The sequence below is a fragment of the Paraburkholderia megapolitana genome (genome assembly GCF_007556815.1).
GTDB lineage: Bacteria > Pseudomonadota > Gammaproteobacteria > Burkholderiales > Burkholderiaceae > Paraburkholderia > Paraburkholderia megapolitana.
Genome location: NZ_CP041745.1, coordinates 173,015 through 230,685, shown reverse-complemented (window position 1 = coordinate 230,685; position 57,671 = coordinate 173,015). Strand labels below are relative to the sequence as shown.

Sequence of the window (57,671 nt, the reverse complement as noted above, 5' to 3'; positions counted from 1 at the left end):
GCCGACCGTTCTCAAAACCGATTACTGCAAATGGGAACTGGTGGACCCGGCGGTAAATTTCGCGATCTCCAGGCGCGGTGCGAAACCGGGCGTCGATCACATCGGTATCCAGGTTGAAACCGACGCGGAACTAGCCGAGATGAATGCGCGCTTTAGCGCTGCGCTACTGCCAGTAGAGTCGCAGATAGGGACGACCTGCTGCTATGCCCGGTCGGACAAGGCATGGACGGTCGATCCGCAGGGTGTCGCGTGGGAGACGTTCAGAACCCTCGAAGCCGCGCCGGTCTATGGGCACTCGCGCGAGCAGCCGGAAGCGCACACGCAATCGTCGACCGCATGTTGTGCGTCGGCTAATCCGTCGTAACACTTCGGAGCGACACGTGAGCGATAAACCTTATTCGATCCTCATCCTCTGCACTGGCAACAGCTCGCGCAGCATCATGGCCGAGGCGCTGTTTAACGTCCTTGGAAAGGGTAAGTTTCGCGCGTATAGCGCAGGCAGTCACCCATCCGGCGCAGTGAATCCGTTCGCGATCGAGCGTTGCGAATCACTCGGCTATGACACGTCCCAGCTACGTAGCAAAAGCTGGGGCGAGTTCGCGACGCCCGATGCACCGCACATGGATTTCGTCATCACTGTCTGCGACGACGCTGCGGGCGAAGTCTGTCCGATCTGGCCCGGCCACCCGCTGACAGCGCATTGGGGCTTTGAAGATCCTGCCGCGTTCGAGGGCAGCGACGAAGACAAGCGCAACGTGTTCAGCAAGGTGTATCGGCAGATCATGAACCGCGTGAGCCAGTTCGTGAACCTGCCGCTGCACGTGCTGGATCACAACGCGATTCAGCAAGAGATGCACGCTATCGGCGAGAGACCGGCAGAGGAATCAGATGAGCAGCGTTGATATGAAGCGAAACATGGCATCGAAAGACGATCGCTATGAGCGCGATCGACAGCGAACGATGGAGATCGCTAGATGACGCAGTATCTTCCTAACGTCAGCGCTCCGCACCTGGACACACCGGACCTGCACAAACTCGAACCGGTCACCGTCTCGCAACACGCTCCGCGCATTCTCCTGCTCTACGGCTCGTTGCGGCCCACATCGTACAGTCAGCTTCTCACGCTGGAAGCCGAGCGCATCCTGCGCCATTTCGGCGCGGACACCCGGGTCTTCGATCCGCACGGCCTGCCGCTCGCTGATAGCGTGTCCGCCGATCATCCAAAAGTGATCGAGCTACGCAAGCTTTCGGAGTGGTCGGAGGGGCATGTATGGTGCAGCCCGGAGCGTCACGGCACCCTGACGGCTGTATTCAAGAATCAGATCGACTGGTTACCGCTTGAAAGCGGCGGTGTTCGCCCGACGCAAGGCCGCACGCTTGCGGTGATGCAGGTATGCGGTGGCTCGCAATCGTTCAATGCTGTAAATGCGCTGCGCGTGCTCGGCCGATGGATGCGCATGGTGACCATTCCGAATCAATCCTCGGTAGCTAAAGCATGGACGGAATTCGACGCGGACGGGCGGATGAAACCATCGGCCTATTACGATCGCGTCGTCGACGTCATGGAAGAACTGTTCAAGTTCACGCTACTGGTGCGCGATCGTTCGGACTACCTCACGGACCGCTATAGCGAGCGGAAAGAAGCACATCCTGAGCTTGCCACGACACTCGCGGCTGCCGCCATGAATCAGGAAGCGTTAATCGCCAATGCAGACACCGACGACAGCGAAACGCAGTGACAGCGACGGCCGCAGCGCTGTCGCGTCATGGGCGCTCGCAGGCGCGTCGACAGGAAGTCTCAACATTGCCAGCATCCATGGCTCCATGGGAATGGCCAAGGTTGAGAAGACTACGTCGAGCGTCAAGGCGATCCCGGTAAGGCCGCGGGAGATTAGCAGTTGAGCGTGCCACTCATCGACCGCGCAGCCATTTGCCTCGACGAATAATTCTAGGCCTCCGCAATCGCAGCAATAGAAACCTTAAGCCCCGGAATACGCGCAGGCAGTTTGGCTCCCTGACGAGCCGGTGGATCGGCAGGAAACCATTTAAGCCACTCCTCATTCATGCCAGCAAAGTCGTCTTCGTCCGCCAATACAACCGTAACGCTGACAATCTTGCCTAGCGAACTGCCTGCTTCTTCCAGGATCGCCTCTATGTTGACCATGCACTGCCGGGTCTGCTCCTGAATAGTGGCGCCCTTGATCGCACCTGTCTCCGGATCGACGGGAGCTGTACCGGAGACGAAGATCAGGCCCGCGGCTTTGACTGCCTGGCTGTAGGTTGGCGGCGGTTTGGCCGCTTTTGGTGTAAATACAATCTGACGGGTCACCTCGCTCTCCTTCGTGAAAGACTGTTTTCCAAGACTATCGATGGAGGCGAGCGGCGGCAATTGCTAACGCGCAGAGCGGGCGCGATAGCGCACAAAGGACAGGCTGTCTCCAGTGGAACTCGAAGAGCCAGGTGCCTGTTGCCGGAGCGATGAAACGACAAAGCCGGCACAAGGCCGGCTTTGTCGTTTCATGCGGAACTACGAGAAATACGTTTGGTGGAGCGGATGAGGATCGAACTCACGACCTTCGCATTGCGAACGCGACGCTCTCCCAGCTGAGCTACCGCCCCAACGACGTTGGGATTCTAGCACACGGTTTTTGCGTTTTGCCACGCGCCCAGCCAGCGCTCGGACAGTCTTATTTGGCCGGTGCGCCGGCTAGCACCCAGTCGACAACCGTGCGGATATCGGCATCGCTCATCGACGGATGGGAGGGCATCGGAATCACGCCCCAGACGCCCGACCCGCCGTCCTTCACCTTGCGCGCCAGCTTCGCCCCGGCCTGTGGATCGCCCTTGTACTTCGCGGCGATCTGCTGGAACGCCGGCCCAACCAGTTTGCGATCCACCGCGTGACAACCCATGCACGCATTGCGGCTGGCAATCACCTGGCCGGCCGGCGCATCGGCCGCGTGCGCAACCGGCACGCAGGCCACAACTAGCAGCGCCGAACACATCCATCGAGCCAATCGCACACCGCGCATCCCGACCGCCACGCTCATTTTTGCGGCGCAGCCGGATTGCCCGGCTGTACGGGGGTCGAGTTCGTCACCGGCGCAGGAGCCTGCTGCTCAAGCGGACGCGAGCTCACCGACGAATCCGGCACGGCGCCAACTGTCGGTTCGCTCGCAGCCGGCTGCGCGCCAGGCGCTGCCGGTGCCGATGCCGCCGCTGCCGCAGCGGCCGCTTCCTGCGGCTGGATGTACTGGAACACCTTCACGACCTGCACGACACCGGGCACGCGGCTCGCCACATCGGCGCCGCGATTGCCTTCGTCGACGGTAACGAGGCCCATCAGGTACACGATGCCACGCTCGCACACCACCTTGTAGTTGTTCGCGGAGATGTTCTTCTCTGCGATCAGCGCGGTTTTAACCCGCGTTTCGAGGTAGGTGTCGTTGCTACGCGAGGTGTACGCACTGGCCGCCTGCACCGCGAGTTCGTTGGCAATCGAATTCACGTTGTTGATACCGCGCACCAGCGTGTCGGCTTTCTGCTTCGACGCATCGTCGGGCACTTCACCGGTGATCAGCACGCGCCGGTTGAAGACCGCCACATTGATGTGCGATGCGTCCGGCAGATTGCTGCTGAGCTGGGACAGCGCCTTCACCTGAATCTCGCGGTCCTCGGTCTGCGCGCCGAGCGTGCGACGGTCGGTTGCGAGTAGCGCACCGCCGCCGGCCGCGCCGGCCACAGCCAGCACACAGCCCTGCAAGGTCGCGGCCAGTCCGGCTGCGAGGCTCACCACGAGCGTGGTACGTACAAGCGTTCTTTTGACGCGGATTGCGCTCATCAACAAACTCTCCTTCTGGGTCAATCTTCGCCGAGCAACATGGCATCGATGCCGTCGCACAGACAATGGATGGTCAGCACATGGACTTCGTGGATACGTGCGGTACGCGCCGACGGCACGCAGATGTGAATGTCGGTGTCGCTCAGCACGTCGTTGATCGCGCCGCCGCCGTTGCCGCTTAGCGCGATCACGACCATTTCGCGCTCGTGTGCGGCGTCGATCGCGGCCAGCACGTTGGCGGCGTCGCCCGCTGCGGAAAGCGCGAACAGCACGTCGCCCGGCTGACCGAGCGCGCGGACCTGCTTCGAAAAGATCTGCTCGAACGCGTAGTGACTGGCGATGGCGGTCAATACGGAGGAATCGGCGGTCAGCGCAATGGCGGGCAGCTCCGGCCGCTCGCGCTCGAAGCGGCCGAGCAGTTTGGCGGCGAACTGCTGCGCGTCGGCGGCGGAACCGCCGTTACCGCACGCGAGAATGCGATTACCGTTGGCAAGCGCGGCGAACATCGCGTCGATGGCCGCGGCGATCGGCATCGACAGCGCTTCGATGGCTTCGTGTATCACCTCCGCGCTTTCGCGGAAGTGCTGTTGAATGCGTTCGACTGACATCGACTCTCTATGGTGTGCTGCGTCGCGGCCGCATCGCACGCGGCCCGTGTTGTGAAGATCGGGCGTTCATCCACCCCGTTCGCGTCCGCAAGTTTAGCGTACTCGTGCGCGGTATCCGGCAGGTTTAGCGGTCGTCGGCGCGAAATGCGTCGCGTAGCCAGATCAGCCGACCTGCTTCGAACGCAACGACGTCGAACCGGCAGGCGGGCATCTCGCCGTTCTGGTGCACTAAACGAGTCGCCAGAAAAAACTGCGCGGCGCGCAACAGCCGCTGCCGCTTGTGCCAACCGACGCTCGCCGCTGCACCGCCGTAGCGGCGCTGCGCACGCGCCCTCACTTCGACGAATACGAGCGTGTCGTCGCGATCGCGCATCACGAGATCGATCTCGCCGCCGCGGCACACGACGTTGCGTGCCACGAAGCGCAACCGTTGATGCTGCAGGAACACCAGCGCATGTGCTTCAAATGCCGCACCGACGAGCTTCGACCCGCGCTGCCGCGGAAAGTTGTCGCCGGTGGACTGAACCCGTGCGGGCGTGGGCGCGCTCGCGCTCGCGACGCGGTCCGGGGCGCGCGTGGCTGCGTGGCACAATGGCGGCCTTGCTTCATCTGTCTGCGGGTTCCGTCTCATGACTCCTCTCTCCGAACTCGCGCAAGGGCAGCAGTACCCCGCCCCTGCGCTCTATGTCGTGGCGACGCCGATCGGCAACGTCGCCGACATCACGTTGCGCGCATTGCACGTGCTCGGACTCGCTGACCGCATCGCCGCCGAAGACACCCGCAACACCGGCCAGCTGCTCGCGCGCTACGGCATCTCAAAGCCGCTCGTCGCCGTGCATCAGCACAACGAACGGGCCGCGGCGCAACGCATCGTCGAATACCTGCAGGCCGGCGAACGCGTCGCCTACGTGTCCGATGCCGGGACGCCGGGCATTTCCGACCCCGGCGCGAAACTCGTCGAAGCGGCGCGCGAGGCGGGCTTCCCGGTCGTTCCGCTGCCCGGCGCCAGCGCGCTCGCCACCGCGTTGAGCGCAGCCGGCGACTGGGCCGAGACGTTCTCGTTTCTTGGTTTCCTGCCGCCCAAGGCAAAGCAACGCGCGACGATGCTGCAGCCGCTCGCAGGACATCCGTACGCGATGGTGTTCTACGAAGCACCGCACCGCATTCTCGAAACCGTGTCGGCGCTCGCCGAGGCGTTCGGCGGCACGCGGCGCATGCTGATCGCCCGTGAGCTGACGAAGTTACACGAGGCATTGCACGTGAGCACCCTGGCCGATGGACCAGCATGGCTCGCCGCCGATCCAAACCGGCAACGCGGCGAATTCGTACTGGTGGTCGAGGGGATGACAGCGCAGGCAACCGGCGAAGCGGATCACGACACGCTGCTGGGCCTGCTGCTGGAGGAACTGTCGGTGAGCAGTGCCGCGCGCGTGGCGGCTTCGATCACCGGTACATCGCGCAACGCGCTCTATACGCGCGCACTCGCGCTCAAGAAAGACTGAAGGGCCGCGAGAGGCGGCCCTTCAGGGAGACATCTGGCGACCACGAGGCAACTCGGTAGTTGCCCGCGATCCCACGTTCCAGCTTATTTCGGCGAATTCGCCGCCAGTATTTCGTTGCGTGCGGCTCTCGCTTCCTGCTGCGACAGACCTTCGATCTTCACGCGCGCCGTACCGGCGTGCTGCAGGTCCAGTTCGAGCGCAGCTGCGTAGGACAGGTCGATCACCCGGCCGCGCGCGTACGGCCCACGGTCGTTGATGCGCACGATCACAGAACGCGTTGTGGTCGGGTTCGTCACGCGCACATACGAGCCCATCGGCAGCGTGCGGTGCGCGGCGGTCAGCGCGTGCATGTTGTAGCGCTCGCCGCTCGCGGTACGGCGGCCGTGGAAACGCGGGCCGTACCAGGAAGCGCGACCGGTCTGCTGGAAATCCGAGACATCCGGTCCGCCTTCGGTCAGCGGTTCGGCATCGGCAAGCGACTTGTCGCCCGCCTTCGCGTCGGCGCCGGAAGCCGGCCCACCGAACGCGGCGCCGTAAGCGACCGGCGCGGTCAGGTCACTGCCTGCATGCGCACTCCGGGTGCTGAGCGGCGTGTTGCTTGCCTGATCGGCGGGGCCAGGAGGCATCGCGCACCCCGCCAGCACAAAAAAGGCAAAAAAACTCCCGATACGTCGGGGCAACCGAGTTTTCATAAACGTGCATTCACATTGTCGAGCCGCATCACGCGATAGCTGCGTGTTGCATGCGACTCCGGCGGCAAGGCAAAAGCCAACGCCTGCGCGAGGCGCAGAACGTCGTAGCCCGGATGCGGCAATTTCTGCCGCTACCGCACGGTTAGTTTTCACGTCTGGCGCAACCTGTCCCCGGCAGCCTGACCAGACCCCACATGCCGCCATCGAACGTGGCAAACACGTTCTTGAGCGCCGACAACCTTGGCGCCCAGGAACAGCGGCGTAGGCCCCACCCAGCGTCACGGCAGCTAGGCCGTAGCAGGCGCGTGGCACCTGGCTGGGTAAGACGTGTGCATCGAAACCTGTCGATGCTGGATTTGCCGTCGACAACCGACGGCACTTGCTTGACGGCGCCCGCTCGTCCTTTCAGATCAGGGTTCGGGTCGCCCAGTGGCGGCACGGTTTCCCGTGCACAAGGTCGCCATTATACCCAAAACACATCGGCGCCCTCCCAAACGAGGGATAACCCCATGAATCTTTACTGAATTTTTATCTACGACGCGAAAAACGCGCCTGCTGCGCCGACCTCTTGCGACAACCGGCGCGGGCACGGAGCGGCCGGTACAATCGCAGTTTTAGAGCCGCGCGTACGCCATGAAAGTCACCTTGATACCGGTCACCCCGTTCCAGCAGAACTGCTCGTTACTCGTCTGCGAGGCAACCGGCCGCGCAGCCGTCGTCGATCCCGGCGGCGACCTCGAGATCATCCAGGGTGAAGTCGCGCGGCAGGCGGTCACGGTGGAAAAGGTGCTGCTCACGCACGGCCATATCGATCACTGCGCCGGCGCGAAAACACTCGCGGGGCACTACGGCGTACCGATCGAAGGTCCGCATCCGGACGAGCGCTTCTGGCTCGACAAGCTGCCCGATCAGAGCACCCGCTTCGGCTTCCCGGCCGCTGAAGCATTCGAACCGGACCGCTGGCTGCATGACGGCGACACCGCAAAGTTCGGCGACGAACAGTTCGAGGTGTATCACTGCCCCGGCCATACGCCCGGCCACATCGTGTTCTTCAGCCGCACGCACCGGCTTGCGCTGGTCGGCGACGTGCTGTTCGCCGGCTCGATCGGACGCACCGACTTTCCGCGCGGCAACCACGCCGACCTGATCCGCTCGATCCGCGAAAAGCTCTGGCCGCTCGGCGACGACGTGACCTTCGTGCCGGGCCACGGTCCCACTTCGACGTTCGGCGCGGAGCGCCAGTCCAATCCGTATGTGGCGGACGGAGTCGGCGCATGAGCGAGGAAATCTACGTCAGCACCGACGTCGAAGCCGACGGCCCGATTCCCGGCCCGCACTCGATGCTGAGCTTCGCTTCCGCCGCCTACACCGCGGACAAGCGTCTCGTCGCCACCTTCTCGGCCAACCTCGAGCTGCTGGAGGGGGCCACGCCGCATCCAGTGCAGGAAGCGTGGTGGAAGACACAGCCGGAAGCGTGGGCCGCCTGCCGGCTCGACCTGCAACAGCCGCAAGCCGCGCTGAACAAGTACGTCGAATGGGTCGAGGCGCTGCCGGGCAAGCCGGTCTTCGTCGCGATGCCGGCGGGCTTCGATTTCACGTTCATGTTCTGGTACATGATGCGGTTCGCCGGCCGCTGTCCGTTCTCCTGGTCCGCGCTCGACATCAAGACGCTCGCGTTCGCGATGACGGGCTTGCCGTATCGCAAGTGCATCAAGCCGCGGCTGCCGAAACACTGGTTCGACGATCACCCGCATACGCACGTCGCACTCGACGACGCAATCGAGCAGGGTGCGTTGTTCTGCAACATGCTCGCCGAGCTACGTGCGTCGCAGGCCGCCGGCGCCACAGCCGCTGTCGCAAACGGCAGCGCGGACACTGATGGGGACGGCTCAGCACAAAAAGCCGCTGAGCGCGGCGCAAATTAGGGAATCTCCCTCATAACTGCCGGTATACATTGCGCTTCGTTTTCGCGGCCTCTACCATTTGGCTATACCGCGACGCACACGGAGGCGCAGTTGACACTCGATACGTTCTCTCAAAAGATCCTGCGTCTGCTGCAGCTGGACGCGCGCCGCTCGGTCCAGGAAATCTCCGATCAGGTCGGCTTGTCCAGTACGCCGTGCTGGCGGCGGATCAAGGACATGGAGCAATCGGGCGTGATCCAGCGCTATACAGCGTTGCTCGATCGGGAGAAGCTGGGGCTCCATGTCTGCGCGCTCGCGCACATCCACCTGACCCGGCACACGGAAGGCGGCGTCGAGCAGTTCGAGCGGGAAATCGCTACCTGCCCGGAAGTGACCGAGTGCTACAGCACGACCGGCGAGTCCGACTACATCCTCAAAATCGTCGCGCCGGATATCAAGGCCTACGACGCGTTCCTGCACGAACGCATCTTCAAGATTCCCGCCGTCGCGCAGGTTCGTACGAGCGTCGTGCTGCGGGAGATCAAGTTCGATACGCAGTTGCCGCTGTAAAGCTGGGGGACGTTTTCATCAGGCGACGTCGCGATGTTCACGCGCCAGTTTGCTCTGCGGCTCTGACAAAACCGTTGCTTTTAGCACGCTCAATCGTCGCGCACCCAGGCGCCGCTGTAGCTCCACGCGATCGATGCCGGCCAGCCAGGCCGCGTCGCCTTCGCTGCGGCCTTCCTCGCCAAGGTCCGGCGACGGCCGCAAAACCAGTTCGACATCGAGCCCACTGCTCAGATAGTGCAGATTGACCGCCTCGATAGCGACACCATGCCCGTCAAGCGCCGCGTTCAGTTCGCTAACGATGCGCTCGCGCGGCGGCAGATCGACGGGCGGCCGTGCGAGCGTGTCGTTCTCGGGGTCGACGTGAATCAGCGCGTCGAGCACGCGCGTGTCGGTCAACAGGCGCGCCCGCGCCGACTCGGCGATGAAATGCCCTTCCGATACGGAAATCAGCGGGTCGACGAGGATATGCGCGTCGACGAGCGCGAAGTCGCCCATCTTGCGGGTACGCAGTTCATGTACGTCGCGCACGCCGGGTGTGGCCAGCAACAAGGTGCGCAGACCGGTGGACGCCGCTTCGTCGAGCGCGCGGTCGGACAGGTCCTGCAGTGCGTCCCAGCCGAACACCCAGCCCATGCGCGCCACCATGAAGCCGACGATCGCCGCCGCGATCGGATCGAGCAGCCGCACACCCGCCAGACTGCCGATAATGCCGAGCGCCACCACCAGCGACGACGCCGCATCCGACCTTGCATGCCATGCGTTCGCGATCAGCATGGCGGAGCGCACACGTTGCGCCTCGCGCAGCATGTAGCGGAACAGCGCCTCCTTCGACACAAGTACAAGCACCGCCACGACCAGCGCGCTCAAATGAACGGCCGGAATCGCCTCGGGATCGGCGAGCCGGGTACCCGCGCGCCAGAGCATGCCGACGCCCACGGCGATTAGCAGCGCGCCGAGAAACAGCGACGCGACCGTTTCATAGCGACTATGGCCGTAGTTGTGATCCGCGTCGGGTTGCGCACCGCTATGGCGATTCGCAATCAACACGACAAAGTCGGATACGAGATCCGATAGTGAATGAACACCGTCGGCAATCAACGCCTGGGAATGCGCCAAAACTCCGACAATTAATTGCAATGCGCTCAATATCGCATTGAGCACGATACTCACAACAGTGGTTTTACGCGCGACCCGATGTTTCTCGCCGGATTGTGCGATAGCGGCTGCAGGCATAAAAATGAAAGCAAACTGGCGGTTGACGGTAACCGTCATTCTACCCGCGAGGCATCGCGAAAGATGCCTGATCGCTCGAAAATACCCTTTTAAATCAGCCGCTTACTGGAACACGAAGCATTCGTATTCAAGCCCTCATCACGTTCTGTCGCAGCGCCATCCGCAGTGCAACCGACCGACGATAAAAAACCGCGCTCCTTGCGGATAACGCGGTTTTATTGATGCTTCGCACCGTGAGGTGCGAACGGGCATTATTTCTGGATAAGAAACTTCTCGCGATCCAATCCTGCGATCCACCGCGGCGGTTTGCCGCGGCCCGACCATGTACTGCCGCTATCCGGGTCGCGATACTTCGGCGCAACGCCTGCCCGCGGGCGGCCAGCCTTGGCGTGCTTGCCGCGACCGCCACCGAGTTCGGCCAGGGTAATACCGTAGTCGGTCATTTTCTGCTTGATCTCGTTCAGCACTTCGGCATATTCGCGTGCCTTGGCTTCTTCGATCTGCTTTTCCAGCTTCTCTCGCTGAGCGAGAAGGTCCTTGTAGGAAGACATAGTTTGCCTTGTGGTTTGGATAAATGGCTGCCGATCTTAAGCGGGCTTGCCGTTTGAAGGTTGTCGTGCCTCGGAATTTGCAGGCGAGATTAACACAAAATCGAAAGAGGGGAAAAGATCGCTTTCCGAAATTAATTATCTTTTGTTTCAAAGTGCTTCGACGAGTACTGAGACGATGTTAAGAAACTTTCATTTCGGTAGATTCTTCGTTCATGCAAACCGACTGCATATTTCAGATAATTGGATTATCAACTCCCAAACCATGAAAATTAATTTGCCATTTATGCCTCAACTTTTCACGGCATGAGAGTTTGTGAGCGATGAGACGCAACAAAATGGGAAATTGCTTCACTTCGGACGAAATAAACAGAATGCTCTGTCCAGTCATCGCAATATTCAGGAGAGATGTCGCTCGATACAGTCGGCCAATGCGGCATGCAACGCATCTGAATCGCATTTCGGCACATCGAACATGAAGCGGGTCCGCTCGCCGGCGATTTTCAGATCCGCGCCGTAGCGATCGACGCCCGCCAGTACCAGACTGTCGACGCGCTTCGGGTGAGCGTCGAAAAAATCGGCGAGAGCGGCTTCCTCGTCGAGGGCAAGCGGCTCGAGGGGATCGAGATCCTGTGCGTCGAGCCAGCCCATCGCGCCGAATCCTCCTATATAGCGCAGCCGGTCGACGTTCATCGTCCAGAACGAAAAGTCGCCGAGTGCCAGATAGCGGGCAGCGTCCGGGTGATAGCGCAGATAGCGGCGCACCGACGTTTCATCGGGTTCGACCGGCTCGAACGCACCTAACAAGGTGACGCGCTGGCCGTTCAGCACGTCGCCGTCGGGCGCGTGGGCGACCAGGAATCCGGCGCGCGGATCGGCATGCAGGTTGCGCGTGTGTTCGGCGAGACGACTCACGAGGATGGTCGGGCGATGCCGCAAATCCGGCGCAAACGGCAGGACCGACGGATATGGGAAACCTTGCGGCTCGCGCGCATGGGTGGCCAGCGTACCGACAGCGGCCTGGTGCAGCAGATGCAGCGGAGCGTGAGCGGGAATGTTCAAGTACGCGGTCCTCGGTGGGCGGAGGCGGGCGGCTTGCTGGGCCGGCCTGTTCAGACGTCCATATTAGTTCAGGCGGCTCCGCCATAAGACTCACCTGGGCAGATAGAATCTGACGTTCGCTTTCAGCGCGCTTACCTCGCGGTTTCCTCGCGGTTTCCTTTCTGTCCCGCGCGCCTGCTTCCCGCCAACGCAACGAGCTTCCCGTGTCCGATCGACCCTCCGATTTCCCCGCGCTCCCCGCCGCCCACAGCGCACTCCCCGCTGCCGAGCGCAACCGGGCCCGCAACGCCACGATGGCGTTGTTCTTCATCGCCGGGATGATGTACGCGTCGTGGGGAGTCCATGTGCCGACGGTGCGCGACCGCTTCCATCTGAACCCGGCACTGCTCTCGTTCGCGCTGCTGGCGGTGGCGGTCGGCTCGATTGCCGCGATGGCGACCAACGGACCGTGGATCGCCCGCGTCGGCTCGCGCCGTGCGTGCTTCGCTGGCGGCCTGACGATGTCGGTGTGCGCGGCGCTGATTCTGATCGTTCCTTCTTACTGGCTGTTGCTCGTCGTGCTGGCTGTCTTCGGTATGGGCATGGCGACGCTCGATGTGGCGATGAACGCGGAAGCGAGCGCCGTCGAAATCGCGCTGGGACGCCCGATCATGTCGACACTGCACGGCATGTTCAGCGTCGGCGGAATGGCCGGTGCGGCTGCAGGTGGGGCGCTGATGTCGCGCGGCATGGCGCCGCCCGTGCATCTCGCGCTTGCCGCGGCGGTGAGCGCACTGGTGCTGGTGGTTGCGTGTCCCTCGGTCCTGCCTCATGTGCCGCACGCCGAGCATCCGGACGCCCACACGCCGCGGGCCAATCGCTGGCGCTCGCCGGCGCTGTGGGCGCTCGGTATCTTCGCGCTGATCGCACTGATCGCCGAGGGCGCGATGTACGACTGGGCGACCGTCTATATGCGCGACATCGTGATCGCGACCCCTGCGGTGGCGAGCGCGGCCTACGCCGCGTTTTCTGGCGGCATGGCCGCCGCGCGGTTCGGCGGCGACGCCGTGCGGGCGCGCTTCGGGGCGCCGCAACTGGTCATGGCGAGCGCATCGCTGGCGTTCGTCGGTATGGTCGGCGCGCTCCTGTTGCCGTATCCGGTCACGGCGCTGGCCGGCTTTACGTTGATGGGGCTGGGGCTCGCTAACATGATGCCGGTGCTTTTTGCGGCGGCCGCGCGCGTCAAGGGCATTCATGCAGCCGAAGGCCTCGCGCATGTTGCCGGGCTCGCCTATTTCGGCATGCTGCTGGGGCCGGTGATCATCGGCGGCATCGCGCAGGTAACGAGCCTGCCGATCGGGCTGTCGGTCGTGGCGCTGTGCGCGGCACTCATCGCGATAGCCGGTCCGAGGGTGCTGCGGCGGCTAAAAATCTGACGGGGTAAACGCTAACGCCCTCGCGAGTCGCCGCAAATCGATCGCGCTTCGTCACGGTTACATCCCGGTTCAGGGCAGCACGCGCGTTACGTTACGCGCGGCTCAATCGAACGTTTGTTCCACACCACATCGCCGCGGCCACGAGCTTGTACCGTCGCGGCTGGCGCCCGCTTTCCCTTGATGCAGCTTGCTTAGCCGGCATCGCTCGATTCCGGACGAAATTGGCATAAGGTTTGCAGTTGACTCCCCACCAAGCTCTTTACGAGGGGAGGCAAACATGAAACGCCAATTTAAAATGACAGCAGTCGCTTTTTGCGTAACTTCAATGATCGCCCTGACGGGTTGCGGCTCGGCCGTCACCAAGCCAGGGGGCATCGGCGGCGGCGGGAACGGTGGCACAACGCCGACGCCCACTCCGACGCCAACACCTACACCGACACCCACGCCGACGCCTACTCCGACGCCGACGCCCACACCGACTCCGACACCCACGCCAACGCCTAGCGCCAACGCGGTCGGCAATGTCGTCCAGAAGACCAGCAACGTCATCACCGCCGCCGGCCAGACCGTTTCGGCGATTGGCAGCCAGATCGGCACCACGCCGATCCCCGGTGCCAACCCCGCGACCACTGCCGCGCTCGGCAACGTCGTCTCCAACCTCGGCGCCGGTGTCACCGCGCTCGGCACGGGCGCGGCCAATGGCCTGGGCCAGCTCGGCAAGGGCGGCAATCCGCTCGGCGTGACGCTTGCGAGTTCGGGCAACGTCGTCTACGACGCCGGACAGGCTGTTAATAATGTCGGCCAGCTTGTTACCAGCCTTGGGACCGGACCTACCGCACCGCTGAGTCCGCTTACGACTCCGCTGGGTGGCGTGGTGTCCACCGTCGGCAATGCGGTTAGCGGTCTCGGTACCCAGCTCGGCACCGCGATCTCCACCGGGCCGATCCAGCAGGTCACGCAGGCTGTCAGCTCGGCGATCACGCCGATTACCTCGACCGTCTCGGCGACCACTCAAACGATTGGCGATGCAACGGGTCTGGGGGCGCCGCTCAACGGCCTGCTCTCGACCATTGGCCATGGTCTGGATTCGGCCGGCAGCACGATCAGCGGAGCAACCGGCAATCCGATCGGTCAGAACCTCGGCAACATCGTCACCAAGGTCGGCGACACCGTTACCTCTGCGGGCGGTCTGCTGACCGCCGGGGGCACGGGCTCGAGCAATCCGCTCGGGCCGCTCACCGGACTGCTCGGTTCGCTGCCCGGTACGCTTACTGGCGGTCTGGGTGGCCTGGGTGGACTCGGCGGTTCCGGTACGGGTACGGGCTCCGGCTCTGGTGGTCCGCTGGCGCCTGTCACCGGGCTGCTCAACACCGTCACCGGAGCTGTTACCGGCGCGCTCGGTGGCAGCACCGGGCCGCTCGCGCCGGTTACCGGGTTGCTTACCAGCGTCACGGGAAGTTTGACTGGCGTGCTGGGCGGCATCGGCGGAACCGGTACTTCGGGATCGAATCCGCTTGCTCCTGTTACCGGGCTGCTCGGTACGGTCACCGGTGCGCTCGGCGGCGTAGCGGGCGGAGCTGGCGGTTCGGGCTCGAATCCGCTGGCGCCGGTTACCGGGCTGCTCGGATCTGTCACGGGAGCGCTCGGCGGCGTAGCGGGCGGCAGTTCGGGTTCGAATCCGCTGGCGCCTGTCACGGGACTGCTTGGGTCCGTGACCGGAGCGGTCAGTGGGGCAACGGGCGGATCGACAGGCGGCTCGAGCGGGACGGGTAGCTCGGCGGGTCTGGGCGGTCTGCTCGCGCCGGTCACCGGTCTGCTCACCTCGCTCACGGGCGGGCTGACCGGCGGCTCATCGTCATCCGGCGGTCTGCTCGGCGGACTTGGCTCGCTCGCCAGTACACCTAAGAAATAACAACAACGTCTCATCATCTCAGGGAGTGCGGCGGATCGATAATACGGTCCGCCGTTTTTTTTGTGCTGTGCTGACTGTCGAGTTGTGCCGAAGCCCGGCGGCTCTGCGTGGCGGACATCGTGCTGATCAGGCATGCGAGGTCGCTTCGCGTTACGTTACGCACCGCGTGTGGGGGTGCCTGTTCCGTGACACATCGAAGCCGGCGCTCAACGCTCTCGAACCATTGCGATCCCTTTCCCTTTATTCCACAGGCTTTGGCGGTTTGTGGCGCTTGCCGGAGAAATTGGCATAGCGCTTGCAGTTGACCCCCTATCGGTTTATTTCCGAGGGGAAAAAAGCATGAATCGCCAATTCAAAATGACGACGATCGCAATGTGCGTATCGTCACTGATCGCGCTCTCAGGGTGCGGATCGACTGTTACTAAACCGCTGGGAAGTGGCTCCGGTGGCGGAACCATCGGCACCGGCGGTGGAGGTGGTGGTACAGGTACCGGCGGTGGCGGGACGGGTACTGGCGGTGGTGGTGGGAAGACGCCGACGCCGACGCCTACCCCGACTCCGACTCCGACTCCGACTCCGACTCCGACTCCGACTCCGACGCCGACGCCGACGCCGACGCCGACGCCGACGCCTACTCCGACGCCTACTCCGACACCGACACCGACGCCTACTCCGACGCCGACGCCGACACCGACACCGACACCTACTCCGACGCCGACGCCCACTCCAACACCTACCCCGACGCCGACGCCCACTCCAACACCTACCCCGACGCCGACGCCGACGCCCACTCCGACGCCTACCCCGACGCCGACGCCCACGCCTACTCCGACGCCTACTCCGACGCCGACGCCGACGCCCACGCCTACTCCGACGCCGACACCGACGCCCACTCCGACGCCGACGCCGACGCCGACGCCCACTCCAACACCTACCCCGACGCCGACGCCGACGCCCACTCCGACGCCTACCCCGACGCCGACGCCGACGCCGACGCCGACGCCCACGCCTACTCCGACGCCTACTCCGACGCCGACGCCCACGCCTACTCCGACGCCTACTCCGACGCCGACACCGACACCGACACCTACTCCGACGCCGACGCCCACTCCAACACCTACCCCGACGCCGACGCCGACGCCCACGCCTACTCCGACGCCTACTCCGACGCCGACACCGACGCCTACTCCGACGCCGACGCCTACCCCGACGCCGACACCGACGCCCACTCCGACGCCGACGCCGACGCCGACGCCTACTCCGACGCCTAACGCCAACGCCATCGGCAACGTCGTCCAGAACACCGGCAACATCGTCACCGCGACGGGCCAGACCGTCTCGGCGATCGGCGGCCAGATCGGTCTCACGCCGATTCCCGGCGGCAACCCCGCGACGACGGCTGCGCTCGGCAACGTCGTCTCCAACCTCGGCGCCGGTGTCACTGCGCTCGGCAATGGAACGGCCAACGGTCTCGGCCAGCTCGGCAAGGCTACTGACCCGCTCGGCATCACCCTCGCCAGCTCAGGCAATGTCGTCTACGACGCCGGCCAGGCCGTCAACAACGTTGGGCAGTTAGTCACAAGCCTCGGCACTGGACCTACCGCACCGCTCAGTCCGCTCACCACGCCGCTCGGTGGGCTCGTCTCTGCAGTGGGCAACGCCGTCAGCGGTATCGGTACGCAGCTCGGTACCGCGATCTCCACCGGACCGATCCAGCAGGTCACGCAGACTGTCAGCTCGGTGATCACACCGATCACCTCGACCGTCTCGGCGACCACTCAGGCCATCGGTGACACGACTGGTCTCGGCGCGCCGCTCAATGGTCTGCTCTCGACCATCGGTCATGGTCTCGATGCCGCGGGCGCGCAGATCAGTGGAGCCACGGGCAATCCGATCGGCCAGAACCTGGGCAACGTCGTCACCAAGCTCGGTGACACGGTTACCTCGGCAGGTGGTCTGCTCACCTCCGGAGGCACGGGTTCGGGCAATCCGCTTGCGCCGCTCACCGGACTGCTCACCTCGCTGCCTGGCACGCTTACCGGCGCGCTCGGTGGTCTGGGTGGTCTGGGCGGTGGACTCGGCGGATCGGGTTCTGGCTCAGGCGGTGGACCGCTCGCGCCTGTGACCGGCCTGCTCAACACCGTCACCGGAACGCTCACGGGTGCGCTCGGTGGAAGTACCGGACCGCTCGCGCCTGTGACCGGCTTGCTCACCAACGTCACCGGGACATTGACCGGTGTACTGGGTGGCCTCGGTGGAGCAACGGGCGGCACCGGCGGAACCGGTTCGAATCCGCTGGCACCTGTCACCGGGTTGCTTGGATCTGTGACCGGCGCACTCGGTGGTGCAACCGGCGGAACGGGAAGCTCAGGCTCGAACCCGCTGGCCCCTGTCACCGGTCTGCTCGGGTCCGTGACCGGCGCACTCGGTGGCGCAACGGGTGGTTCGACCGGCGGCTCAGGCGGCACGGGAGGTTCAAGTGGAACGGGTGGGTCCAGCAGCTCCGGCGGTCTGGGCGCTCTGCTTTCGCCAGTCACGGGTCTGCTCAACTCGCTCACCGGCGGACTGACCGGCGGCTCGGGTTCCTCGACTTCCGGCGGACTGCTCGGCGGACTCGGCGCATCGACTACGCCACCCAAGAAATAACGACAGCAGCTCAACACGCCAGGGAGTACGGCGGACCGGTCACCCGGTCCGCCGTTTTTCTTTAGGGCTGCACCGACCGTCCCGCGGCACTCGCGGCCCATTCGCCCTGTATGACCGATACCGCATTCGCCGACGATACAAAGCCGCTTCGCGTTACGTTACGCACCGCGTATGCGAGCGCCTGTTCCACGACACATTGAGACTGGCAAGCTCCATCGACGGACTGCCACGATCTCTTTCCGTTGATTCCATTGGCCTCGGCGGTTTGTACCGGTTGCTGGAGAGATTGGCATAGCACTTGCAGTTGACTCCTCCACTAGATTCTTTACGAGGGGAGGCCAACATGAATCGCCAATTCAAAATGACGACGATCGCAATGTGTGTATCGTCACTGATCGCGCTGGCAGGCTGCGGATCGACCGTTACTAAACCGCTGGGCAGTGGCTCCGGTGGCGGAACCATCGGCACCGGTGGTGGTACAGGTACCGGCGGTGGCGGGACGGGTACTGGCGGTGGTGGTGGGAAGACGCCGACGCCGACGCCTACTCCGACGCCTACTCCGACGCCGACGCCTACCCCGACGCCGACGCCGACGCCGACTCCGACACCTACCCCGACGCCAACTCCCACCCCGACGCCAACTCCCACCCCGACGCCGACGCCTACTCCGACGCCAACGCCGACGCCGACTCCGACGCCTACTCCGACGCCGACACCGACGCCTACTCCGACGCCGACACCGACGCCTACTCCGACGCCGACACCGACGCCTACTCCGACGCCGACACCGACGCCTACTCCGACGCCTACTCCGACGCCTACTCCGACGCCTACTCCGACGCCTACTCCGACGCCGACGCCGACGCCGACACCGACGCCGACGCCTACCCCGACGCCGACGCCCACTCCGACGCCTACGCCTACGCCGACGCCTAACGCCAACGCCATCGGCAACGTCGTCCAGAACACCGGCAACATCGTCACCGCGACTGGCCAGACTGTCTCCGCGATCGGCGGCCAGATCGGTCTCACGCCGATTCCCGGCGGCAACCCCGCGACGACGGCTGCGCTCGGCAACGTCGTCTCCAACCTCGGCGCCGGTGTCACTGCGCTCGGCAATGGAACGGCCAACGGTCTCGGCCAGCTCGGCAAGGCTACTGACCCGCTCGGCATCACCCTCGCCAGCTCAGGCAATGTCGTCTACGACGCCGGCCAGGCCGTCAACAACGTTGGGCAGTTAGTCACAAGCCTCGGCACTGGACCTACCGCACCGCTCAGTCCGCTCACCACGCCGCTCGGTGGGCTCGTCTCTGCAGTGGGCAACGCCGTCAGCGGTATCGGTACGCAGCTCGGTACCGCGATCTCCACCGGACCGATCCAGCAGGTCACGCAGACTGTCAGCTCGGTGATCACACCGATCACCTCGACCGTCTCGGCGACCACTCAGGCCATCGGTGACACGACTGGTCTCGGCGCGCCGCTCAATGGTCTGCTCTCGACCATCGGTCATGGTCTCGATGCCGCGGGCGCGCAGATCAGTGGAGCCACGGGCAATCCGATCGGCCAGAACCTGGGCAACGTCGTCACCAAGCTCGGTGACACGGTTACCTCGGCAGGTGGTCTGCTCACCTCCGGAGGCACGGGTTCGGGCAATCCGCTTGCGCCGCTCACCGGACTGCTCACCTCGCTGCCTGGCACGCTTACCGGCGCGCTCGGTGGTCTGGGTGGTCTGGGCGGTGGACTCGGCGGATCGGGTTCTGGCTCAGGCGGTGGACCGCTCGCGCCTGTGACCGGCCTGCTCAACACCGTCACCGGAACGCTCACGGGTGCGCTCGGTGGAAGTACCGGACCGCTCGCGCCTGTGACCGGCTTGCTCACCAACGTCACCGGGACATTGACCGGTGTACTGGGTGGCCTCGGTGGAGCAACGGGCGGCACCGGCGGAACCGGTTCGAATCCGCTGGCACCTGTCACCGGGTTGCTTGGATCTGTGACCGGCGCACTCGGTGGTGCAACCGGCGGAACGGGAAGCTCAGGCTCGAACCCGCTGGCCCCTGTCACCGGTCTGCTCGGGTCCGTGACCGGCGCACTCGGTGGCGCAACGGGTGGTTCGACCGGCGGCTCAGGCGGCACGGGAGGTTCAAGTGGAACGGGTGGGTCCAGCAGCTCCGGCGGTCTGGGCGCTCTGCTTTCGCCGGTTACCGGGTTGCTCAACTCGCTCACCGGTGGACTGACCGGCGGCTCGGGCTCCTCGTCATCCGGTGGACTGCTCGGTGGACTCGGATCGCTCGGCACGACGCCGAAGAAATAACGGCAACGTATCAACACATCAGGAAGCAAGGCGGACCGGTCACCCGGTCCGCTTTTTTTTGCGAGCGTCGCTGATTGCTCTACGGCGCTGAAGCTCGACAGTTCCAGTTCTGCATGACAAGGCAAGCGCCGCATTCCCCAGGGACGCGAAACCGTTGCGCGTTACGTTACGCATCGCATACACGGCGGCCTGTTCCACGACACATTGCGGCCGGCGAGCCGAATCGACGGACTGTCGCGATCTCTTTCCGTTGATTCCATTGGCCTCGGCGGTTTGTACCGGTTGCTGGAGAGATTGGCATAGCGCTTGCAGTTGACTCTTCCACTAGATTCTTTACGAGGGGAGCCCAACATGAATCGCCAAATCAAAATGACGACGATCGCAATGTGTGTATCGTCACTGATCGCGCTGGCAGGCTGCGGATCGACCGTTACTAAACCAGGTGGTGCAGGAAGTGGCTCCGGTGGCGGAACCATCGGCACCGGAGGTGGGGGTGGAGGCGGAGGAACGCCTACGCCTACTCCGACACCCACGCCGACGCCTACGCCTACGCCCACTCCGACGCCCACTCCGACGCCTACCCCGACGCCGACGCCGACGCCTACTCCGACGCCGACGCCGACGCCTACTCCGACGCCGACGCCCACCCCGACACCGACTCCTACGCCGACGCCGACTCCTACGCCGACTCCTACGCCGACGCCCACACCGACTCCGACACCTACCCCGACACCTAGCGCCAACGCCATCGGCACCGTCGTCCAGAAGACCGGCAACATCGTCACCGCGACTGGCCAGACGGTTTCCGCGATCGGTAGCCAGATCGGACTCACGCCGATTCCTGGCGGCAACCCCGCGACGACCGCTGCGCTCGGCAACGTCGTCTCCAACCTCGGCGCCGGTGTGACCGCGCTCGGTAATGGAACGGCCAACGGTCTCGGCCAGCTCGGCAAGGCTACTGACCCGCTCGGCATCACCCTCGCCAGTTCAGGCAATGTCGTCTATGACGCCGGACAGGCCGTCAACAACGTTGGACAACTGGTCACGAGCCTCGGTACTGGACCTACCGCACCGCTGAGCCCGCTCACGACTCCGCTCGGTGGCGTTGTGTCGACCATCGGCAATGCCGTCAGCGGTCTCGGTACGCAGCTTGGCACCGCGATCTCCACCGGGCCGATCCAGCAGGTCACGCAGGCCGTCAGCTCGGCGATCACGCCGATCACTTCGACCGTCTCGGCGACCACCCAAACGATCGGCGATGCGACCGGTCTCGGCGCACCGCTCAACGGCCTGCTCTCGACCATCGGCCATGGTCTGGATTCCGCCGGCAGCGCGATCAGCGGGGCAACCGGCAACCCGATCGGTCAGAACCTCGGCAACATCGTCACCAAGGTCGGCGACACCGTCACCTCGGCAGGTGGCTTGCTGACCTCTGGAAGCGCGAGCTCGGGCAATCCGCTTGCGCCGCTCACCGGCCTGCTCACCTCGCTGCCCGGTACGCTTACCGGCACGCTCGGCGGGCTGGGTGGTCTGGGCGGTGGACTCGGCGGATCGGGTTCTGGCTCAGGCGGTGGACCGCTCGCGCCAGTGACCGGCCTGCTCAACACCGTCACCGGAACGCTCACCGGCGCACTGGGCGGCAGCACGGGTCCGCTCGCGCCTGTCACCGGTCTGCTCACTAACGTCACCGGAAGTTTGACTGGCGTGCTAGGCGGTCTCGGTGGGGCTACCGGAGGAACCGGCGGGACCGGGTCGAATCCGCTGGCACCTGTCACCGGTCTGCTTGGATCCGTGACCGGCGCACTCGGTGGCGCGACTGGCGGAACGGGAAGCTCGGGTTCGAACCCGCTCGCCCCCGTTACAGGTCTGCTCGGTTCCGTGACGGGCGCACTCGGTGGCGCAACGGGCGGAACAACCGGCGGCTCCAGTGGAACGGGTGGTTCAAGTGGCTCGGGCGGCCTGGGCGGTCTGCTCGCACCGGTGACCGGCCTGCTCAATTCGCTCACCGGCGGACTGACCGGCGGCTCGAGTACTTCGTCTTCCGGCGGCCTGCTCGGCGGACTCGGTTCGCTCGGCACGACACCCAAGAAGTAACGGCAACGTATCAACACTGCAGAAAGCACGGCGGACCGCTAACAACGGTCCGCCGTTTTCTTGAAGCGTCGCTATCGCCCAGCCAGACCCGCTACGCGACTCACAGCTCGTGATACGTCTCGTACGTCCTGCCGAAGTCATTACGTTCGAGGAAGTTCGTGAACGTCATCGTCACCGACGCGTCCAGCCCTTCGACGTAGTGCCACCAGCCGATCGGCAGGAACAACAGATCGCCGGGCTCGAGCGTACATTCGATCAGCTGCGCGTTCTGCAATGCCGGGAAACGTGTGAAGTCGACCGCACTGCCGTCCACCTGCGAGTAGCAATGCAGATGGTTATACATATGCGGCGTATCGCACAGCGGCACCAGCTTCACCTGCTTGCGGCCGATCACCTGCGCCATGAAATTGTTGGTCAGATCGTGATGGAACGGCGTCTTCGTACCGGTCGGCCCAAACCAGAAAAAGCCCTTATCCGGCGACTCCGCATCGAGATACGCGCGAATCGGCTCGACGTCCGACCATAAGTCCACCAACGCTTCACGATTGTGCGAGTTGTTGTTCGCCGTCATGTAGAAATCGTTGGTGCGGCCGCTGCGCTCGATCAGATCGACGTAGTCGCGAAAGCGCATCATGCGCTTGAGCTTCGGTTGATTGACCTCGTAGTTGGCATCGGCTTCGCGGCCGAACTGCACCTCGACCTCGCAATCGCCACAACGCTCGCGGAAGTAGTCGAAGCTCCACTTCGTGCGCGCGGGCCACGTATCGAACGTGCCGGTGATGATCACCGGCCGGTTCTGAAAGTAGTACTGCTCGAAGAATTCGTCGTGGGTCAATTTCTCGCGGCGCTCCACCGTGCCGCCATTCGCGCGCAGCCGGTTCAGCGTGCCGTACACCGACAGCATCCATTCGCGTTTTCGCAAACGATTGCGCAGTCGCGTACTGCCTAGCAGATAGGGACTCGCCAGCGCGGCCTGTACTTCGCGCGCGGCGTCTTCCGCGGCGAAGTCGTGTGAAACGAGCGCGGCCTGAAGTGCATCGGGCGGAACGTCGAGCAACAGGTTCTCGGCAATCCACCGACGCCATTCGTCGTCGATCGGGCGTGTCATTGCAGCCTCTCAGTCAGGTTGTTGTTCTGACGATAGCGTCTCACGCCGCCCACCAAAAGAAAAGGCACCCGGGGGTTTAACCCGGGTGCCTTTTTCGTGCTGCTTCGATGCCGCGCGACAGGTTCGACCCGCCGCCCGGCAACGTCGGGAATTACATCTTCACGACGTCAAGCACGGACTTCTTGCCGTTCTTGTAGTTGTACAGCGAGATCACGCCGTGCTGCAGGTCGCCTTTCGAATCGAACGTCGTTTCGCCAATCACGCCCTTGTAGTCGGTCGCAGGCATTGCAGCCAGGATCTTCGCCGGATCGGTCGAGTTAGCACGCTTCATTGCATCGACGATGATGTACACAGCGTCATACGTGAACGGTGCGTAGATCTGGATCGGCTGGCCGAAACGCTTTTCGTACTTCGCTTCGAACGCCTTGCCGCCCGCCATCTTTTCGAGCGCCATACCGGCTTCCGAGCAGACGATGTTGTCGGTAGCGTCGCCGGCGAGATCGGACAGCTTGTCGGTACACACACCGTCGCCTGCCAGCACCTTCGAGCGCAGGCCGAGCTGCTTGGCCTGTTTAGCGAACGGACCGCCGGTGGCATCCATACCGCCGTACATGATCGCGTCGGGGTTTTCGCCCTTGATCTTCGTCAGAATCGCGCGGAAGTCGACGGCCTTGTCGTTGGTCGCGTCATGCGACATCACGTTCAGGCCGAGCGCCTTGGCTTTCTTCTCGAATTCGTTTGCGAGACCCTGGCCGTAGGCGGTCGAATCGTCGACGATCGCGACGCTCTTCACCTTCAACTGGTTTGCTGCGTAGTTCGCGAGTGCCGGACCTTGCTGCGCATCGGTCGCGACCACGCGGTACGTCGTCTTGAAGCCCTGTTGCGTGTAAGCCGGGTTCGTTGCCGACGGCGAGATCTGCACGATGCCTGCATCGCTATAGATCTTCGAAGCCGGAATCGAGGTACCGGAGTTCAGGTGGCCCACCACAGCGACGACCTTGTCGTCGACGAGCTTCTGTGCAACCTGAGTACCGGTGCGCGGGTCAGCTGCGTCGTCTTGTGCGTCGAGTTGCAGCGTGACCTTCTGGCCGCCGATCGTGAGCCCCTTCGCGTTGATTTCTTCTACCGCGAGGCGTGCACCGTTTTCGTTGTCCTTGCCCAGGTGGGCAATGCCGCCGGTCAGCGGTGCGACGTGACCGATCTTGACGACCTCGTCCGCCACCGCGGTCGTTGCCATCGTAGCGAACAGCATGGCCGCAGCGCTGATCGGCAACAGCTTTTGAAGCTTGATATTCATGTAAGTCTCCAGTTTCGGTCCCATAAGCAACGTAATCGCCCTGTGCCCCCGCTCCATCCCTGCTTGTCCCGTGGACGATCACGCCGGATGCATCGTTCATGCACTTGGCCAGCACGTGTGTCGACCTGTTTGTGACAGGTGCCTACCCGTACTTGCGCGCAAGTGTAGGCGATCAAATTAATTTAGGGGATTTTTTTGGGAAACTGGGATCACTACCAATAGCGCTTATTCGATAAGCGCCCACGTAGAAACCCCAGTGATACACGGAAAGCACCAGCCCATGCGGGTTTCCGCCAGGTACCCGGTGCGCCGGATGCTCCGCCAACAGTCCAGCTAAAGATAGAGACGACAATACCGTTAATAGTTTGAATAGCCATTGCAAACACAAGAACAATTGATGAAAACGAGCGCGTGAGTGCGGTGCACTTCAATGGCGGGATGCCGGGATGTCGACAGTGCCAAAAAACGAATAAGCGAGATCGTTTCAATCCGCTTACGGGCACGACGGGGCGCATCGCGATCGGCCGGGCGCCCGCACTGCAAGGCCGTTCTTTTGATGGCACACTGACCAGCCCCGACATCAACCGCTTTTGTTCCAGGAGAACAGTGTGAGCACGACTTCGCGATGGATCGACATTCCGGCCGGCGCCGACAGCTTCGAAGGTTATCTGGCGCTGCCGCAGAGCGGCAAGGGACCGGCGGTCATCATCATTCAGGAAATCTTCGGCGTGAACAGCCACATCCGCACGGTGGCCGATCAGTACGCGGCCGACGGCTATGTCGCGTTTGCGCCGGACATCTTCTGGCGCACGCAACCGCGCGTCGAGCTGACTTATGCCGGCTCGGACCGCGATAAAGGTATCGAACTGATGCAGAAGACCGATGTCGGTCTCGCGGTCGCTGATATCGGCGCAAGCGCTGCGGCGCTGCGCGCGCGGCCTGAAGTGACCGGCAAGATTGCGGCGATCGGCTATTGCTTCGGCGGCCGGCTCGCTTACCTCGCAGCAGCGCAGGGCACGGTCGACGCAGCGGTCGCGTATTACGGCGGCGGCATCCAGAACGCGCTCGACGAAGCTTCGAAGATCAAGGTACCGATCCTGTTCCACTACGCCGAACTCGATCACGGCATTCCGTTGTCGGCGGTCGGTGAAGTGAAAGAGCGTTTCGCCGGTCGCGACGACGCCGAATTCCATGTGTATGCCGGCGCGGACCACGGCTTCAACTGTACCGACCGCGCGTCGTACAACCAGCATGCGTCGGCGCTTGCGCACGGCCGCACGCTGACGTTCCTCGGCGAACGGTTGTAAAGCCCGCGTGCAAGCGGACTACCTCGCGCACGACGCAACCGGCCTCGCCGAACTGATCCGCACGCGCGAAGCCAGCGCGCGCGAGTTGCTCGACATCGCCATCGCGCGTGCCGAGGCAGTCAATCCGGCGATCAATGCGATCGTCCTGAAGGACTACGACGCGGCGCGTCAGCGCGCCGCGCGCCTTGAGGCGAATGGCGCCGGGCAGGGGCCGCTCGCCGGTGTGCCGTATCTGATGAAGGATCTCGGTGCGGCGATGGCGGGCTTGCGTCTGTCGATGGGTAGCCGCCACTTCCGCCACTACGTTCCGACGGAAGACGCACCGATCGTCGCGCTCACGAAAGCGGCCGGACTGAACATCTTCGGCAAGACGAATACACCCGAACTCGGCCAGATGCCGTACACGGAACCCGAACTATTCGGACCGTGCCGCAACCCGTGGAGCCTCGATCACACGCCCGGTGGATCGAGCGGTGGAGCGGCGGCGGCAGTGGCCGCGGGCATCGTGCCGCTCGCGCATGCGGCAGATGGCGGCGGTTCGATCCGCATCCCGGCATCGTGCTGCGGGTTGTTCGGACTGAAGCCGTCGCGCGGTCGCACGCCTGGAGCAGGCGATCCGCTGCCCGGCGATATGGGCATCGATCATGCAATCTCGCGCAGCGTGCGCGACAGCGCACTGCTGCTCGATCTCACATCGGGCAACGCGCACCTGCCGACGGGTGCGCCCGGCACGTTCGTCGGCGCGCTGAAGGAACCGGTCAAGCCGCTGCATATCGGCTATCTGAGCGAAGCGATGTTTGCGCCCACGCTGTCCGGCGACGTGCGCGCCTCGCTCGACGACGCGGCGCAACTGGCTGCATCGCTGGGACACCATATCGAACCTGTGTCGTCCGGCGTCGATTTCATCGCCGCACGCGATGCATTCCTCGCAGTGTGGTCGGTGATCGCAGAAGATGCCGTACTGAATGCCGAAAGTGTCTCCGGTCACAAACCGGTGAAATCGGACTTCGAAATCGCCACGTGGGCAATGGCGCACATCGGTCGCAAGTTCGGCGCGCGCACACTGGCCGGCGCACTTGAAACACAACGTCGCATCACCACCCGGGTCACCGACCTGCTGTCGCGCTATGACGTGATCCTGTGCGCGACGCTCGCGTCCGCGCCGATCAGGATCGGCGAGATGAAGCCGACATCGTGGGAGCGCCTGCAGATGCGCGCGGTCACCGCGATCCCGCTCGAACCGTTGATGCGCAAGATGCTCACGGAAGCATCGAACAAGGCGTTCGCGTGGGCCGGCTGCACGGAGCTGTTCAATATGACCGGGCATCCGGCCATGTCTGTACCGCTGTACTGGAATGCGCGCGGGTTGCCAGTCGGCGTGCAGTTCGCAGCGCGCGAGGGCGGCGAAGCGACGTTACTGCAACTCGCGGCACAACTGGAAGCGGCGCGCCCGTGGTTCGACCGGCGGCCGCCGTTAATGCCTGCGCGTGGGTGAACCTGTCGCGGTTCCGCATTCACGCCACGCGCAGCCAGCGCTGCCCTGCTGGAATCAGGCCTTCTTGTTATAGGCGCTGCACCAACCCTTGCTGGATACCTGCTTGCCACCGAACATCGGACAGGCACCCCAGGGATCGGCGGCCTTGCCCTGGTAGAAGCTGCAGTTGCCGCAATCCTGGCCGGCGGCGTACTTCGCATACTTCGCCTTGTCGACCTTGGTGGCGTCTTCCTTGTAGCCGAGCGCCTGCGCGGTCGGATCGGCTTCGGTCACTTTTGCGGCATCGGCTGCGAACGCCTGGCGGGACAACGCGAGCGTCGACGCAACGCCGATGCTCGTAATCAAAAACGTACGACGGGATGACTTCATGGGGACTCACTCCATTCTTATTGAACTGACGCCGTTCTGACGACGACGCTCCCCAAGCATAGCAACGAAGCGCCCGTGCGTGCTCGCTCAAATGACAGAGATAAACGAATCGCTACTGCGACACGCGAGCGCAGGCACGCGGTTATGCGTAGCCGGTAAGTTCGCAGACGCGTTGCGCGATTGCTAGCGATGCCGTCAATCCCGGCGACTCGATTCCGAACAGATTCACGAGCCCACGCACACCGTGCGCGGCCGGTCCCTGGATCAGAAAGTCAGCGGCGGGTTCGCCCGGGCCGGAGAGTTTCGGCCGGATGCCGGCATAGGCCGGTTGAAGCGCCGCATCGGGCAGTGCGGGCCAGTACGCGCGGATCGCGGCATAGAACGAGTCCGCTCGATGCGGGTCGACGTCGTAACCGATCGCGTCGACCCATTCGACGTCGGGACCGAAGCGCGCCTGGCCGCCGAGATCGATGGTCAGATGCACGCCGAGTCCCGCGTCGTTCGGCATCGGATAGATGAGGCGGCTAAACGGCGCGTGACCCGACACGCTGAAGTAGTTGCCGCGCGCGAGAAATAGCGGCGGCACATGTCGCGCATCGAGCCCGCGGATGCTGCGCGCCAGTGCGTTCGCGTACAACCCTGCGCTGTTCACGACGCAGGCGGCGCTGATTGTGGTCGGTGCCGCGCCGCCCACTTTGACGATGAACCGCCCGTTGCTTGCTTCGATTGATTCGACCGGCGCATGAAACGCGCACACCGCGCCGTCGCGTTCCGCATCGCCCTGCAGCGCAAGCATCAACTGATGGCTGTCGACGATCCCCGTTTGCGGCGAAAACACCGCCGCGACACAGTGCAGCGCAGGTTCGAGCGCCTGCGCTTCCGCGCCACTGATCCGCAGCAGATCGAGCACGCCGTTTTCCTTGCCGCGCGCCGCAATGCTTTCGAGCTGTGGAATCTGGTTAGGCGAAGTTGCAACGAGCAACTTGCCGCACCGCTGATGCGGTACGCCGCGTGCCGCGCAATATTCGTAGAGCAGTTCGCGACCATGCACACACAGCGACGCTTTTAGCGAACCGCGCGGATAGTACAGCCCCGCATGGATCACTTCGCTGTTACGCGAACTGGTGCCGACGCCGATCGCTTCCGCCGCTTCGACGACGATCACTTCGCGTCCGCGCGCCGCCAGCGCGCGCGCCACGGCGAGGCCGACTACGCCCGCGCCGATCACTACACATTCGATCTGATCCATGGGTCTCGCAGCGGCGCTACGCGCCGCGCTTCGTCTCGCTCAGTTGCTGCCTGGCTGCTGGATGGGAACTGGGTGTGGCCGCGAGCGACACAAACGCCCTACAACGCGCTGTGTGTCGCCGCGAACCTCATCCGCATTTGTCGAAATTGTACGACGCGGAACAAAAGAGACGCAGAAGCGTTCAGAATCCGATCGGCTTGCGGCGCGAGCCGTAGTCGAGACGAATGTCGTCGGGTTCGATCTGCTCGTGACCGGCAATCCGCGCCGCGCCGAATCCGTTGAGGATCGCCCGGCGCATTTCGCGCGGTGACGCCTGGGTCAGCGCGTCGAGTGTCCGGTCGTCGAGTTGCGTCGGAAAACGCACGCCCCAACCGTGTGCGGTGCGAATCTCGTCGTAGATCGCCTGCGCGATGCGGCGCGCGCCGTCGCGATCGGGCGGCGGAATCTCGTACACGTTCATGCGGTTCAGGATTGGCTCGGGAATCGCGCGTTCATCGTTTGCCGTCGCGATCCAGATCACGTGGCCCGCGTTGATCGGCACTTCGGCGAATTCATCGATGAAGGTCTGCGCGGTATCGTGTTCGAGCAACGCGTACAGCGCGCCCAGCGGATCGTATTGGGAATCGCCGGTGGCCTTGTCGATTTCGTCGACCACGATGACCGGATTCGCGTAGCTGCCGTGCACAAGCGCGTCGAACACCTTGCCCGGTTTCGCGTTCTTCCATTGCGACGATGCACCCGAGAGTATCCAGCCCGCCGTCAGCGAACTCATCGCGATGTAGTGATAGGCAGTGCCCAGCAGTCGCGCGAGATGCTTCGCAAAATGCGTCTTGCCGATGCCAGGATCGCCGAGCAGCAGGATCGGCATCAGCTCGAGCCGGTCCTCGGTTTCGATGCACAGCGCGACCTGGCGGCGCACATCGTCGAGCGGCTCTTCGAAGTTCGGCAGCGCGCCGATCAGATCGTCGATCGATGGCATTCGGTTCGGCTTGACGCAGAAGCGCAGGTTACCGATCTTCAGCATCTTCTCGTACGTCGTGCGCAACGCGTCGTTCGCACCATCGCCAAGCTCATTCAGCGCGGTCTCGATCCGGTCGAGATCGTAGACCTTGCTGAACGACGCCACGGCGATTTCCTGCTTGATCATGGCGGTCGTCATCGTTCACCCCGTCGTGCTGGACCCGCCGGTGCGGCATTTTTGCGCACCGTTACGAGTCAGTGTAGCGATGCACAATCTGCACGCAAGCGAGCAGCCGCATGGGTTTGCTGCTAACAGGCACAGCGCATGCTCTCTTTGGTCGATACGAATTCCCGTCAGCAACTGAAATGCACTCTTGCAGAACCCGCCACTCGATTGGCTGTCAGAGAACCGTTATTGCCATAAGGCGTAAGATGAGCGCCTGTTCCATCGCCGGAATTCAGGCGCCGGAGATCGTTCTCATGTGGAAAACCAGTATCGTCGCCGTGCTGTTCGGCACTGCGTTGCTCGCTCATGCGCAGGAGTCTGCGCAGCCGGTCGTGCAATGGCAGTTGCAGGTGGTGCGCGACGGCCAGCAGATCGACGCATTCGACGGTACGACGACCGTCGGCCAGGCGCGCACGGACACGCATCATCATGTCGTGCAACACAACGTCGGCTGCAAGGATCAACCGGGCGGCAGCATCGATCTGTCGCGCACGCTCACTGTGTCGCCGACCCAGGCCGACGCGAACACGGTGACGCTCGCCATCGACGCACAGGAAACCCTCGAAGACGACAGCGCGCAGCAAACCAGCGAAGGTTGCAAGTTGCCGCCGCAACCGCGCGTCGTGAACGCCAGTCATCCCGGCCTGCAGGTCAAGACTGGTGAATGGACTACATGGACGATCGTCGACAAGAGTCCGACGCTCGCCTACCGGGTACGCGCGAGTCTCGCGAACCACTCATGACATCGACAAAAGACGTGGACAACGCGGCATGCGAAACCCCGAGGATCTGATTCGCGACATCGCGCAGCCGAAAGACTTCATTGCGGTGAGCTGGAACCTGCACAAGGGTCGCTCGCCGCTCGGCTTCCAGGCATGGCAGGCGATGCAACGCTGGGTGCAGTCGACTCACGCCGATGCGTATTTCCTGCAGGAAGCGATGGCTCGGCGCATGCCGGCGCCGGTGCTGTCGAGCACGTTCGGCGCGCCGCTTACCGATCCAGCCGATGATGTCTGGCACTGCCAGGCCACCGAAATCGCCCGCGCGCTCGAACTCGAAATCGCGCTCGGGCCAAATGTGTTCAAGCCGTCATGGCGTCACGGCAATGCGATCCTGTCGCCGCATCCGCTCGACCTCGGCGGACGTTGGGACATTTCCGCGCATCGCTTCGAGCGGCGCGGCCTGCTGGTTGCGCGTGCAACGTTCGCGGGTCACTCGGTGACGCTGCTGTGCGCGCATCTTGCGCTCACGCGCGCGGCGCGGCTGCGGCAGATGAACTGGATCGCACACTGGATCTCGAAGGAAGCGCCGAGCGGGCCGCTCGTACTGGCCGGCGATTTCAACGACTGGCGCAACGACTCGGTGCCGCTGTTCGGCGAGCACGGGTTGCATGAAGTTGCCACGCTGCTGGGCGAAGCGGGGCGAACATTCCCGGCGTTTTCGCCGGCGCTCGCGCTCGACAAGATGTTCGTGCGCGACATGAAACCGATCGAATGGATTCCGCCGGCCCAGGAAACGGCGTGGCTGTCGGATCATCTTCCGTATATGGCGCGCCTGCAGGTCGGTTGAATCCGGCTCATCAGAAACGCTGCGGCGTCCACACGATGCGTGCGGTAATCGCTTCGCCTGGCATCAGCACCTGGCCGCCTGCGTGCTCGGGTGTCTCACCTGCGTTGAACGAGTCGGTCGTGTTCGTCACCGGCTCGACGCACAGCAAATCTTCGTTCGCCGGCGCGAACACCACCAGATGATCGAATGGCGCTTCGGCCGTGAGCGTGAGGCGCCGGCGCTCGTCGGTCCACGTCACGATCGCCTCGTGTGCCCAGCCCGCAAAATTATTGTCGAGATCGAACGCATCGGCGGACATGCCGTGGCGCAATGCATCGACGGCCGGGTGCGGGCCCAGATGCGTCGGCAACACGTCGCGGTCCGCGTGCCACATCGCCTGCACCTGCGCATGCACCTGCGTGTTCGGTGTGCGCGGGTAATACGGGTGATGCCCCATACCGAATGGCATCGGCCGATCGGAGCGGTTGTGCGCGCTCAACGTCAGATGCAGCGCGCCGCCGATCAACTCGATACGCTGCTGCGCGTCGTAGCGAAACGGCCAGTCGCCGCGACGCCGCACGTCCGGCACGTGTTCGAAATGCAGTTCGAGCGCGCTCGGTGTGCGTGTACCGACCCGCCACGCGCGACGCCAGGCGTGACCATGCAGCGCGTGCGGAAAGCGATTGCCGTCGCCGGCGAGGTCGACCGTGCGTCCCTCGAATTCGAAACGCGCGTCGCGAATGCGGTTACAGTACGGAAACAGTGGGAAGCTGCCCATTTGCAGCGGATCACCGGCGTTAAGCGCAGATTGCGTCGCTGGCCGGAACCAATGTAACGGGCCGGCAGTCGAGACATCGTAGTACGACGCAATCGAGCCACCGATATGTGGTGCCACCGTCAACCGTGTGTCGCCGCTCGCCAGTTCGATCAAGGCGGCGTCGGCGTGCGGCGCGCGGGACGGCGCGGCGCGGGGAACAGATACGGCGGTACTCGAAGATGCGTCGCGCATGGTCGGATAGAAACGGCGGTTGAGGGTCAGAAACGACCCGGCGCGACTGAGAATCGCACGACACAGCGGGATTGGTCAATATTATTAGTAATAAATTGTCATATGTTTCCAGTACACGGCGGCGCCCTGTAGAGCCATTTAGACGGGTTTTGGCGCGTTGCCGGGCGCATATTATTAGTGTTACCGTCAATCCAGCCGGTTTCCCGGCATTTCCTGCTCTTGCCGCCGCGCCCGCGCGGACAGCCTTATGAAGAAATCGACTCAACGCCGTCCTACGATGACTGACATCGCCAAGCTCACTGGCGTGTCCCAATCTTCAGTCTCACTGGTGCTGAACAACGCGACGGGAGCCAAGTTCTCCGAAGCCACCCGCAACAAGGTGCTGAAGGCGGCCCACGATCTCGGCTACCGGCTCGCGACGCGCGCACCGGTCGCGCCATCCAAGGACGAACGCAACCTGATCGTCTACCTGGCCGACGAGATCTCGACGAGCCCGCACCCGGTCGTCAACATCGACGGCGCGCGCGACGCGGCCTACGCGAACGGCAAGATGCTCGCGGTCTACTCCACCCACGGCAACGCCGACATCGAACAGCAGGTGCTCGACACCGTGCTCTCAAGCCCCAACGTGTTCGGCGTGGTCTACGCAACCGTGTACACGCGCAAGGTCAGCCTGCCGGCTGCGCTGTCGCGCGTGCCGACCGTGCTGCTGAACTGCTACACGAGCGAGGGAGGCCAGTCGTCGGTGGTGCCGGCCGAGGTGGCGGGCGGCCACATCGCGACCGAATACCTGCTGCGCGCCGGCCATCGGCGGATCGGCTACATCAACGGCGAGCCGTGGCAGGACGCGTCGAAAGACCGGCTGAAGGGCTACCGCACGGCGCTCGCCACCGCCGACCTGCCGTACACGCCCGAGCTGGTGCGCGACGGCGACTGGAGCTCCGGCACCGGCTTCGAGCAAACGTTGTCGTTGATGCGAGAGCCGAATCCGCCGTCCGCGATCTTCTGTGCAAACGACCTGATGGCGCTCGGCGCAATCGAGGCGCTCAAGCAGCTCGGCCACCGCGTGCCGGAGGACGTTTCGGTGCTCGGTTACGACGACCAGGAGATTGCGCGTCACACACATCCGGCACTATCCACCGTCGTGCTGCCCAACTACGAGCTGGGCCGCTGGGCCGTCGAAACCCTGCTGCAGGAAGAGCACAACCGTGCCGCCGGTGCCCCGGTGCGGCACCGCATGGTCAAACTCGATGGGCCGTTGGTCGAACGCAGCTCGGTGAGGGTAATTACCGAGGTAGAACAGCCCGTGATTAATATTATTAGTGATTGACCAATAATAATTTCGGGTGGAATAATCGGCGGGTCCGGGAATCTTCGCGTGGGGATGCGCCGGACCGCAACATCACAAAAGCACAAGCAACCCACCAGGCACTGGAGGAAGACATGTCGTCGCACAATCGGCAATTGAGCCGTCTACGGGTTCGCCCGCTGGCCGGATCGTTTCAGGTACTGACACTCGCATTGACACTCGGTCTCGGGCGGCCGCGGCACATGCCGACGACGCGCTCCCCAAGCTGCCGAACAAAACCCCGCTGAAAGTCGGCTTCGCGCAGACCGAAAGCAACAATCCGTGGCGGCTCGCCGAAACGAAGAGCTTCAAGGACGTCGCCGCAAAATGCGGCTGGCAACTGGTGATGACCGACGCCAACAGCTCGAACTCGAAGCAGGTGTCCGATATTCAAAGCATGATCGCGCAGCACGTCGATCTGCTCGTGTTCCCGCCGCGCGAAGAAAAGCCGCTCGCACCGGTCGTGTTGCAGGCGAAGAAGGCCGGCATTCCGGTGATCCTCGTGGATCGCGATGTCGATCAGTCGGTGGCCAAAGCGGGTCGCGACTACATCACGTTCATCGGTTCGGACTTCATCGATCAAGGCCACCGCGCCGCCGACTGGCTCGTCAAGGCGACCGGCGGCAAGGCGAAGATCATCGAACTCGAAGGCACCACCGGCGCTTCCGCAGCCAACGATCGCAAGAAGGGCTTCGACGAAGTCATCGCGAAGAATCCGGGCATGCAGATCATCGCGTCGCAAAGCGGCGATTTCGCGCGTGATAAAGGCCGCCAGGTCATGGAGACGTTGTTGCAGGCGCATCCTGACGTGACCGCGGTATACGCGCACAACGACGAAATGGCGCTTGGTGCGATTGCCGCGATCAAGGCAGCCGGCAAGCAGCCGGGCAAGGACATCCAGATCGTGACGATCGACGGAACGAAGGGCGGCATGGACGCAATCGCCGCCGGCGAACTCGGCGCGAGCGTGCAGTCGAGCCCGTTCTTCGGTCCTCTGGCTTGCGATGTCGCGCAGCGCTATGCGAAGGGCGAAAAGATTCCGACGTGGGTGAAGGTCTCGGATCGCTTCTACGACAAGAGCAACGTGCAGCAGAGCATGCAGTACGGCTATTGATCGAAACGTAACGAGGTAGCGCGGGGCCGGCGTGCAACGCGACCCGCTCCGCGGTTCACGGGCAGTGCGTGAGCGGAGAGCGTCGAGCGCTCCGCTGACGGGAAGGTTGGAAGCGGCGCGCCCGCAACAGGCGTAGAGCATCGCGCGGGCCGCCGCTTCGCTTTGTCCGGCGTACCATCATCTTGCGGCGCGGCCAGTGTGCCCGCCGCGCGAAATACAGCATCGCATCCGGAGGACCCCGTGACGGCATCCGCCAGCCAGGCGCCACCCTCTCCAGACCCGCTTCGTTCGCCGCTGCTGGATATGCAGGACATCCAGATCAGCTTCGGCGGCGTGCCCGCATTGCGCGGCGCGAACCTGAGCGTCGCAGCCGGCGAAGTGCACGCGCTGATCGGTCAGAACGGCGCCGGGAAATCAACCATGATCAAGATCCTGACGGGCGCGTATCGGCGCACCGGCGGGAGCGTGCGCTTCGAAGGTCGCGAGATCGATTTCCGCAGCCCGAAGGCCGCGCGCGAAGCGGGCATCAGCACGATCTACCAGGAGATCAACCTGGTGCCGTTCCGCTCGGTGGCGGAAAACATTTTTCTTGGTCGCGAGCCGCGTCGTTTCGGTTTGATCGACTGGCGCACGGTGCAGCGCCGTGCCGCCGAGCTGCTCGAATCGTTTGGTTTGCAGGTCGATGTGAAGAAGCCGGCCGGTAGCTATTCGACGGCGATCCAGCAGATGGTCGCGCTGGCGCGTGCTGTTTCGGCGGACGCGAAGATGGTGATCATGGACGAGTCCACGTCGTCGCTCGACGAGCGCGAAGTGGAACTGCTCTTCACGGTCGTGCGCAAGCTGCGCGACGACGGCCGCGCGGTGATTTTCGTTTCGCACCGGCTCGATGAGCTGTATGCGCTCTGCGATCGCGTCACGGTGATGCGCGATGGACAGACCGTCGCACAAAGCACGATGGCCGACATGGACAAGCGCCAGCTCGTCACGACAATGCTCGGCCGTACGCTCGCCGCCGTCGTGGAAGGAGATACCGCCGAACGTGAAGTGCATCTCGCGCGTCGCGGCGAAGCGGCGATCAGCGTGCGCAAGGTCGGCGCGCGGCCGCTGGTCAACGATGTCTCGCTTGACGTGCATCGTGGCGAAGCCGTCGGACTTGCCGGGCTGCTCGGCTCGGGACGTACGGAGACGATGCGTCTGATGTTCGGTGCCGATCCGCTCGAACGCGGCACGGTGGAGATCGGCGGCGAAACGGTCGCATTGAAATCGCCACAGGATGCGATTGCGCGCGGCCTCGCGTATCTGACCGAAGACCGCAAGGGCGACGGCATCGTGCCCGAGTTGTCGGTGCGCGACAACCTCACGCTCGTGTGCCTGCGCACGCTCGCGAAGCACGGCATCGTCGACCGGAAACAGCAGCAGGCGATCGTCGAGCGCTTCGTCGCGTCGCTTGGCATCAAGCTGCGCAGCCCAGATCAACCGATCCGCGAGCTCTCGGGCGGCAATCAGCAGAAGGTGCTGCTCGCGCGCTGGCTGGCCGCGCAACCGACGCTGCTGCTGCTCGACGAACCGACGCGCGGCATCGATGTCGGCGCCAAAGCGGACGTCGCGAAGATCGTGCGCGATCTGCGCGATGCGGGCCTCGCGGTGTTGTTGTCCGCATCCGAACTCGAAGAACTGACCGCCGTCGCCGACCGCGCGGTCGTAATCCGCGACGGCCGCACGGTCGCCGAACTGAATGGTGCTGCAATGAGCGAAACCGCAATCATGGACGCCATTGCGTGGGGCAGCGAAGGCCAGTCGGCACTGGCGGAAGCGGTAGACGCCGCGCACCCGGAGGACAGCCGGCATGGCTCATGATTCGTTGCGCAACGACAGCGCAGCTCCGCTTGCTACTGCAACCGCTGCTGCACCTTCTGCGCCGGCAGCGGCGGTGAAGAAACGTCACCGGCTCACGATCCAGCGCGAGATCGCCGTGCTGCTCGCGATGCTCGTCTTCAATCTCATCTTCACGCCGCACTTCTGGTCGCTGCAAACCTTCAACGTCAACCTGACCCAAGTCGTGACGATCGTGATCGTCGGTATCGGCATGACGCTGGTGGTCGCGACGGGGGGCATCGATCTGTCGGTGGGGCATCGATGGCGATCGCCGGTGCGCTCGCGCCGATGCTGTTCATGCATATCGACGGCGCGCTCGGCATCGCGCTCGCGTTCGTGTTGCCGGTGCTGGCCGCAGCGGTATGCGGCACGTTCAACGGGCTGCTCGTCACGCGATTATCGGTGCAACCGATCGTCGCCACGTTAGTGCTGTTCATCGCCGGACGCGGCATCGCGCAGGTCGTCACCGACGGCAGCCTGCAGGCGTTCGACAACCCCGCGTTCCAGTGGATCGCGCTCGGCAAGGTCGCGGGCGTGCCGTTCCAGGTGCTGCTGATGTTCGCGCTCGTCGCACTGTTCGCGTGGATCGTGCGCAAGACGCTGTTCGGGCAGTACCTGCTCGTCACCGGCGGCAACGAGAAAGCGGCGTATCTGTGCGGTATTCCGACTTCGCGCACGAAGCTGATCGCGTACACGATCTGCGCGGGTCTCGCGGGTCTCGCTGGCCTGATTTCGATTTCGGTGAACTCGTCGTCCGATGCGAATGTGGTCGGGCTCGGCATCGAACTCGATGCGATCGCGGCAGTCGCGGTGGGCGGTACGGCGTTGACGGGTGGGAAGGCGTATATCGGCGGGACGCTGATCGGCGCGCTGATCATCCAGTTGCTGCGCTACACGCTGCTCGCACACGGTATCCCCGATGCGGCCGCGCTCGTTGTGAAGGCCGCGATCATCGTCGCGGCGGTGTATGTGCAGCGGCGCTCGCGCTAACTGACATCGCCCGACCACGACGCTCCAGGAATTGATCCCGATGAAAAAGAACCTGCCCATCCTGATCGCGCTCGCCGCGCTCGTCATATTCGGCGTCGTGCGCTATCCCGACTTCGCGTCCGCATACAACCTCACGACCATCTGGCGTTACAACTCGATGTTCGCGCTGATCTCGATCGGCATGGCGTTCGTGATCATCACCGGCGGCATCGATCTGTCGGTCGGCACGGTCGCGGCGCTTGCCAGCGTCGTCGCGGCGCTGACGAGCCCTTGGGGCGGCTGGGTCGCCGTGCTTGCCGGCGCGGCGGCGGGTGCCGCAGTCGGCGTGCTGAACGGGCTGATCATCACGCGTCTGAAGATCCTGCCGTTCATCACGACGCTCGCGACGAGCCTCGGCGCGCACGGCGTTGCGTTGCTGCTGGGCAAGAACGACGCGGTGTCGATCGCCGCCGATACGAACTTCGGCAACTTCGGTCAGGGCGACCTGTTCGGCCTGCCGATTCCCGGACTCGTCGCACTCGCAGCCGCTATCGCGGGCTGGCTCGCGCTGCGCAGTACGCGCTTTGGACGGCATTCGCTGGCGATCGGCGGCAGCGAGGAAGCGGCGCGGTTGATGGGGCTTAACGTCGATCGCACGCTGGTCACGGCCTATGCGGTGAGCGGTTTGCTCGCGGGTCTCGCCGGCGTGATCCTCGCCGCGCAGTTTGGCGCCGGGCAGCCTAACGAGGGTGTGGGCTGGGAGCTGTTCGCGATCTCGGCGGTGGTGCTCGGCGGCACGCTGCTGACGGGCGGCGAAGGATCGATCGCGATGACGATTGCGGGCGTGGCGCTACTCGGCCTCGTGTTCAACCTGCTGAACTTCGAGAACGGGCTGGGCTTTGTCAGCCTGTCCGCGTACTGGCAGTCGGTGATACGCGGCGTGTTCCTGCTGCTCGTGATCGTGCTGCAGGCGCGGGTGCTGAAACAGCGTGGGCGGAAGACGGTGGCGGCTGGGGGGTAGGGGTTGCAGAATGACGGCCGCGCCTCACCCGGGTAAGATCGCCTTTCCTTCTCCGAGCGGCTGCCGTCCGCGCAACACCGCCCACCGACATGCACCAGCCCTATGTTCAGATCCTGCTGCAGATCGCCGCCGTCTACCTCGTCGCGACGATAAGCCCCGGCCCGAATTTCTTCATGATCACGCAGCTGTCGCTCGCCGGGCGACGCGGACTCGGCGCGGTGTCCGCGCTCGGCGTCGGTACGGCCTCGGCGATCTGGGTCGCGCTCGCGATGCTGGGTCTCGCCACGGTGCTGCAGAAAATCGACTGGCTGTACAACGGCATCCGCATTGCGGGTGCGCTGTATCTGATCTACTTCGGCATCAAGCTGCTGCGCGCGAGCATGCAGCGCGACGACGCCTCCGCGCCGGTTACCGCGCCGCCGCCTGAAGCGACACCGCAGGCGTATTTCCGCGCCTGGCGCTCGGGTCTGTTCACCTGTCTCACGAACCCGAAATCCTGCGCGTTCTGGACCAGTGTCTTCGCGACCATGTTCCCTCCGCACCCGCCGGTCTGGTTCTACGGCGTCGTACTCGCGATGATCGCGACGATGTCGGTGAGCTGGTACGGCAGCGTCGCCCTGATGTTCGCCACCGAGCGCACGCAGCGCGGCTACCGGCGGCTGCGCCGGCCTATCGACGGCGTGTGCGGCGCGGTGCTGGTTGGCCTTGGAGCGAAACTGGCGGCGGATAGCTAGGCAGGTTCTGCGCTGCCAGGCGCCGCGACGGTCGGCTCGGCGACCGGGCTCCGAGCCCCATCCGCACAAGGGCGCCGCTCATCGAGCGTGGAAATCGCCGCTTTCCAGGCGTTTCCCCATTAGATTCAAGGCCTTTGCCGTCCCGCCAGCAGGGTCAATGCTGCGCCGCACGACCGCTTTCGGTATCATCGCAAGGTTCCGCGGCACCCCGCCACACGCCCCGCCCAGTCACCGCCCCGCGACCCACCGGCAGCAGGCGCGGTAGAATGGCGGACTGCGCATCGTTGCCATTTCCGCATGCGCGCATGCATCGCCCTTGCCGTGCCCGACGTCCAGTCCATCTGGCCGCCTTCTTTTTTGCACCCAAAGCCATGAGCAACCTGACTCACCAAACCGTTCTGAGCGTCCACCACTGGACCGACACGCTGTTCAGCTTCACCTGCACGCGCGATCCCGCACTGCGCTTCGAAAACGGCCAGTTCACGATGGTGGGCCTCGAAGTCGCGGGCAAACCGCTGATCCGTGCCTACAGCATGGCGAGCGCCAACTACGAAGAACATCTCGAGTTCCTCAGCATCAAGGTGCAGGACGGTCCGCTGACGTCGCGTCTGCAGCATCTGAAGGTGGGCGACCAGGTGCTGATCGGCAAGAAGCCGACCGGCACGCTGATGGCCGATAACCTGCTGCCTGGCAAGACGCTGTGGCTGCTGTCCACAGGCACAGGCCTCGCGCCGTTCATGTCGATCATCAAGGACCCGGAAGTGTACGAGCGCTACGAAAAGGTCGTGCTCACGCATACGTGCCGCTTCGTCGACGAGCTCGCGTACAAGGAATACATCACCGAGGACCTGCACAACCACGAGTACCTCGGCGAAGTCGTCCGCGAAAAGCTCGTGTACTACCCGACGGTCACGCGCGAAACGTTCCAGAACCGCGGCCGCATCACCGAACTGATCGACACGAAAAAGCTCTTCGAAGACCTCGATGTGCAGCCGTTCTCGGTCGAACGCGACCGTGTGATGCTGTGCGGCAGCCCGCACATGCTGCGCGACACGCGCGAACTGCTCGACAGCCTTGGGTTCAAGGAAGGCAGCAATAACGAACCGGGGCATTACGTCGTGGAAAAGGCGTTCGTCGGCTGAGGCCGGCCGCTCGCTTGCAGCGAAACTGCTCGGGGCCATTGCGGCCCCTTCGTCACCGCAAAACCGGAGCCTCGCGCTCCGGTTTTTGTTTGTGCGGCGCCATCGGCGTGCTTCTGCCGGCGGCAACCGGCGTAGTTACAAATTCGACTTCAGGATTTAACCTTTCTTGTCGGCGTTTTTCTGACATCCCACTCTTTGACAAACCTTAGACTTTACGCGAAGACCACGCTCTAAGCCTTGCTACATCGGTATTCCTGGTTTTTTTCGGATATCATCGCGGCTCAGCGACGATAGTCAGAATCCCCACCAGGGTTAGATCCGATTTGTTGCTAAATGTAAATTTCGTTACGCTCCAACGTAACAATTGTCCGTCAAGTCGTACAAGCAACGGGCATGTCTGGGGGCTAGAGGTTCGCATGCGTTCTTTTGTCTGCACCGCCGATGACGAACTCATCCGACTGCGCAAACGCGTGCGCGAGCTGGCCGCCGAACTCGTCGGTGCGCAGGAAGCCGCACGTCGCCATCTCGCGCGCGAACTGCACGACGGCGTGGGCGCCGAGCTGACCGCCAGCCGTTTTGCGCTTGCCGGTGTCGATACCTGGCTGCCCGCCGATGCACCGCCGCAATGCGCGGCCTCACTTGCCGTTGCGAACCGTTCGCTCGACGCCGCCTGCGAAGCGACGCGCCAGGCAGTCGCCGGTCTGCACGCACCGTCGCTGGAAGCCGGCATCGTCGCCACGCTCGCACAATGGGCCGGCGGCTTCGCGACCCGCACCGGCCTGCGCACGAGCTTCGTCTGTACCGCCGACGTGCGCCTCACCCGCCTTCCCGCCGACGCAACGCTCGCCGTGTTTCGCGTCGCCCAGGAAGCGCTGAACAACACAGCCCGGCACGCCCACGCATCGTGCGCGAACGTGCGCATCGAGACCAATCGCCGGTATCTGACGCTGGCTATCAGCGACGACGGCATCGGCCTGCCGCGCGACGCACGCCGTCGGCGCGGCGAAGCGCAGGGTCATTTCGGTGTGGCCGGCATGCGGGCGCGCTGCGAGGCGTTTGGCGGCACGCTGCGTGTCAGCAGCGCGCGCGAAGCGGCGGACGGCAAGGCGCGCGGCACGACGGTGCGCGCCCGTTTCGCGTGGGACGCGTTACTCGCGCTTATGCCGCCCCTCACGCCACCGGTCGCGCCGCACGCTCCGCATACCTCGCCGCACGCTACCGCACGGCGCTCAAGCGCAGGCGGACCGTCATGAGCCTGCGCATTCTGCTCGCCGACGATCACGCCGTCGTCCGCCAGGGCGTCCGTCATCTGCTGCTCGACCGCGGCATCGCCATCGAAGTCGCCGAAGCGCAAACCGGCGCCGAAGCGCTCGCAAGCGTGGCGAAGCAGGCCTACGACGTCATCCTGCTCGACATCTCGCTGCCCGACATGAACGGCGTCGAAGTGCTCAAGCGGATCAAGCGCAAGACACCGCGCGTACCGGTGCTGATGTTCTCGATGTATCGCGAGGACCAGTACGCGGTGCGGGCGCTGAAGGCCGGCGCGGCGGGTTATCTGTCGAAAACCGTCGATGCCGCGCAGATGATCGGCGCGATCCAGCAGGTCGCCGCCGGCCGCAAGTACGTGAGCCCCGCGATGGCCGAGGCGCTCGCCAACTACGTGTCGTTCGACGGCGAGCAACTGCCGCACGAAAAGCTCTCCGACCGCGAATACCAGACGCTTTGCATGCTCGCCTCGGGCCAACGGCTGACCGACATTGCGCAGACGCTGTCGCTGTCGGTCAAGACGGTCAGCGTGTACCGCACACGCCTGCTGGAGAAGATGCGCCTCAGCAATAACGCCGAACTCACCTTCTACGTAATGAGCAACCGCCTCGTCGACCTGAATCCGGCAATGACCGCCTGAGTGAGTCTTCCCTAACCCCGCGCGGCAATGCTGCCGCCGCTGCGGCCCTCGCCCAGGTCACACCGCGATACGCGTACCCAGCAAGCATGCCGCTACACATCCGCTAGAATTGACGGTTTCCCGACATTCGGCGCGCAATAAGCGTGCTTTACAGGAGACCCTCGCCAATGTCCCTCTTCCGCAAGAAGAACGTCGAGCAGATGCTCGCCGGTGCCCAGAGCGCCGGACTCAAGAAAGCGCTCGGCGCACTCGATCTGACCTTCCTCGGCGTCGGCGCGATCATCGGTACCGGTATTTTCGTGCTGACCGGCACGGGCGCCGTGCAGGCTGGCCCGGCGCTGATGCTGTCGTTCCTCATTGCGGCAGTGGCGTGCGGCTTCGCCGCGCTGGCCTACGCGGAATTCGCCTCGACGATTCCGGTGGCCGGCTCGATCTACACGTATTCGTATGCGACGCTCGGCGAGCTGGCCGCGTGGATCATCGGCTGGGATCTGATGCTCGAATACGGGCTTGCCACCTCTGCCGTATCGGTGGGCTGGTCGGGCTATCTGCAGTCGCTGCTGCACGGCTTCGGCATCTCGCTGCCCGACGTGCTGACGGCCGCGCCCGGCGCGGTGCCAGGCGTCCACACACTGTTCAACCTGCCGGCCTTCCTGGTGATGATGGCGATTACCGCGCTGCTGTCGGTCGGCGTGCGCGAATCGACTCGCGTGAACAACATCATGGTCTCGATCAAGGTCGTCGTCGTGCTGCTGGTCATTGCAGTAGGCGTGTTCCACGTCACGCCCGCGAACTGGCATCCGTTCATGCCGAACGGCTGGAACGGCGTGTTCGGCGCCGCTGCCGTGATGTTCTTCGCGTTTATCGGCTTCGATGCAGTGTCGTCGGCGGCGGAGGAAGTGAAGAATCCGAAGCGCGACTTGCCGGTCGGCATCATCGCGTCGCTCGGCGTATGCGCGGTGCTGTACGTCGCGGTCGCGGCTGTCGTGACCGGCATCGTGCCGTACGCGCAGTTCGCCAACATCTCGCACCCGGTGTCGTACGCGCTGCAGGTAGCCGGCCAGCCCTGGGTGGCCGGCTTCATCGATCTCGGCGCCGTGCTCGGCATGCTGACCGTGATTCTCGTGATGGCCTACGGCCAGACGCGCGTGATCTTCGCGATGTCGCGCGACGGGCTGCTGCCCGCGGTGCTGTCACGCGTGCATCCGCGCTTTGCGACGCCGTTCTTCACGACGTGGCTGGTGGGCATTTTCTTCGGCCTGATCGGCGCGCTGGTGCCGCTGAACGTGCTGGCCGAACTGATCAACATCGGCACGCTCGCGGCATTCTCGATGGTGTCGATCGCGGTACTGATCCTGCGCAAGACGCACCCGGAGCTGCCGCGCGCATTCCGTTGCCCCGGCGTACCGGTCGTGCCGGTGCTGGCCGTCGCGTCGTGCCTGTTCCTGATGCTCAATCTGCAACTGATCACATGGATCGCCTTCGTCGCCTGGCTCGTGATCGGCATGGTGATCTACTTCGGCTATTCGCGACGCCATTCGAAGCTGGCCGAGGGCAATCGCTAGCGCGCACACTGCGAGGGCGCGGTCCTCGCGACGCCGGCGCATGTCGACATGCGCCGGCCGGTTCATAATCTCCACAGCCTTGCCGCGTCCGGCTGCGCTCTCGCGCCTCACGTGCATGCGCCGCCGCGTGCCCCTCGTGCCCCTCGTGCCGCCGTACGAGCCACGCCATCCGGAGGAACCCCGTCATGGAACTGACCGAGAGCTACACGCTGCCCGTCTCCCAGCAGCGCGCCTGGGAAGCGCTCAACGACACGACGATCCTGCGTGCGTCGATTCCCGGTTGCGACCGCATCGAAGTGGAACAGGAAAACGTGTTCGCACTGTCGATGAGCGTCACGGTCGGCCCGGTGAAAGTGCACTTCAAAGGCCGCTTGCGTCTCACCGACATCGACGCGCCGCGCTCCTATACGATCGTTTTCGAAGGTCAGGGCGGTACTGCCGGCTTCGGTAGCGGTGCCGCGCACATCACGCTCGAATCCGTCGGCGACGACACCACGAAGCTCTCGTACACCGCAAGCGCGCACATGGGCGGCAAGCTCGCGCAGATCGGCTCGAGGATTCTCGGCGGCGCGGTACGCAAGATCGTGGGCGAATTTTTTCGTCGCTTCGGCGAGCAGGTGAGCGGTGCGGCCGCTGGGCGGGCTGGCGGCACGGCAGCCGATGCTGCGGCACAATTGCACCATTCCGCGAACCGGTCCGCCGACGGCGGCCAGATGGAAGAGCCTCAACCGGAGAGGAAAAAATCATGGACAGCGTCGACCTCGAAGTCCTGAAGTCCAGTGAACGCTGGCTGGAGCAGGGACACCGCGCGCTGCTGGTAACGGTCGTGAAGACGTGGGGCTCGTCGCCGCGTCCGGAAGGCGCGATGCTCGCGATACGCGACGACGGCCTGGTGGTCGGCTCGGTATCGGGTGGCTGCATCGAAGACGATCTGATCGATCGCGTGCGCCAGCGCGGCATCGAGCAGACTTTGCCAGAAGCGGTGAAGTACGGCATCACCGCGGAAGAAGCACATCGTTTCGGCCTGCCGTGCGGCGGCACGATCCAGCTCGTGCTCGAGCCGCTGACGCAGGCGAGCGGCATCGCTACGCTATGTCGTTCGGTGGAAGAAGGCCGGCTCGTCGCGCGCTCGGTCGATATGGCGAGCGGCACGGTGCGGCTCGACGCCGCGCAGGCCACCGACGGCATCGACTTCGACGGCACACGTCTTTTGACCATTCACGGTCCGCGCTACCGCATGCTCGTGATCGGCGCGGGGCAACTGTCGCGCTACCTGTGCAATATCGCCGTCGGTCTCGACTACCAGGTAACCGTCTGCGATCCGCGCGAAGAGTACACGGACGAGTGGAACATACCGGGCACGAAGATCGTTCGCACGATGCCCGACGACACCGTGCTCGACATGCGGCTCGACGAACGGTGCGCGGTGATCGCGCTCACACACGATCCGAAGCTCGACGATCTCGCGCTGATGGAAGCGTTGAAGACGCCCGCGTTCTATGTCGGCGCGCTCGGTTCGCGGCGCAACAACGCGGCGCGGCGCGAGCGTCTGAGGGAATTCGATCTGAACGATACCGAGCTGGCCCGGTTGCATGGACCGGTCGGTATTTATATCGGCAGCCGTACACCGCCGGAGATCGCGGTGTCGATTCTTGCGGAAGTGACGGCGGCGAAGAACGGCGTGTCGCTGCCGACGTTGCTGCAGGTGGAAGGCGCGAAGGCGGCCCGCGAGGTGGCCGCCAGTGGTGGAGCGACCTGCAGCGTGTAAGTGGTTTGCCGCACGCACGGCTTTGCAACGCAGACTCGTCACGCCACGCAGAAACGAGTCCGCGCCATCACAGCAACCCAAGCGCCACCGCAGCGATCAGCGACCCAAGCACCAGCACGACGCCAACGGTACGGCGCTTGTTGAGCTCGGTCCACAGCAACACACCGGTCAACGAAAGCAGGATCATTCCGCCGGCAAGCGTATCGACGAGCAGCACCCAGCCGATGCTGAGCCCGACGCCGCGATGCAGGTTATTCATCGTCGTGAGAAACGAATTCTGCGTGCGCTTGACCGACACATAGCCGTTGCCGACCCAGTATTCGGCCTGCACGTTCTGCCGCGTACCGAAGATACCAACCTGCCAGAACTCCGGCTGCACGGCGCTGCGGTCGCCCCATGCCACCGGGTGCGACGGCTCGCGACGCGGCTTGCTCGGCTTACCGTCGAGATGCAGTTCGCCCTGCAGCCAGTGCGCCATATCGAGCGGCGATTCGAGCTTGCGAGCCGGTAGCGGAATTTGCAGCTGTTCGACCTGCGGTTCGCCGGACGACACCTTCAGCGGACCGGCGCGGTGATTCAGCAGAAAGCCGGTCACGCCGAACAGCAGCCCCAGCACCGCGCCCCACAAGCCGACCCAGCCGTGCACCTTGCGTAGCCACTTGATGAACGTTGCGCGACGCGAACGGCGTTGCCGCGCAAGGCGTTGCACGTCGTCGACGAGATGGTGGCCATGTGCGCCCGACTGCGGCGTCGGCACAGGGTGATACGTCGTGCCGGCACGCGTAGCGGAAGGGACATCGATTGGTTCGGGCGCGTTCACGGAACTCCAGGCACAGCGGCTTCGGCGCACGGCCTGGGCGCGCGCTATCGCGCAGCCTGACCGGCATTCAATGGAATAAACGGGTGGATCGGACCGGTCGCAGCGCGTTTCGGCAGACAAACAAGAAATACCGATGAAATGTCTGAACGGCTGCGGGGTCCGGCAAGGTACTGGCTGGCGCTCACCGCGAAACAGTGAGGGGCTGGCTACGCCTCAAATGAGAACGGCTATCATTACACAGGCTTACGATTTTCTCAATCGCGGCGCATACGCCGCATGAGATATCGGTGTCATCGGTTGAGACTGGTTGCGCCCGAGGCCTCGAGTGCAGCGATTTCATCCGCTGAATATCCCAGTTCCTCAAGTACCGACAACGAATGCTCGCCTAGCCGCGGTGAAGGAGACGCATCGGTACATGTGCTGCGCGACCATGTGGTGGGGTTGCCGAGTTCAAGCACGCGCCCTTCCGACGGGTGTTCAGACTGCTTGATGAATTCCACTGCGTTCAGGTGTGGATCGTCCAGCAGATCGTACGGCGAGTTCATAGGCATGTTCGGGATATCGGCCGTATCGAGCAGTTCGCGCCATTCGCTCGTCGTGCGCGTGACCATGATTTCCGCTAGTTCCGCATAGACCTCGTCGATGTGCTGCGCTCGACTCGTCTGGCTCGAGAAGCGGCTGTCGCGCTCGAACTGTTCGCTCCTGTTAATCGCCGCAAAGAACGCTCGCCAATGTTTATCGTTGTAGACGAGCACGCAAAGGTAGCCGTCTTTCGTTCGATACGGCCGCCGGTTCGCGGTCAGTAGTCGCGCATAACCGGGATCGCCTTCGGGCGGATCGAAACTCAAGCCGCCAAGATGATCGCCCAGTACGAACTGCACCATCGTCTCGAACATCGGCACGACGATCGCCTGCCCGATGCCCGAGCGCTCGCGCTCGTAGAGAGCGGCCGTTACGGCGTACACCGCATGAAGACCCGTCACGCGATCCGCGAGTGTCGTCGGGACATAGCATGGCTCGCCTATTCCATAGCGGGTCATCAACCACGGCAATCCCGCCGCGCCCTGGATCAAGTCGTCGTAGGCGGGTTTGGACGCATAGGGTCCTGTCTGTCCAAAACCGCAGCACGACACGTGGATGAGACGTGGATTGCGCTCGCGCAACGACTCGTAATCGAGACCGAGACGCGCGAGCGCGTTGGGACGTACGTTGGATATCAGCACGTCGTGTGTGTCGACGAGCTTCAGCGCGACCCCGCGCGCATCCGGCTGCTTGAGATCGAGCACCAGACTGCGCTTACCCCGGTTCGCATGCAGAAACATGTGGCCCATGCCGGTGTGACGCATGGGCCCGATATGGCGCAGGTTGTCCCCCTCGGGCGACTCGATCTTGGTCACCTCGGCACCGAGCGACGCCAGAATCTGCGTCGCAAACGGCCCCATCACCACCGACGTAAGATCGAGCACCTTGATGCCCGCGAGCGGCCCGGTTCGTTCGATATTCACTGGGCAATCTCCGTGGCGCGGGCTCGTAAGCCCGTCATCGTGTGAGTCATTTCAACCATCCTTCAGAGCGGAAACGTGCCGACAATCACCGCGGCAAAAGTCATGACGACCGATGCGCCGAACAGAAACGGGATCGAAAATTTCTGGTGCTCGGAAAGCTCGACACCCGCGAGACCGACGAGCAGAAAAGTGGCCGGCGTGAGTGGACTCACCGGAAAACCTGTCGTCATCTGTCCAAGCAGTGCGGCCTGTCCCACGTGGATTGGCGCTACGCCGAGTTGATGAGCCGCACCTGCCACGACGGGCAGAATGCCGAAGTAAAACGAGTCTGGATCGAAGATCAGACTGAGCGGCATCGAGAGCAGTCCGATGATGAACGGAATATGACTCGCATGTTCGGCGGGGATGAAGTGGACGGCGGCGCGGGCCATCGCATCCAGCATGCCGGTTCCGGACATGATGCCGGTGAAGGCGCCCGCCGCCAGCAGCACGCTCGCCATCAAAAGCGCTGCGCCTGCGTGCGCATCGACCCGGCGGCGTTGCTCGTCCACGTTCGGGTAATTCAGAAATAGCGCGATCACCGTACCGACCATGAACATGACGACCGGTTCTACCTTCCCGCTGATCATCGTGGCCATCACGACGACCGTGAGGATCAGATTCGGCCAGAAGCGAGCGGGCCGACGCAACGCACGTTCCTGTTCCGTCAGTTCGCGCACGGGCATTGCAATAGAACGACCGTCGCGTACGAGCCCGAGGCGACGCTCCTCGCGCTTGCCAAGTCCGTAGGCAGTCGCGAACACGAACGCAAGGCCGACGATCTGTACCGGAATGAGCGGCACGAAGATCGCGGCCGCCGGTATGTGCAGTGCGACCGACGCGCGAATCATCACGCCTGTCCAGGGCAGGAAATTCACGCCCGCAGCCAGCGCCGCGGTACACGTGAGCAGGCGCTTATCCATGCCAAGCCGGTCATAGACGGGCAGCATGGCGGGCACGGTGATCAGAAAACAGACGGCACCGGACCCGTCGAGATGAATGAGAAGCGCAAGGAGCGCCGTGCCCATCAGGATGCGTGTCGGGCGCACACCCACCGTACGCAGGATTCGGTCGATGATCGGATCCAGCATGCCGGCGTCGGTCACGATGCCGAAGAAGACGATCGCAAAGATGAACATGCCGACCACAGGTGCGACACTTTGAATCCCCTTGACGATGAACGTCGTCGTCTGCAGTCCAAAGCCGCCCATTAACGCGGCGACGATCGGCACGACGATGAGTGCTGCGAGAGGCGACATCCGCCTCGTCAGAATCAAGGTGGTCAACGTCACTACTGAAACAAGCCCGATGATGGCGAGCATGCCGTCTCCTTTCGCGCGTCATGAGCGTCGACGTGTCTTTTGATCAGGGAGGCCCGGTCAGGGCGCTGGACGGATCACCCGGTCGGGTGACTCTTCGTATGGCGGCGAATAGATAACGAGAACGCGGACGGGCTCTTCGCTCACAACGGTGAACGTGTGCATCATCCCTGCCGGGAAATAACAGCAATCACCTGGCCTCAACTCGCAGCGTTGGCCGTCCACTTCTGCTAGCGCAACACCGTCGAGCAGGTAGCACACCTGCTCGATGTCCGGATGTGCATGAGGCAGAGCGCCTTTACCTTTCTCGATAGTCCCGTGCAGCACTTCAAGCCGCTCGGCGCCGACCGTTTCGCGACCGATCAATCGTCGGTTCAATGTTCCGTGGTGGTTGTCGGGGTGGTATCCGGGCACGTCGTCCAGGCGAACGAAATATCGTTTGTGCGTCACGGCGGTGTCTCCTGTTTATCGATCGCGTTACACCGGAACTCGCTCAAGGGCGGCCCGAGGTAAGCGAGCGTATTCAGTGTGCATGCCCGTCGTGATATCCGTCCAACACTAGATTCGTTGCTTTTGATATATATTTAGTCTCACCATGATCGCCGCCCGCCTCCTGAACCAGTTCATCGCCGTCGCCGAAGAATTGCACTTCGGACGCGCCGCCGCGAGGCTGCATATGGCGCAGCCTCCGCTGAGTCAGGCCATCCAGAATCTCGAAGAAATGGTAGGCGTGGCGCTTTTTGCGCGTTCCAGACACTTCGTCGCGCTCACGCCTGCCGGGAAGGTATTTCTCGACGAAGCGCGCGCGTTGCTGGCGCAAGGTCAGCAAGCAATCGATGCGGCGCGGCGCGCCAACGAAGGTGTCTCGGGGCGCGTGGCAGTGGGTTTCGTCGGATCGGTCAGCTATGAGTTGCTACCGCGCATGCTGCGTCAATTTCGAATCCGCTTTCCGACAATCCATATCGATCTGCGCGAACTCACCTCGGTCGAGCAGATCGAGAATCTGCGCACCGGCAAGATCGATATCGGCATCCTGCGGCTCCCGATCAACGACGCGGCCGACCTGAACGTGCGCACCATCGAGGTCGAGCGTTTCATTGCCGTGATACCGCGTGACCATCGTCTCGCTGCGGCGCAGACCATCCGGCTCGAGGACCTCGCGGACGACGCGTTCATGACTTTCCCGCCGGACCGGGTCCCGAGCCTGCACGCGAAATTCCTGCTGGCCTGCGAAGCTGCGGGATTCAGCCCGCGGATCGCGCTCGAGGCGTGGCAGATGGCGAGTATGGTCAGTCTGGTCGCGGCGGGAATAGGTGTCGTGTTGCTGCCGGCGCAAGTACGCACCAGCCCGCACCCCGGGGTCGTGTACAAGGACCTCGCAAACGATTCCGATCACTTCCAGTTGAGAATTGCTGTGGCATGGCGCAGCAACGACGTCTCACCGAATGTGCAATCGCTGCTTGCCGTTCTGGATTCACACACTACCGACTGAGGCCGGTATCAGACTATCCCGCAGTGCGGTTCAGAACACCGGCCACAGCGGCCCTTCCTGCATCGCACCGACCTGCTCACGCAACTCGAGAATGCGGTCTTCCCAATAGCGCTGCGTGTTGAACCATGGAAACGCCGCCGGAAACGCCGGATCGTTCCAGCGACGCGCGAGCCACGCGGAGTAGTGAATCAGCCGCAGCGTGCGTAGCGCTTCGATCAGATACAGCTCGCGCTGCTCGAATTCGCAGAAGTCCTCATAGCCCGCCAGCAGATCGGCAAGCGCGCGGGACGCCTCCTCACGTTCGCCCGGCAGCAGCAGCCACAGATCCTGCACCGCGGGTCCCATGCGACTGTCGTCGAAATCGACAAAGTGCGGACCTGCATCGGTCCACAGCACGTTGCTCGGATGGCAGTCACCGTGCATGCGCAGCGCGCGAATCTCGCCGGCGCGCTCGAATGCCTGTTCGACGCCTTCGAGTGCAAGATCGACCACCGTCGTCCACGCCGTGCGAACGTTGTCCGGCACGAAGCCGTGCGTGAGCAGAAACTCGCGTGGTTCGCGACCGAAGGTCTGGATGTCGAGCACGGGGCGTGCGGTGTAGTTCCGCGTCTGACCGACGGCATGAATACGGCCGATAAAACGGCCGAGCCATTCGAGCGTGTCGCGCCGGTCGAGATCGGGAGCACGACCGCCGCGTCGCTCGAAGATCGCGAAGCGATAGTCGTCGAACGTATGCAGCGTGCGGCCTTCGAATGCGCGCGCCGGCACGGCGGGAATCTCGTGTGCGACGAGTTCGTCGACGAACGCGTGTTCTTCGAGAATCGCTTCATCGGTCCAGCGCGCCGGCCGATAAAACTTCGCGATCACCGGCGGGCCGTCTTCGACACCGATTTGATAAACGCGATTCTCGTAGCTGTTGAGCGGCAGCATGCGGCCGTCCGTGCGCACGCCGACCGTGCTGAGCACACCGTCGAGCGCGTCCAGCACGCATTCCGGCGTGAGCCGGGCGAAAGGCACGGCGCCGTCGGCGCCGCCCTGCAGGTCCTGGGTGTCGTGGTTCATGCCGGCATTGTGCCCCGCGCCGTCATGAATGACGAGCGCGGTTCGACAGTGCGCGGTCAAACCGCGCGACCGCTCAATGTATCTGCGCGCCGGCCGGTCGAACGAAGTCGCCGGTATCGATCAGGTCTTCAAGGAAAAAGGGTTCCGTATTCAGTTGCAACGATGTACCGGGCTCACCGGCGTACCACGCCACCATTGCCATGTCGCCGAGCAGGCGCATGACTATCCCGCGCGCGCCCGCAGGCACGGCGATATGCACGGATCGGACGATAGAACCGACTTGCATGATGTTTCCCCGCTCTCCCATGCCGGCTGTTGAAAATTCATGCCGGTCAATGTGTGACAAAAACACGGCAACGTCGAAACGTTGCGCGCGCACCTGATTCGAACCGCGTGATGCTGTGACTCTGATACGTTCAGCTCATTGTTCCCGTTTTGACGAAACCGGGAAAGTAAAAAGTAATGGCAGATGTCCCCTCTTTCCATGCCATCACTCTTACGAAATGCTAACTGTAACGTATGGTAACGAATACAGCATACCTGCTGTAAGCGACGCTCCTCAAAATCGGGCATCCAGAATACGATACGCGCTATAGTCCAGGCGCGCGGGCAAGCCGACGCTCACGCGGCTTCAGCCACCCGCGCGGCCCGGCTGGTTTACCCTCACTTCGACCGCACCGCTCATGTGGATCGTTCGCCTGGCGCTGCGGCGCCCGTATACGTTCATCGTTCTCGCGTTGCTGCTGCTGATCGTGGGTCCGTTGACGATCCTGCGCACGCCGACCGATATCTTCCCGAATATCGACATCCCCGTGCTGTCGGTGATCTGGACGTATAACGGCCTGTCCGCCGACGAGATGGAAAAGCGCATCGTACTCAATTACGAGCGCGGTCTGTCGGTGGCGGTCAACGATATCGAGCACACCGAATCCACCTCGCTGAACGGCATCGCGGTCGTGAAGATCTTCTTCCAGCCGCACGCGAACATCGAAGAAGCACTCGCCGAAGTCACCGCGCTGTCGCAAACGCAATTGCGTTCTCTGCCGCCCGGCATTACGCCGCCGAACATCCTGCGCTACAACGCATCGACGGTGCCGATCCTGCGGCTGTCGTTGTCGTCGGCATCGCTCACCGAGCAGGAGCTGTTCGACTTCGGTAACAACTTTCTGAAGACGCAGCTCGCCACCGTGCCCGGTGCGTCCGCGCCGTTGCCCTATGGCGGCAAGCAGCGGCAGATCATGGTCGACATCGATACGCGCAAGTTGCAGGAGCGCAACCTGTCGCCGATGGACGTCGTCAACGCAATCAGTGCGCAAAATCTGATCCTGCCGTCGGGTACGGCGAAAATCGGTTCGACTGAATACTCGGTGGAAATGAATGCGAGTCCCGATACGCTTGCGGGTCTGAACGACATTCCGATCAGGACGACGGACGCGGGCACCGTGTATATCCGCGACGTCGCGCACGTGCGCGACGGTTTCCAGCCACAGACGAATATCGTCCGCGTGAATGGTCAACGAGCAGCGCTCCTGACCATCAACAAGAGCGGCAACACGTCGACGCTCGAAATCGTCGATCGCATCAAGCAGATGATGCCGGTGCTGCACAACCTCGTGCCTGCCTCGCTGAACATCGATCCTGTAGCCGACCAGTCGCTGTTCGTGCGCGCCTCGGTGCAGGGCGTGTTGCGCGAAGCGTTGATCGCCGCCTGCCTGACCGGCCTGATGATCCTTCTGTTTCTCGGCAACTGGCGCGCCACGCTGATCATCGCCGTATCGATTCCGCTGTCGATGATCACCTCCGTCATCGCGCTATCGGCGCTCGGCGAGACGATCAACATCATGACGCTAGGCGGTCTTGCGCTCGCGGTGGGGATTCTCGTCGACGATGCGACGGTGGCGATCGAGAACGTCAGTCATCAGCTGGAGCAGGGCAAGAATCTCGAACAAGCCATTCTGGACGGCGCGCACCAGATCGCGATTCCGACACTGGTGTCGACGCTGTCGATCTGCATCGTGTTCGTGCCGATGTTTTTACTTTCGGGTGTCGCACACTATCTATTCATTCCGCTCGCCGAAGCGGTCGTGTTCGCGATGCTCGCGTCGTACTTCTTCTCGCGTACGCTCGTGCCAACGCTCGCGAAGTATCTACTGCGTCACCATCACCGGGCTGCCGATCCGCACCATGCTAGTGGCACAAACGCGAGCGCGAGTCGCAATCCGTTCATGCGCGTACATCTCGCGTTCGAGGGCGGTTTTGCGCGACTGCGCGAGCGTTATCGGGTGTTCCTCGTTGCGCGCGTCGAGCGGCCTGGCGTATTCGTTGTGGTGTTTCTGCTGTGCTGCGGGCTGTCGTTGCTGCTGATCCCGTTTCTCGGTCGCGACTTTTTTCCGCAGGTCGACGCGGGCACGATCGCGTTGCATCTGCGTGCGAAAACCGGCATGCGTGTCGAGGAAACCGCGGTTGTCACCGACCGCGTGGATTCACGTATTCGACAGCTGATTCCACCGGACGAACTCCATTCGCTGATCGACAACATCGGACTGCCGGTGTCCGGTATCAACCTGTCGTACAGCAACACTGGCACGATCGGTACTTCAGATGCCGACGTGCTGATCACACTCAACCCCGATCACCACCCGACCGCCGATTACGTCCGTACCCTGCGCCGCACACTCACCGACGAGTTCCCCGGCGTGCAGTTCGCGTTTCTGCCCGCCGACATCGTCAGCCAGACGCTCAACTTCGGTATGCCGTCGCCGATCGATATCCAGATCGTCGGCCGCGATGTCGACGCCAATCGCGCGTTCGCCGCAACGCTGCTGAACCGGCTGCGCAGCGTGCCTGGTCTCGCCGACACGCGCATCCAGCAGCCGGCCGATCTGCCGCGTATCTTCATCGACGTCGATCGCACACGTGCGCAGCAAGCGGGCTTCACGCAGAAGGACATCGCGAGCGATCTGCTCATCACGCTCTCAGGCAGCCAGCAAACTACGCCGACGTTCTGGCTGAATCCGCGCAACGGCGTCAGCTACAACGTGATCACCGAAGCCCCGCAATACACGATCGACTCGCTGCAGGCACTCGCCAACATTCCGCTGAACGCAAACGGCCACAGCAATATTCTCGGTGCACTGTCGACGATGCGCCGAGAAGCGGGCCACGCGGTGGCCACGCACTACAACGCGCAATCGACGGTCGACATCTACGGCACCGCCGACAATCGCGATCTCGGCGCGGTCTCCGACGACATCGACAAGGTCATCGCCTCAGCCACCGCCGATTTGCCGAAGGGCTCGACGATCACCGTACGCGGCCAGGTGCAAACGATGAACGACTCGTTCTCGGGGCTCTTCACGGGCCTGCTGTTTGCCATCGTGCTGGTGTATTTGCTGATTGTCGTGAACTTCCAGTCGTGGCTCGATCCGTTCATCATCATTACCGCGTTGCCGGGCGCGCTCGCGGGTATCGTCTGGATACTGTTCCTCACGCACACCACGCTGTCGATTCCGGCGCTTACCGGCGCGATCATGTGTATCGGCATCGCCACCGCGAACTCGATTCTCGTGATCAGCTTTGCGCGCGAACAACTGCTCGAACACGGCGACGCGACGCGCGCGGCGATCGAAGCGGGCTTCACGCGCTTTCGTCCGGTGCTAATGACGGCGCTCGCGATGGTGATCGGTATGGTGCCGATGGCGATCGGCCTCGGCGAAGGCGGCGAACAGAACGCGCCGCTCGGACGCGCGGTGATCGGCGGGCTCACCATAGGCACGCTCGCGACGCTGGTGTTCGTACCGGTGGTGTTCTCGATGATCTACCGGCGGCTTGCCGACCGGCGGCGGCGCTCGGCGGAGCATGTGGTTCACAAGTCATCCTGAGGCAAAGCATCGATGGAAGGTCAACGTCCTGACGAATCCCAGCCTGGCGGCACGGCCGCGAGCAAGCGGCGCACGCGCTGGCTGACTGTGCTGGCAATCGTCGTCGTGCTCGTGCTCGCGCTGCAGGGCATCTGGTCGCGGCACAGCGCGCATGCCGCGCTTGAGCGCGACGCAGAGCACGCAAGTGCGCTCAGCGTGGCTGTCGTACTGCCGCAGAAATCGTCGGCAGCACTCGATCTCGTCTTGCCGGGCAACGTGCAGGCGTTTCTCGATACGCCGATCTACGCGCGCACCAATGGCTACCTGAAGCAGTGGTACGCGGACATCGGTGCGCACGTGAAGGCTGGACAACTGCTCGCCGACATCGAAACCCCCGAGGTCGACGACCAGTTGCGCTCGGCGCGCGCGGATCTCGTCAACGCGGACGCAAACTATGCGCTCGCAAAAAGCACCGCCGACCGCTGGACCGAGATGCTGAAGAGCAAGTCGGTATCGAAACAGGAGACCGACGAGAAAGTCGGCGACATGCTCGCGAAGAAGGGCACGCTCGACGCCGCGCGCTTTAACGTCGCGCGACTCGAAAAGACGCAGTCATTCCAGAAGGTCTATGCGCCGTTCGACGGGATCGTGACTGCGCGTAACGTCGATGTCGGTGCGTTGATCGATGCGGGCAGCGCTGGCGGCCCGGCGAAGGAGCTGTTCCATGTCGCGGCCGCCGACCGGCTGCGCGTCTATGTCAACGTGCCGCAGGCGTACGCGCAGGAAGTGCGTGCCCAGCAGGGCGCCTATCTGACGTTGACCGAAGCGCCGTCGAAGCGCTATCCGGGCACCGTCGCGCGTACCTCCGGTGCCGTCGATCCGATCCAGCGCACGATGCTCGCCGAAGTGGACGTCGACAACCGCAGCGGCGCGTTGTTGCCCGGTGCGTATGCGCAGGTGCATTTCGCACTCGGCGCGGGCGCGGCACCTTATACGCTGCCTGGCAATACGCTGCTGTTTCGTCCGGGCGGTGTAACGGTTGCGACCGTCGACGCGCAACAGCACGTGAAGCTCGTACGCGTGTCGCTCGGCACCGATTTCGGCACGCGGGTCGCGATCGTGTCGGGGTTACAGGGCGACGAGCGGGTGATCGTGAATCCGCAGGATTCGATCGTCGACGGTGCGCCGGTGCGGGTTGCTGCGACGAAGCCGGCAGCGAGTGCGGC

50 protein-coding genes, 1 tRNA gene and 2 pseudogenes (2 of these 53 running past the window's edge) are annotated in these 57,671 nt (G+C 63.6%); 31 read left to right on the top strand and 22 right to left on the bottom strand.

Going from position 1 to position 57,671, the window contains the following annotated elements; all coding sequences use genetic code 11:
- From FNZ07_RS14380 to arsH, 3 genes are all read left to right on the top strand, one after another.
- Nucleotides 1-364 carry the 3' portion of an ArsI/CadI family heavy metal resistance metalloenzyme gene (locus FNZ07_RS14380; protein ID WP_091009026.1) on the top strand. The gene continues 83 nt to the left of window position 1, outside the view, so only the last 364 of its 447 coding nucleotides appear in the window; the start codon falls outside the window, past its left edge; its stop codon occupies nt 362-364.
- 16 nt (nt 365-380) lie between these two features.
- Nucleotides 381-902: an arsenate reductase ArsC gene (locus FNZ07_RS14375; RefSeq protein ID WP_091009023.1), complete on the top strand. Its 522-nt coding sequence runs from the start codon at nt 381-383 to the stop codon at nt 900-902.
- Nucleotides 903-974: 72 nt separating this feature from the next.
- Nucleotides 975-1,739, top strand: a complete 765-nt coding sequence (arsH, locus tag FNZ07_RS14370; protein WP_091009020.1) for an arsenical resistance protein ArsH — start codon at nt 975-977, stop codon at nt 1,737-1,739.
- 209 nt (nt 1,740-1,948) lie between these two features.
- Here arsH and FNZ07_RS14365 read toward each other — a convergent pair whose 3' ends face one another.
- The 6 genes from FNZ07_RS14365 to FNZ07_RS14340 all read right to left on the bottom strand — a co-directional run bounded on the left by FNZ07_RS14365 (nt 1,949) and on the right by FNZ07_RS14340 (nt 5,080).
- On the bottom strand, nt 1,949-2,329 hold the full coding sequence (locus FNZ07_RS14365) for a RidA family protein (protein WP_091010864.1): 381 nt from the start codon (nt 2,327-2,329) through the stop codon (nt 1,949-1,951).
- A 214-nt stretch (nt 2,330-2,543) separates the two neighbouring features.
- A tRNA-Ala gene (locus FNZ07_RS14360) sits at nt 2,544-2,619 on the bottom strand.
- 68 nt (nt 2,620-2,687) lie between these two features.
- On the bottom strand, nt 2,688-3,032 hold the full coding sequence (locus FNZ07_RS14355; protein WP_091010863.1) for a c-type cytochrome: 345 nt from the start codon (nt 3,030-3,032) through the stop codon (nt 2,688-2,690).
- 14 nt (nt 3,033-3,046) lie between these two features.
- Nucleotides 3,047-3,841 carry a BON domain-containing protein gene (locus FNZ07_RS14350; RefSeq protein ID WP_091009017.1) on the bottom strand — a complete coding sequence of 265 codons (795 nt, stop codon included), beginning with the start codon at nt 3,839-3,841 and terminating at the stop codon, nt 3,047-3,049.
- A 20-nt stretch (nt 3,842-3,861) separates the two neighbouring features.
- Nucleotides 3,862-4,449, bottom strand: coding sequence for a phosphoheptose isomerase (locus FNZ07_RS14345; protein ID WP_091009012.1), 588 nt, complete (start codon nt 4,447-4,449; stop codon nt 3,862-3,864).
- Between the two features lie 124 nt (nt 4,450-4,573).
- The gene (locus FNZ07_RS14340; protein WP_091009007.1) at nt 4,574-5,080 is read right to left on the bottom strand and encodes a YraN family protein; all 507 of its coding nucleotides are present in this window, start codon (nt 5,078-5,080) and stop codon (nt 4,574-4,576) included.
- Between FNZ07_RS14340 and rsmI the strand changes: the two genes are divergently transcribed.
- Nucleotides 5,079-5,951, top strand: coding sequence for a 16S rRNA (cytidine(1402)-2'-O)-methyltransferase (gene rsmI / locus FNZ07_RS14335; RefSeq protein WP_091009004.1), 873 nt, complete (start codon nt 5,079-5,081; stop codon nt 5,949-5,951). The two genes, FNZ07_RS14340 and rsmI, sit on opposite strands and share 2 nt — an antisense overlap.
- Before the next feature lie 83 nt (nt 5,952-6,034).
- Here rsmI and FNZ07_RS14330 read toward each other — a convergent pair whose 3' ends face one another.
- Nucleotides 6,035-6,643, bottom strand: coding sequence for a septal ring lytic transglycosylase RlpA family protein (locus FNZ07_RS14330; RefSeq protein WP_091009001.1), 609 nt, complete (start codon nt 6,641-6,643; stop codon nt 6,035-6,037).
- A gap of 633 nt (nt 6,644-7,276) precedes the next feature.
- Between FNZ07_RS14330 and FNZ07_RS14325 the strand changes: the two genes are divergently transcribed.
- The 3 genes from FNZ07_RS14325 (at nt 7,277) to FNZ07_RS14315 (ending at nt 9,117) form a co-directional block, all read left to right on the top strand.
- Nucleotides 7,277-7,921, top strand: a complete 645-nt coding sequence (locus tag FNZ07_RS14325; protein ID WP_091008998.1) for an MBL fold metallo-hydrolase — start codon at nt 7,277-7,279, stop codon at nt 7,919-7,921.
- Nucleotides 7,918-8,568 carry a 3'-5' exonuclease family protein gene (locus FNZ07_RS14320; RefSeq protein ID WP_091008992.1) on the top strand — a complete coding sequence of 217 codons (651 nt, stop codon included), beginning with the start codon at nt 7,918-7,920 and terminating at the stop codon, nt 8,566-8,568. Before FNZ07_RS14325 ends, FNZ07_RS14320 begins: the two co-directional genes overlap by 4 nt.
- 90 nt (nt 8,569-8,658) lie before the next feature.
- On the top strand, nt 8,659-9,117 hold the full coding sequence (locus FNZ07_RS14315; protein WP_074263115.1) for an Lrp/AsnC family transcriptional regulator: 459 nt from the start codon (nt 8,659-8,661) through the stop codon (nt 9,115-9,117).
- Nucleotides 9,118-9,135: 18 nt separating this feature from the next.
- Here FNZ07_RS14315 and FNZ07_RS14310 read toward each other — a convergent pair whose 3' ends face one another.
- From FNZ07_RS14310 to FNZ07_RS14300, 3 genes are all read right to left on the bottom strand, one after another.
- A complete protein-coding gene (locus FNZ07_RS14310; RefSeq protein ID WP_091010862.1) occupies nt 9,136-10,350 on the bottom strand; it encodes a cation diffusion facilitator family transporter in 1,215 nt (404 codons plus the stop codon).
- A 251-nt stretch (nt 10,351-10,601) separates the two neighbouring features.
- Entirely contained in the window at nt 10,602-10,901 is a 300-nt protein-coding gene (locus FNZ07_RS14305; protein WP_091008989.1) for an H-NS histone family protein, read from the bottom strand.
- Between the two features lie 396 nt (nt 10,902-11,297).
- Complete coding sequence (locus FNZ07_RS14300) at nt 11,298-11,960, bottom strand: HugZ family pyridoxamine 5'-phosphate oxidase (RefSeq protein WP_091008986.1); 663 nt, start codon at nt 11,958-11,960, stop codon at nt 11,298-11,300.
- A 203-nt stretch (nt 11,961-12,163) separates the two neighbouring features.
- Between FNZ07_RS14300 and FNZ07_RS14295 the strand changes: the two genes are divergently transcribed.
- From FNZ07_RS14295 to FNZ07_RS14270, 5 genes are all read left to right on the top strand, one after another.
- Nucleotides 12,164-13,375, top strand: coding sequence for an MFS transporter (locus FNZ07_RS14295; protein ID WP_091008984.1), 1,212 nt, complete (start codon nt 12,164-12,166; stop codon nt 13,373-13,375).
- 277 nt (nt 13,376-13,652) lie between these two features.
- Complete coding sequence (locus FNZ07_RS14290; RefSeq protein ID WP_091008981.1) at nt 13,653-15,287, top strand: collagen-like triple helix repeat-containing protein; 1,635 nt, start codon at nt 13,653-13,655, stop codon at nt 15,285-15,287.
- Between the two features lie 339 nt (nt 15,288-15,626).
- On the top strand, nt 15,627-17,933 hold the full coding sequence (locus FNZ07_RS34090; RefSeq protein ID WP_249040676.1) for a collagen-like triple helix repeat-containing protein: 2,307 nt from the start codon (nt 15,627-15,629) through the stop codon (nt 17,931-17,933).
- Nucleotides 17,934-18,276: 343 nt separating this feature from the next.
- Entirely contained in the window at nt 18,277-20,244 is a 1,968-nt protein-coding gene (locus FNZ07_RS14275) for a collagen-like triple helix repeat-containing protein (RefSeq protein WP_144269473.1), read from the top strand.
- 351 nt (nt 20,245-20,595) lie between these two features.
- The gene (locus tag FNZ07_RS14270; RefSeq protein WP_091019535.1) at nt 20,596-22,338 is read left to right on the top strand and encodes a collagen-like triple helix repeat-containing protein; all 1,743 of its coding nucleotides are present in this window, start codon (nt 20,596-20,598) and stop codon (nt 22,336-22,338) included.
- 100 nt (nt 22,339-22,438) lie between these two features.
- Here FNZ07_RS14270 and FNZ07_RS14265 read toward each other — a convergent pair whose 3' ends face one another.
- Complete coding sequence (locus FNZ07_RS14265) at nt 22,439-23,446, bottom strand: cupin-like domain-containing protein (protein WP_091019533.1); 1,008 nt, start codon at nt 23,444-23,446, stop codon at nt 22,439-22,441.
- A 151-nt stretch (nt 23,447-23,597) separates the two neighbouring features.
- On the bottom strand, nt 23,598-24,743 hold the full coding sequence (locus tag FNZ07_RS14260; protein ID WP_091019530.1) for a branched-chain amino acid ABC transporter substrate-binding protein: 1,146 nt from the start codon (nt 24,741-24,743) through the stop codon (nt 23,598-23,600).
- A gap of 608 nt (nt 24,744-25,351) precedes the next feature.
- Here FNZ07_RS14260 and FNZ07_RS14255 point away from each other — a divergent pair.
- Both FNZ07_RS14255 and FNZ07_RS14250 read left to right on the top strand, forming a co-directional pair.
- Entirely contained in the window at nt 25,352-26,050 is a 699-nt protein-coding gene (locus tag FNZ07_RS14255; RefSeq protein ID WP_091019528.1) for a dienelactone hydrolase family protein, read from the top strand.
- Between the two features lie 7 nt (nt 26,051-26,057).
- Entirely contained in the window at nt 26,058-27,545 is a 1,488-nt protein-coding gene (locus tag FNZ07_RS14250; protein WP_091019525.1) for an amidase, read from the top strand.
- A gap of 54 nt (nt 27,546-27,599) precedes the next feature.
- Here FNZ07_RS14250 and FNZ07_RS14245 read toward each other — a convergent pair whose 3' ends face one another.
- The 3 genes from FNZ07_RS14245 to FNZ07_RS14235 all read right to left on the bottom strand — a co-directional run bounded on the left by FNZ07_RS14245 (nt 27,600) and on the right by FNZ07_RS14235 (nt 30,322).
- Nucleotides 27,600-27,914 (bottom strand): high-potential iron-sulfur protein, encoded by a 315-nt coding sequence (locus tag FNZ07_RS14245; RefSeq protein ID WP_091019523.1) that lies wholly within the window; start codon nt 27,912-27,914, stop codon nt 27,600-27,602.
- 142 nt (nt 27,915-28,056) lie between these two features.
- Entirely contained in the window at nt 28,057-29,163 is a 1,107-nt protein-coding gene (locus tag FNZ07_RS14240) for an NAD(P)/FAD-dependent oxidoreductase (protein ID WP_091019518.1), read from the bottom strand.
- Between the two features lie 181 nt (nt 29,164-29,344).
- Entirely contained in the window at nt 29,345-30,322 is a 978-nt protein-coding gene (locus tag FNZ07_RS14235) for an AAA family ATPase (protein WP_091019517.1), read from the bottom strand.
- A 281-nt stretch (nt 30,323-30,603) separates the two neighbouring features.
- Between FNZ07_RS14235 and FNZ07_RS14230 the strand changes: the two genes are divergently transcribed.
- Nucleotides 30,604-31,092 carry a hypothetical protein gene (locus FNZ07_RS14230; protein WP_091019576.1) on the top strand — a complete coding sequence of 163 codons (489 nt, stop codon included), beginning with the start codon at nt 30,604-30,606 and terminating at the stop codon, nt 31,090-31,092.
- A gap of 28 nt (nt 31,093-31,120) precedes the next feature.
- Nucleotides 31,121-31,918, top strand: coding sequence for an endonuclease/exonuclease/phosphatase family protein (locus tag FNZ07_RS14225; RefSeq protein WP_091019514.1), 798 nt, complete (start codon nt 31,121-31,123; stop codon nt 31,916-31,918).
- A gap of 10 nt (nt 31,919-31,928) precedes the next feature.
- Here FNZ07_RS14225 and FNZ07_RS14220 read toward each other — a convergent pair whose 3' ends face one another.
- Complete coding sequence (locus FNZ07_RS14220; protein WP_091019511.1) at nt 31,929-32,906, bottom strand: aldose 1-epimerase; 978 nt, start codon at nt 32,904-32,906, stop codon at nt 31,929-31,931.
- Between the two features lie 277 nt (nt 32,907-33,183).
- Between FNZ07_RS14220 and FNZ07_RS14215 the strand changes: the two genes are divergently transcribed.
- The 12 genes and pseudogenes from FNZ07_RS14215 to FNZ07_RS14160 all read left to right on the top strand — a co-directional run bounded on the left by FNZ07_RS14215 (nt 33,184) and on the right by FNZ07_RS14160 (nt 46,348).
- Entirely contained in the window at nt 33,184-34,236 is a 1,053-nt protein-coding gene (locus FNZ07_RS14215; RefSeq protein WP_091019508.1) for a LacI family DNA-binding transcriptional regulator, read from the top strand.
- Between the two features lie 113 nt (nt 34,237-34,349).
- A pseudogene (locus FNZ07_RS14210) lies at nt 34,350-35,368 on the top strand (ABC transporter substrate-binding protein).
- Nucleotides 35,369-35,671: 303 nt separating this feature from the next.
- On the top strand, nt 35,672-37,225 hold the full coding sequence (locus tag FNZ07_RS14205; RefSeq protein ID WP_091019504.1) for a sugar ABC transporter ATP-binding protein: 1,554 nt from the start codon (nt 35,672-35,674) through the stop codon (nt 37,223-37,225).
- Nucleotides 37,215-38,233: pseudogene (locus tag FNZ07_RS14200) on the top strand (ABC transporter permease). The gene FNZ07_RS14205 and the pseudogene FNZ07_RS14200 overlap by 11 nt, the downstream one beginning before the upstream one ends.
- A gap of 40 nt (nt 38,234-38,273) precedes the next feature.
- Nucleotides 38,274-39,233, top strand: a complete 960-nt coding sequence (locus FNZ07_RS14195) for an ABC transporter permease (protein ID WP_091019499.1) — start codon at nt 38,274-38,276, stop codon at nt 39,231-39,233.
- Between the two features lie 89 nt (nt 39,234-39,322).
- Complete coding sequence (locus tag FNZ07_RS14190) at nt 39,323-39,967, top strand: LysE family translocator (RefSeq protein WP_091019497.1); 645 nt, start codon at nt 39,323-39,325, stop codon at nt 39,965-39,967.
- Nucleotides 39,968-40,338: 371 nt separating this feature from the next.
- On the top strand, nt 40,339-41,109 hold the full coding sequence (locus FNZ07_RS14185) for a ferredoxin--NADP reductase (protein WP_091019573.1): 771 nt from the start codon (nt 40,339-40,341) through the stop codon (nt 41,107-41,109).
- Nucleotides 41,110-41,525: 416 nt separating this feature from the next.
- Nucleotides 41,526-42,362, top strand: coding sequence for a sensor histidine kinase (locus FNZ07_RS14180; protein ID WP_091019495.1), 837 nt, complete (start codon nt 41,526-41,528; stop codon nt 42,360-42,362).
- The gene (gene rqpR / locus FNZ07_RS14175; protein ID WP_091019493.1) at nt 42,359-43,015 is read left to right on the top strand and encodes a response regulator transcription factor RqpR; all 657 of its coding nucleotides are present in this window, start codon (nt 42,359-42,361) and stop codon (nt 43,013-43,015) included. The genes FNZ07_RS14180 and rqpR overlap by 4 nt, the downstream gene beginning before the upstream one ends.
- A 167-nt stretch (nt 43,016-43,182) precedes the next feature.
- Nucleotides 43,183-44,580, top strand: a complete 1,398-nt coding sequence (locus FNZ07_RS14170) for an amino acid permease (RefSeq protein WP_091019490.1) — start codon at nt 43,183-43,185, stop codon at nt 44,578-44,580.
- A 185-nt stretch (nt 44,581-44,765) separates the two neighbouring features.
- The gene (locus FNZ07_RS14165; RefSeq protein ID WP_091019488.1) at nt 44,766-45,353 is read left to right on the top strand and encodes a CoxG family protein; all 588 of its coding nucleotides are present in this window, start codon (nt 44,766-44,768) and stop codon (nt 45,351-45,353) included.
- The gene (locus tag FNZ07_RS14160) at nt 45,326-46,348 is read left to right on the top strand and encodes an XdhC family protein (protein WP_091019485.1); all 1,023 of its coding nucleotides are present in this window, start codon (nt 45,326-45,328) and stop codon (nt 46,346-46,348) included. Before FNZ07_RS14165 ends, FNZ07_RS14160 begins: the two co-directional genes overlap by 28 nt.
- A 67-nt stretch (nt 46,349-46,415) precedes the next feature.
- On the opposite strand, the gene FNZ07_RS14155 is transcribed toward FNZ07_RS14160, so the two are convergent.
- The 4 genes from FNZ07_RS14155 to FNZ07_RS14140 all read right to left on the bottom strand — a co-directional run bounded on the left by FNZ07_RS14155 (nt 46,416) and on the right by FNZ07_RS14140 (nt 50,481).
- Entirely contained in the window at nt 46,416-47,105 is a 690-nt protein-coding gene (locus tag FNZ07_RS14155; protein WP_372342630.1) for a PepSY-associated TM helix domain-containing protein, read from the bottom strand.
- Nucleotides 47,106-47,458: 353 nt separating this feature from the next.
- Complete coding sequence (locus FNZ07_RS14150; protein ID WP_245811734.1) at nt 47,459-48,673, bottom strand: CaiB/BaiF CoA transferase family protein; 1,215 nt, start codon at nt 48,671-48,673, stop codon at nt 47,459-47,461.
- Nucleotides 48,674-48,735: 62 nt separating this feature from the next.
- Nucleotides 48,736-50,034 (bottom strand): CitMHS family transporter, encoded by a 1,299-nt coding sequence (locus FNZ07_RS14145; RefSeq protein ID WP_091019479.1) that lies wholly within the window; start codon nt 50,032-50,034, stop codon nt 48,736-48,738.
- A 57-nt stretch (nt 50,035-50,091) separates the two neighbouring features.
- On the bottom strand, nt 50,092-50,481 hold the full coding sequence (locus tag FNZ07_RS14140; protein ID WP_091019476.1) for a cupin domain-containing protein: 390 nt from the start codon (nt 50,479-50,481) through the stop codon (nt 50,092-50,094).
- A 145-nt stretch (nt 50,482-50,626) separates the two neighbouring features.
- On the opposite strand from FNZ07_RS14140, the gene FNZ07_RS14135 reads away from it, so the two are divergent.
- Nucleotides 50,627-51,523, top strand: a complete 897-nt coding sequence (locus tag FNZ07_RS14135) for a LysR family transcriptional regulator (RefSeq protein ID WP_091019473.1) — start codon at nt 50,627-50,629, stop codon at nt 51,521-51,523.
- A 30-nt stretch (nt 51,524-51,553) separates the two neighbouring features.
- On the opposite strand, the gene FNZ07_RS14130 is transcribed toward FNZ07_RS14135, so the two are convergent.
- Together FNZ07_RS14130 and FNZ07_RS14125 are read right to left on the bottom strand one after the other, a co-directional pair.
- The gene (locus FNZ07_RS14130; RefSeq protein ID WP_091019568.1) at nt 51,554-52,585 is read right to left on the bottom strand and encodes a serine/threonine protein kinase; all 1,032 of its coding nucleotides are present in this window, start codon (nt 52,583-52,585) and stop codon (nt 51,554-51,556) included.
- A gap of 73 nt (nt 52,586-52,658) precedes the next feature.
- On the bottom strand, nt 52,659-52,871 hold the full coding sequence (locus tag FNZ07_RS14125; protein WP_091019471.1) for a hypothetical protein: 213 nt from the start codon (nt 52,869-52,871) through the stop codon (nt 52,659-52,661).
- Between the two features lie 397 nt (nt 52,872-53,268).
- On the opposite strand from FNZ07_RS14125, the gene FNZ07_RS14120 reads away from it, so the two are divergent.
- Nucleotides 53,269-56,466 carry an efflux RND transporter permease subunit gene (locus tag FNZ07_RS14120; RefSeq protein ID WP_091019469.1) on the top strand — a complete coding sequence of 1,066 codons (3,198 nt, stop codon included), beginning with the start codon at nt 53,269-53,271 and terminating at the stop codon, nt 56,464-56,466.
- A gap of 12 nt (nt 56,467-56,478) precedes the next feature.
- Nucleotides 56,479-57,671: the 5' portion of an efflux RND transporter periplasmic adaptor subunit gene (locus FNZ07_RS14115; protein ID WP_091019467.1), read on the top strand. It continues 46 nt past the right edge of the window; 1,193 of the gene's 1,239 nt are visible here — the first part of the coding sequence; the start codon lies at nt 56,479-56,481; its stop codon lies beyond the right edge, outside the window.

What these genes read in the sequence shown, in the direction of transcription:
- FNZ07_RS14145 (WP_091019479.1), bottom strand. Translation starts at nt 50,034, where the DNA reads ATGCTCGCCATCATCGGGCTTGTTTCAGTAGTGACGTTGACCACCTTG.
- FNZ07_RS14215 (WP_091019508.1), top strand. Translation starts at nt 33,184, where the DNA reads ATGACTGACATCGCCAAGCTCACTGGCGTGTCCCAATCTTCAGTCTCA.
- FNZ07_RS14120 (WP_091019469.1), top strand. Translation starts at nt 53,269, where the DNA reads ATGTGGATCGTTCGCCTGGCGCTGCGGCGCCCGTATACGTTCATCGTT.
- FNZ07_RS14340 (WP_091009007.1), bottom strand. Translation starts at nt 5,080, where the DNA reads ATGAGACGGAACCCGCAGACAGATGAAGCAAGGCCGCCATTGTGCCAC.
- FNZ07_RS14205 (WP_091019504.1), top strand. Translation starts at nt 35,672, where the DNA reads ATGCAGGACATCCAGATCAGCTTCGGCGGCGTGCCCGCATTGCGCGGC.
- rsmI (WP_091009004.1), top strand. Translation starts at nt 5,079, where the DNA reads ATGACTCCTCTCTCCGAACTCGCGCAAGGGCAGCAGTACCCCGCCCCT.
- FNZ07_RS14240 (WP_091019518.1), bottom strand. Translation starts at nt 29,163, where the DNA reads ATGGATCAGATCGAATGTGTAGTGATCGGCGCGGGCGTAGTCGGCCTC.
- FNZ07_RS14270 (WP_091019535.1), top strand. Translation starts at nt 20,596, where the DNA reads ATGAATCGCCAAATCAAAATGACGACGATCGCAATGTGTGTATCGTCA.
- FNZ07_RS14310 (WP_091010862.1), bottom strand. Translation starts at nt 10,350, where the DNA reads ATGCCTGCAGCCGCTATCGCACAATCCGGCGAGAAACATCGGGTCGCG.
- FNZ07_RS14180 (WP_091019495.1), top strand. Translation starts at nt 41,526, where the DNA reads ATGCGTTCTTTTGTCTGCACCGCCGATGACGAACTCATCCGACTGCGC.
- FNZ07_RS14260 (WP_091019530.1), bottom strand. Translation starts at nt 24,743, where the DNA reads ATGAATATCAAGCTTCAAAAGCTGTTGCCGATCAGCGCTGCGGCCATG.
- FNZ07_RS14330 (WP_091009001.1), bottom strand. Translation starts at nt 6,643, where the DNA reads ATGAAAACTCGGTTGCCCCGACGTATCGGGAGTTTTTTTGCCTTTTTT.
- FNZ07_RS14130 (WP_091019568.1), bottom strand. Translation starts at nt 52,585, where the DNA reads ATGAACCACGACACCCAGGACCTGCAGGGCGGCGCCGACGGCGCCGTG.
- FNZ07_RS14325 (WP_091008998.1), top strand. Translation starts at nt 7,277, where the DNA reads ATGAAAGTCACCTTGATACCGGTCACCCCGTTCCAGCAGAACTGCTCG.
- FNZ07_RS14235 (WP_091019517.1), bottom strand. Translation starts at nt 30,322, where the DNA reads ATGACGACCGCCATGATCAAGCAGGAAATCGCCGTGGCGTCGTTCAGC.
- FNZ07_RS14305 (WP_091008989.1), bottom strand. Translation starts at nt 10,901, where the DNA reads ATGTCTTCCTACAAGGACCTTCTCGCTCAGCGAGAGAAGCTGGAAAAG.
- FNZ07_RS14245 (WP_091019523.1), bottom strand. Translation starts at nt 27,914, where the DNA reads ATGAAGTCATCCCGTCGTACGTTTTTGATTACGAGCATCGGCGTTGCG.
- FNZ07_RS14195 (WP_091019499.1), top strand. Translation starts at nt 38,274, where the DNA reads ATGAAAAAGAACCTGCCCATCCTGATCGCGCTCGCCGCGCTCGTCATA.
- FNZ07_RS14185 (WP_091019573.1), top strand. Translation starts at nt 40,339, where the DNA reads ATGAGCAACCTGACTCACCAAACCGTTCTGAGCGTCCACCACTGGACC.
- FNZ07_RS14125 (WP_091019471.1), bottom strand. Translation starts at nt 52,871, where the DNA reads ATGCAAGTCGGTTCTATCGTCCGATCCGTGCATATCGCCGTGCCTGCG.
- FNZ07_RS14290 (WP_091008981.1), top strand. Translation starts at nt 13,653, where the DNA reads ATGAAACGCCAATTTAAAATGACAGCAGTCGCTTTTTGCGTAACTTCA.
- FNZ07_RS14190 (WP_091019497.1), top strand. Translation starts at nt 39,323, where the DNA reads ATGCACCAGCCCTATGTTCAGATCCTGCTGCAGATCGCCGCCGTCTAC.
- FNZ07_RS14275 (WP_144269473.1), top strand. Translation starts at nt 18,277, where the DNA reads ATGAATCGCCAATTCAAAATGACGACGATCGCAATGTGTGTATCGTCA.
- rqpR (WP_091019493.1), top strand. Translation starts at nt 42,359, where the DNA reads ATGAGCCTGCGCATTCTGCTCGCCGACGATCACGCCGTCGTCCGCCAG.
- FNZ07_RS14350 (WP_091009017.1), bottom strand. Translation starts at nt 3,841, where the DNA reads ATGAGCGCAATCCGCGTCAAAAGAACGCTTGTACGTACCACGCTCGTG.
- FNZ07_RS14170 (WP_091019490.1), top strand. Translation starts at nt 43,183, where the DNA reads ATGTCCCTCTTCCGCAAGAAGAACGTCGAGCAGATGCTCGCCGGTGCC.
- FNZ07_RS14320 (WP_091008992.1), top strand. Translation starts at nt 7,918, where the DNA reads ATGAGCGAGGAAATCTACGTCAGCACCGACGTCGAAGCCGACGGCCCG.
- FNZ07_RS14225 (WP_091019514.1), top strand. Translation starts at nt 31,121, where the DNA reads ATGCGAAACCCCGAGGATCTGATTCGCGACATCGCGCAGCCGAAAGAC.
- FNZ07_RS14265 (WP_091019533.1), bottom strand. Translation starts at nt 23,446, where the DNA reads ATGACACGCCCGATCGACGACGAATGGCGTCGGTGGATTGCCGAGAAC.
- FNZ07_RS14160 (WP_091019485.1), top strand. Translation starts at nt 45,326, where the DNA reads ATGGACAGCGTCGACCTCGAAGTCCTGAAGTCCAGTGAACGCTGGCTG.
- FNZ07_RS14355 (WP_091010863.1), bottom strand. Translation starts at nt 3,032, where the DNA reads ATGCGCGGTGTGCGATTGGCTCGATGGATGTGTTCGGCGCTGCTAGTT.
- FNZ07_RS14345 (WP_091009012.1), bottom strand. Translation starts at nt 4,449, where the DNA reads ATGTCAGTCGAACGCATTCAACAGCACTTCCGCGAAAGCGCGGAGGTG.
- FNZ07_RS14220 (WP_091019511.1), bottom strand. Translation starts at nt 32,906, where the DNA reads ATGCGCGACGCATCTTCGAGTACCGCCGTATCTGTTCCCCGCGCCGCG.
- FNZ07_RS14165 (WP_091019488.1), top strand. Translation starts at nt 44,766, where the DNA reads ATGGAACTGACCGAGAGCTACACGCTGCCCGTCTCCCAGCAGCGCGCC.
- FNZ07_RS34090 (WP_249040676.1), top strand. Translation starts at nt 15,627, where the DNA reads ATGAATCGCCAATTCAAAATGACGACGATCGCAATGTGCGTATCGTCA.
- FNZ07_RS14230 (WP_091019576.1), top strand. Translation starts at nt 30,604, where the DNA reads ATGTGGAAAACCAGTATCGTCGCCGTGCTGTTCGGCACTGCGTTGCTC.
- arsH (WP_091009020.1), top strand. Translation starts at nt 975, where the DNA reads ATGACGCAGTATCTTCCTAACGTCAGCGCTCCGCACCTGGACACACCG.
- FNZ07_RS14135 (WP_091019473.1), top strand. Translation starts at nt 50,627, where the DNA reads ATGATCGCCGCCCGCCTCCTGAACCAGTTCATCGCCGTCGCCGAAGAA.